Raw genomic sequence first — 55,413 nt, forward strand, 5'->3', positions numbered from 1 at the left:
TCTTCTTAGAATATTCTTCAATCTTTTCAGAATGCACAGTATTCTAAAGCATGGAGGTTTCCTATATTAATTTAATTTGAGATAATTAAGATATGGGAATTTTACAAAAATTCAAAGATCATTGTTTTTTTTAGAATTTTAAGAGTTTAGAAGTGGAAATTTCTTGTTTACTGATTTTTGATAAGAGCTAAATGCATCTTTTTCCTCACTACATTTCTTACAGATACACAATTGAGAGACATTGGGTAAATCACAAATTTCTTGGAATTCACATTGAGGACAACCAGCAGGCGCCCCACATACCATACATTGTAATTCATTAGTTTGGGCACATTTTTCATGTTTAACACCCAAACCTTTTGCCCATAACCCAATTTCATTGACAGGGATTTTTTCATTACAAACAATACAAGTTCCAGGGAATTTCATGGGGATTTTTCTCCAACTCATTTTATTAATTCAATCTCCTTTTCAATAATATCTCCAAATGTTTCTTCTAATTCCAATTCTAGAGTTTTATTTTTGATACAAAATAAAACATATGGTAAACATAAAGTTACAAAAGAACTAGAAGACAAATGTAATTTTCTTGCCATAACATTTGATAGTGATTTTATTTTTGCACCATCCCAACGAATCCTATTTAGTAAAGGCCACGATAAATTGTATTTAGAATATCTTATCCTATAATCATTTTGATATAATTTAATCAAAGTATCATTTAGATATCTAAGTAATCTCCAATTTTGAGTTTTCATTATTCTTCCAAAAAGCATATCTGCCGTAGACATTATATCTAAATATTTTGCAAGTGTTTGATGATCTAATTCACTAGTAATAATACTAGAATAAAATGCATTAATTTTTTCCCGCGGATCAATTTGCATAGAATAAAGAACACTACGAGCTTCTTCAATTGAATTTGCTTTAAAGAAAGCATTTACTCCATCTTCCACATTAACACTTTCAAAAGATTGGTCAGTTTGAGGATTGAATCCAGTTACTAAAGACTGTGCAAGATTAATCATTGAACGAATATCACCTTTAGATTTGTCAATCACTTTGATTAAAGAACCAGGACTAAGTTTTGCACTTTGTTTTTTTAAAATATTTTCAAGATACACTCTCAATAATCTAGGAGGGATTTTTTTAAAATGAATTGTTTTTACAACTTTTTTGATACTTTTCATTTTATCAGAATCATCACTGTTTGCAGCAAGAACAATTGGAACTGTAGGTTCTTTTAGAATATCAACTAGTGCAGATGCTCCACCATAATCACCTCGACCATGAATGCCATCTACTTCATCCACAAAAATCATCGGAGTTCCCAAAACACTCACATTTCCTAAAACAGGCATGAGAATTTCATTTATTCTTGATTTACTTCTAACATCACTGGCATTAAGTCCAATCATATCATAACCAAATTGCTTAGCAACAAGATATGCTATCGTAGTTTTTCCAATTCCAGGAGGACCTACTAAAAGTAATGGTTTTGTACCTTTCTTCCATTTTACAAACCATTCAGTTATTGCTGTCCGGGCTTCTTCATTTCCAACCATATCAGAAATTATCTGAGGTCGGTATTTTTCAGACCACATCAATGTAATCACTTTGGAAGTTTAGATTGATACTCAGACCATTTGTTAGCCTTTTGTAATTTATTATACCAGTATTGATTGTAGTGTTCAACAGTCAAAAATAAGAATTCTAAAAATTCTTTATGAGAGAAATCATCAGGTAGCAATTCAAGTGTAAGTCTTGCATCTTGTAAATACAAATTACTTTTTTCTAAAGTAACTTCAAATCCTTTCTTTACATCATTTGCCAATAATGAATAGTAAAGTGGCCAAGAAGGTATTTTTACAAATCCATTCTTAATTGAATCTTCAATTTCATTTCCACATCCAACACCTTCAGCAGCTCTTGCCATACCTAGATAGAAAATTTCTCCCAAAGGTCTTTCTGCCAAAGCCATGTTTCTTCCAGCAGTTCCCATAACTGCACGATATTTTTTGTATGATAAAGTCATCTCTTCTTCAGTAATTTCAGTGGGTTTTGATTTTAATTTTTCATCTAAATATTGTCCAATTCTTGCATCTTCAAAACCTGCTTCAAATTCTTTTAAAACTTGTTCACCACCTTTTGAAATTTTATCTCTTGCCAATTTCAAAATATATGGATTCATTAATTTGTAATCATCAAGAAATTCTAAATCTTCATCTTTGTCTACGATTCTATCCATGGGTTCACTTAGATCAATTGCAAGAATATGCCCTTCAACCATATCTTGTTTTAATTGAGGATCTTTTCTCCCAGAATATTCTGCGGCTGCATCAAATAATCCATTAAAAACAGGGAAAGTCATTTTTACAAAATTTGAATTTAAAATTCGATTTACTCTATCTTGCATTACTTCAATACTATCTAATTTTGACTTTATAGGCTCAATTTCAGAAGCATTTAGTATAATTTCAGTAGAACCTACTTCATTTCCAAATGCTTGCTGTGTGGCATTTGGATTTGTATCAGATTGTATTTCATGTAATAATCCTTTAGCAAATCTTTCTGCAAAGTTTGGGAATTGGTTTTCAGTTTCTTCTTTGTATTTGTTAAATAATTTGTAACCTTTAGACTTGAATAAAGCTTGTTTTATAATCTGCTTCCCAGGTTTAGTACTCATTAAAGATTCTTTACTAATTACAGATTGATCTTTACCGCTCACAAACGTTAAGCTTTTTTATTGTTATTTATGCTTTCAAACTAAATATTTTCTTCACTTAAATTACGAGCGACTAGATATTGTCAACATGGAAGTATTAGAAATTCTTCGTGAAGCTTCAAACCGAATTTATGAAAATGTAAAAGATCTTGCAGGAACAGATGATGCTGCAGGAGATTTTGGTGTAGGGGCCGGTGGGGATATTTCAAGAAATATTGACATTGTTGCTGAAAAAACTGTTTTGGATTATCTAAAAGAAATTAATTTTGAGTGTATAGTATTAGGTGAAGAGTGTGGACGAGTTGAATTATCTGACAATCCAAAAGGATTTGTCATCATGGATGCAATAGATGGTTCTGCAAATGCAGTGAGAGGTGTTCCCTTTTTCTGTAGTTCATTGGCATTTGCAACAGAAAATAAGCTTAGTTCAGTTACCGATGGGGTTATTACAAATCTCTCAAACGGTGAAACGTATTGGGCATCTAAAAATAAAGGTGCATTTTATAACAATAAACAAATTAAAGTCCATAAAAAAGATCCAATCTATAAAATAATTGGAATTAACACATCAGGCTCATCAATTGAATTAATGAATAAATTACATCCTATTTTTGAAAATCATGATCATACTAGACATTTTGGTGCAAATGCACTTGAAATGGCAATGTTTGCAAGAGGACTAATGGATATTTTTATTGATTTAAGAGATAAAATTAGAATTCAAGATATTGCAGCAGGATATGTAATTGTTAAAGAGGCCGGAGGGATGCTACTAGATGCTAACTTGAATCCCCTTGATGCAGATCTAAGTTATGAGACAAGAGTTTCTTTCATTGCTGCTGCAAATCAAGAAATTCTAGATGAAATAATGTCACAAATCAATAATTAGATTTTTAGAATAAATAATTGAAAATTATGAACAGTTTGATAAATTATTGACATTTCTGGGTTTCCAATAGATCTTTCAAGTGAAATACTAAGAGAAATATATTTAACCAAAGTCAAGAAAAAACTTCTTGTATGGTAACTGAGATGAAAGCAAAGGTCGTCTATAGGGAGTTACTTAAAGAGGATCTTGTAATTATCAGATTAGTTCCAGAAAAAGGAATGCCAGAATACAAAACAGGTCAATTTTTGACAATAGGTCTTCCAATTCCTGCAGAAAAAAAAGTTGTCAGAAGAGCATATTCTATTGCATCACATGCAGAAAATAGAGATTATTTTGAATTTGTAATTAGATGGGTAAGAAAACCACTTCCAGGTCGTGTAACTACTGAATTGTTTTATCTAAGTGTTGGTGATGAAGTATCTCTTGGAGATCCAACTGGAGCAGCATTGCAAATTAGTGACAAGCTACCTAACGGACAAAAAGATAACAGAAGAATAATTTGTGTAGGTGGAGGTACAGGATTAGCACCATTCATTGCATTTGCAAAGCATTTTCACGATACCAATGATAAACGAGAAGTAATTGTTCTTCATGGGGCAAGTTATGTTGATGAGTTAAGCTACAAACGACTATTGACAGATTTAGAATTAGAAAGTGAGAAAAGAGGTAGAGATAAATGGAATTTTAGATATAGAGCAGCAATTAGTAGACCAAAAGAATTTTTCAATAGATCTTGGAGCGGTCATGTAGGCAGAGTTGAATCATTCTTCCAGCCTGATAAAAAATCTGGACTTTCACCAGTAGAAGAAATGGTAGGAGAAGAATTAACGCCCGATAATACTATTATCTATATTTGCGGATATCAAGGAACCATTGATGGGGTAATTGAACACCTAGGTCCTAAAGGATTTGTTACTGAGCATGAAAAGAAACCTGATGGAAGTTTTGGTATCAAGTTTGAATCATACGGATAAAAATTCAATTAGTTGTAGTCAATGTTTCACTCAGAGATTTCTGATGTAACTCATTTCAAATAACTTACCTGTGGATTTTTATATTGATAATTTTTCACAAAGATATGACAAAACTCAAGTGTAATGATTATGGGTTTGAGTGTGATTTTGTAGCTGAAGGAGAAACAGAGTCAGTTATTGAAGAATTTAGAAAACATACAGATGAAGAGCATGGAATAGATTACTCTAAAGAAGCAGTTATGCAATTTCTCTTAAGAAAACAAGGAATATAGGAAATTTAAGCATCCAATCTTTTCATTCTAGCAGATAAAACAGGAAGTTCTTTTTCTATGATTTTCTCTACTGCAGGAACAATACCTATTCTAGTTTTTACACTTTCTTCATAAAGTTCTGCTATTTGATCTCTGAATAATAATTTGATTCCAGGTAGTGCTGTAATTCCCTCATCAACAGTTCGTGGTTCTGATAAATCTAAAATGAGAGTACCTTTTTTCTTTTCCTCCATAACTAATCGAATTCTTTCATATGTGATTAAGAAATAATCACAAGTTGTTGCAACAAAAATAATGTCGTATTTATCAAATCCAATTAAAACATCATTAAAATCAACAGGAGTTCCTCCAAGAATTGTTGAAAATCCAGTAGCACGCTCTAAACTTCTACTTGCAACATCAAAAGAAATGTTTTTTTTACTCAAAGTTTTTGCAAGCATGGCTGCAGGCTCACCAGTACCAATTATCAATACTTTCTTTTTAGAATCAAGACCTGCTTTTTCATCAACGAGTTTTACTGCAACATCACCTAATGAGACAACATCTTTTGCAATACCAGTCGTATCTCTCATTCGAGCAGCTAATCTAATAACACTTTCAAATAATTTATTGAGAATGTTACCGGAAACACCTGCATTCTTGGCATCTGTTAAGGCTTTTACAATATCATCAAAAACACTTTGCCATCCAACAACTAATGAATCCAATCCAGATGCGAGTCTTAAGAGATTCAAGTACACATCGTCTCCTTTGTAAACTTCAAGTGTTTGATCAAAGTGATCAATGTCAATTTGTTCTAAAGAGGACAAAGATACCCAAGTATCTTTAACTTGATTCAAAACAAGTGTTTTACCTTCTGCTCTTCTTGCATCAGGAGAGTCACCAGTTTCAACATTGCTTACTGTAAATATTTCAACTCTAGTTGCAGTTTGAATTATAATACATTCTTCAACACCAGGTATTTTTTTAAATTCTGCACATGCTGCAGGAACATCTTTGAAAGTAAATTTAGATATTGCATGAATAGGGATATTTTTGAAAGTTACTCGCGCATTCATTACATCAAAAGAGATTTGACTCAAATCATTCACCTATGCGTTAATCTTGTCCCGACCACCTTTGGCAGTTCTAAAAACATTCATTCCTAAATAGAAATTCTCATGTAAAGATTCCAAGTAAATAATTTGATTCTCTGTATCTTTAATTTCTTTTTCATTTGGATCAGGATTATTTTTTAATTGTTCAAGTTTCTGTTTCATTTCTTCTAAGAATGAATCAACGCCACGCTCGTAATTTGAAACACCAGCAAATTCGGGACTAAGAACATGTTGAGGAACATAAGCAGGAGTATGATCATGATATACCTCTGCAGCTCTAGTGAGAGATTCTTGCTCATCTGCTGAAAGGATTGGTCGTGGAAAACGATCTGCTTTATCTAACCAAAATTCAGGCTCACCCATATCACGTCTAAAAATTTCTTCACCTTGTCTCTTGAATGTATAATCTGATTTTGCAGCAGCATCTGCTTTTACTTCAGCTGCAATTGCTTTGTATTCTTCTTCAGCTGCTGCTTCAGCTTCTGCTTTTGCGGCTTCTGCTTTAACAAGAGCTTCTTTTACTGCAAATTCTGCCTCTTCAACTGCTTTAGCTGCAGCTTCTGCTTTTGATGTTGCTTCTTCTGCCACTTTAACTTGTGCAACTTTAACTTCATCAAGAGCATCTTTGACAACAATCTCTGCTTCTTCAACTGCTTCTTCTGCAATTTCAGTTTTTGATATTGCTTTTTCAGTTACTTTAGCTTCTGGACTTACAGTTTCATCTGAAGATGACTTTTTAGATGTTAAATCTTCAGTAGATTTTGCTTCAACTTTAGATTCTTTTTTCTCCTCAGACATCAAAATTTACTAAAATTGCCTGAATTTTAATATTCTTGTGAGATTCATCTATAGTCTATTCCTTTTTCAACAATATTTTCTTGAAATTTTATTTTGATCGATGTAAATGATACCTAAATGTATGAAATAGAAATAATGGCGCCCTCGGCGGGATTGGTTAAATCAAATTGACACCCCTACTGATTTAAGGCCTGATTTTTGCCTAAGAATGAAAATTCACCTGAATTAGCAATAATTGAATTAAATAGTTAGGGTTTATGAGCTCATTTATTTCATCGATCCGATCAAAAGCCTAGTCGTCGTCAGGGTAAAAATCCTCCAACATTGTCATAATTTCTTTCTTTATTACAAAATGTGCAACGTTCTTCACCTTTTTCATTTTTTTGATAATCATGAAATAGTCTAAATCTACATAATGTATGAAACAGTTTTTCTAACATTTTTAATTTATCCTGTTTTTCATTTCTGTTTTCCTCTTTTCCAAACTAAAACAAAACCAAACCAGCAACTACACAAATCATTTTATCATATAATAGATAATTTGCCAGTTTAATTTTTCCTGTGTTTCTGGAAAAATACATGCTAAATTACTATTTGGCCTTTGAGTAAGAACATGCTCTGGATTTGGACATGTAATTTCAGTTATAGAGGTTTTTTGTTCTATTTGTTGTTTAAGGGAAGCAGTTGATGGGTATGGTAAACCTTTACAGGGTTCTATAGGTTTTCCACTTTCTTGATCAATTAAACACACACCATATGCAGAAGTCAATGTAAATATCACAGAACCTGTGATCATAGCTCCCAGTAGGATGAATAAGAATTTAGTTTTCATTTTCTATTTCTTATTTCCTAAATATATGAATTCATAAATTATTGCATCATCGTTAATTGCACATAGTTCCATCGGAGGGCGCATGCTAAAACTAGTCACCTTGGATTCTTTTATTGTCCCTTCAAACGTATTTCTGATATCAGACTCTACAAACTTTCCGCAAAAAGAAACAACATCTTCATCATAATCAAAGTTATACTTGCCCACCACAAACTGATTTGAAACATTAGACACTTTGGTTTCTGCAAGATAATCTTGCAGTAACTTTCCAACAAATTCTTCTTCTATTTTATCAAAATATGATAGGATACCGACATTCTCTATTACCTGCTGTTTTACAATAGAACATGTGCATGAATATTCATTATGCTTGCACGCATGGGGATTACTATCATATAATTCAGATCTAGTTAGAGTATCTCTACTGAAACCCCCCTCATACCAATAATCTTCCCCATCATCAGATTCTATAAATGCGCAATAGCCACTAGAAGGCGGATACGATGACAGTGTTAATCCCTCTTGAAAAATATACTTTCCTTTAGAGTATTCTATGTTCTCTTCTGCAAGTTTAGATTTCAAGTTATGCTCTACAACAAGATGTCCCAGTTTGCCATAATCTACTTGATTATATTTTTCATTGATTGGCAGAGGAATCTCTAACAGATCAATCTTGTTGTATTTATTTACTGAATAGTCAACTGGCTTGTTCTCTGTTGTAACTTTGATGTTTCTAATGTAATTTCCATCAAGGTTTTCAACAGCATATGCATCTAGATGTATCGTATAATTTTGTCCCCGACCTTCAAGATACAAAGGTATGATTATCTCACCCCCTTTTTTGATTCCCATAAAAGATGTAGAAAAGTTGTCATGATCACAATCTAATGCCAAATCCGAACAAATGGCATAAGCAGGATCTCTTGTTATTTTTACCTGACTTGTATTTGGAATGTATTCAACAAAAGATTCAAAAACAAATTTTATTCCATTACTGTAACAAGTGTTATTTTCTAAAACAGGTCCAGGATCGCATGTCATATTGAATAAATCCCATGCCTCTTGTCTGATGATACAACGATCAGTAGCCCATCTTCCATCCACTTCTTCACAAGCGGTTTGGTTCACATTTGAAAATAAGTTTGAGATTAAAAATAATGAAGAAGAAACCAACACAATTCCAACAATTATCAAGAGTCTAGTTTTCATTTTCCCAAACTCCATCCCCGTTCCATCAGAGCTCTGGCAGTATCTCCCGTGACGCACACTACTGCAGAGTAATCATGCTTGATCAGCATACTATGACTTTCATTCTTGCAGTCAGTGCCAGAAATGGCCTTGCTGAACTTTTCAACTACAACAGTGCCTCCAATGTTAGAGTCAGTTGTTGCAGGAGAATTCTTTAGTTTGGCATAGTAATGGTGCGTGTACTTTCCTGGTTTTTCCAGTACAAACGGAGACTTTACAAGAAATGGCTTGTCAGAGTTTACCTTCAGTTCAAATGACTTTGCAAACTCTGCGTTTTGGTAAAATTCGTTGTGTTGTTTTCTCATTTGCATTATAAACTCTTGGTGTTGGGCATCAGTTACATTTTCTCCTTTTGGAAGGGGAGTCATCTTGTCTCCCTTGTCAAATGCATATCCTACAACTGCACTAAATGTTGAATTTGCAGCAAAGTTATCATCGCTAAAATCTACCTTTTGCACTACAAAGAACTGTTCTCCTGCTTGCACAATGGAACGAGGCATCATATTTTTTGTAAATATTGAAGCGTCATTTTTTACATCCAATTCACCCCATGGAATTTTTTCATAATCTACTTGACGGGAAATCTCATCTCGTGGTCCAAGAGATAGAATCAACGAGTCAGTCCATCCGCTCTTGAATAAGCCTGCATGTGAATTATTTCCTTCAAAAGACATGCTGAGAAAAATTTTCTCATACTCTATTGCAGAATCTACAGTAATTGTAACAGGAATTCTTCCAATGGAATTTTTATGTATAGATATGGGTTCAAAATCAAAAGATACATGCGATGCCGCATTTTTAGGAGAAATTTCAATTACTGGAATCACATCACTAAGCGCCCAAGGGCCTACAGTATACTGTAGTTTGATATCAAATGTGGTTGGAAAGTGGCGAGAAATCTCCGAAGGAATTTTCTCAAAACTTGATGTTCCAGAAAAGGATTCGACAGCAAATGCAGACGGAGTTAAAAGAAATAATCCTGCAGAGAGCATTCCAACAATTATCAAAGGCCTAGTTTTCATTTTTTAATTCTCCAAACATCTTCCCAAAATACTGTGAATCATCACTTATGGCACATAGCAATGGTAACTCTTTTGAAATTTTATAATCCTCGACTTTTCCGTTGATGATTGCACCGTTGAAATAACCGTATGTGTTTGTGCCCCAAATCTTTCCACAGTAACCTACCGCAGAAGGATTTGTGTAATTGACATTGTGTTGTCCAATCATGAATTTGGGTGTCCTGTTTATGTTTTCATCATACATGTAATCTATCAAAATATTTGCATACTCTTCTTGTTCCTTAATGGTAAAATAATTCAATTCATCTAGTGTCAATGCAGCCAATTCCATTTGTGCATTACAAAAACAAGACGATGTATTCACTTTACATTGCTGTGGATTTTCTGAATAAAGTCGGATCTCAGTAGGTGCCGAAATTGAATTAATTCCAAACCAATGAACATTAAAATCAGAATCCATCACACCTCCACAACCAGGATCCCCTCGTAAGTGAATCCCTGATGTTACAACTAATTTGTCTTGCAGATAATCTATTTTGTTTTCAACTAGTAGTTTTTCTACATCCGAGATTCCCGTATATCTTGAAGATAACATATGGTTAATATCCACACTAGTCCAACCTCTCTCAATCAGTTTCTCTTTTGTTGATTCCTTTACACATGCGGGTGAACCATCATACTTTTGGAGTAATACTAAATCATCTTTGCATTGTATTTCATCAGCAGACATTCCAGATTTTATCTGATTGGTAGGCTTTGAGAGTTTCTTTATTTCAATAATTGGTTTTGAGACACCATCAGATTTGACATGCATGTCTTCAAACAGTCCTTTTGATACAGATGATGGATCATCATAGTCTACTACATAACCATATACTGGATAGCATACATCATTTTGGTCATATGTCAAAACAAGAACTCTCAAAAGAAAATTCCCGTGATGGAATTCTGAATATGTGCGAGGATTGCCCGGCTCATCACCTGTCTTAAAATGTTCAAAGGTTGCAGACGGATAATGTTGAAGGAATTGTTTAACTACAGGATCTTTATCCAGCATTGCCTTTACTGCAACTTTATCATTTACATCGCACAATCCCGTCTTAAAAGAATCATGATCAGATATTATGTCAAGGTAAACGTTTCCTACTTGCTTGTATATCATAGTCTTGTAGACATCTAATGTAAAAAGAGGATTGTGTTTGTCATTAATTCCAACAGTTATCACTGAATTTTTTGGATTGATGTATAGAGACGAAACCGGAATTCCTGAATCTTTATCATTCATAATTTGGTTTAAGATGTTAGAGGTCTTGTCTGCTTCTCTGAATTCGTCTGACATGACATGGATGGTTCCGATTACATCACTTGATCTATGCTCGGCTAAAAATAATTGATATTGCCCAGGTTGAGAAAACAAAAAGGATGATTTTCTATCAGAAGCAACCATAGTATGAAATCTATCATCAGAGCTCCAACTACCTCCATCTTTACCATCCATGTAGATGCCAGTTGAAATACGGCGTGTATCAGGCGTAATGTTGTGTAGTTCTACAACAGTTCCAACATCTACACTCACCACTGAAGGATCCATGCATGCAACTAGACAGTCATCAGATGAGTCAGAATATATCACGACTGTCTTTTTTGAATAGGTCTTACCGTCATCTAATGCTGAAAATGTGATCTTATCTGCAATTAGCCGGACAACACCATAAGAAATATCTGAAACATAATTTCCTTCTTCAGGTGGAACAAATTGATAACTAACAGTGATTGTTTCATCAGATTTTAGACTGATTGACTGTATTTGATGATCTAATATTTTGTCGTCCATATTACGTGTAGAGAATGCAATTTCAAAATTTCTTGTATCTTCTTCATTGTTTGTTATTATAGATTCAAAGATTATTGGTTGTCCAACAACCCCAGAAAATACAGAAACACCATCAGTATTTTTTGCAATTAACGGATCAGATTCTAATGCATATGCAGGAGAAATCGCAAACAATCCAGCAATAGAGATCAAGCCAATAATTATAAAAAATCTAATCCTCATTTTCTTTGTTTTAGATTCATGTGTTCATAAAAGATTCTATTGCATGTGAAAATCTGAGATCTGTATCGGTAAATTTTGAATAAATAAATTTGAAATTTAGAAAATATTAAAATAAATTTCCAATATCATGTAACCTCTAATAACGAGTATTAAAATCAGAAATTATGATAATGCCAAATCAAAGTCTTGGAATTGCATGTTTTCTAATACTGAGTGTCTCATTTTCAATCATATTCATATATCTAACATTGTTTGAAACATATACAACACCGACTTTGGATGTTGAAGGCAATTTTGACGGTGTTGATTTTAACAAAAAGAAAATTCTAGTATTAGGTGCAAGTTCAGTCGATGTCCTGAATTTTACCAGTATTGACAGGTATTTGGCAGAGCACGGATTTATGGATTATGAGGTATACAACCTTACCGAAGATGGAGATAGGCCAACTGAAAGAATCACTCAGATTCAAGAAATCATAGACATAGACCCAGATTTAGTCTTATACGGGATTGGAATGAGGGAGTTTGGATACGACACTTTTTCTCCAGGCATGACAAACTGCTTGCCACTCAACTATGATGCATTTTGGAACATGCGAAAAGAGACGCCAAACAAAATAAAAATCACAGATACATCCTATGATACAAACTATTTTGAACCACTGGCAATAATAAAAAATGAAATCAAAAGGAATACAGTACACATATTTCCAGACTTTGTAGAACCAAAGTTTGCAACTGTTTCACTATTGAACAATGCATTATATCAAAAAGACATCCGCACAGAGTCGTTTCTCAATAAAAATTATACAGAATTAAAAAAACAGGGGGGCGTAAACAAGATTGTTTCAAATGAAATATTAAAAGAAAAAATAAAACACAGGGTTTTTGGTTATTGTGAGGATACGAATAAAGATGAATTGAGTCATCTCGGAATAATTCTGGAAAGATTGCAAGAGGAAAATATCGACGTAAAGGTTTTTGTGGCACCATACAGCGGGCCATACCTTGATGTACTGTCTGATCTTACAATCCGGCATTATTTTACAGGATTGTACAAGACTACAAACAGTTCCAATGTGGAACTCTATTCCTTTTTGGATAGATACAAAAATCTTGACATTTTTTATGATGCAACCCATGTAGCAGCTAGCCCAGAGTCGTCTGTATATAGTGAAGAATTTGCATTTTTTACATTAAACATCATAGACAATAAAAGAGACCACACAACACAAAATCTATCCGAATTTCAATATGGGAAACTACCAAGTGAAAACATGAGTAAAGAACAAATAAACAATCTCCCATCCCTGGAAAATCTAAATCTTTCTGGAGTTGATCTTGCAAAAGAAAACATATCTAGAAAGAAAATTATTGGTAGTGATCTTACTCAGGCAAATCTCGAACAGGTTAATTTTTCATACTCTATTTTCACTGATACGGTATTAAACGGGGCAAACATGTATTTTGCAAATCTAACCAACACAAAAATCACCAACACGTCGATGAATGGTGCCAATCTGATATTTGCAGACGTTACAAACGCAACATTGTCAGATATTGATTTGAGGCATTCGCTCGTTATGAGAGTAGATTTCTCAAATCTCAACATAACAAACATTGATTTTTCAGGAGCAAACCTGTTAAGTGCAAATTTCAGTAATTCTCAAATCTCAAATGTTGATTTTTCAAGTGCTGATTTATCCATGACGGATTTTAGAGGAGCTCAAATTGACAACAAAACAAGGTTTACAGGCACAAAACTGATTGAGTCCAATCTCAGTAATTTTGACATGTCATTTTTGGACTTATCAGGTGTTGTATTGACAGGTGCAAATCTTACAAACACATCATTTAAGGGCTCAGAATTTACATTCTCTGATCTCTCTGGAGTAGATCTTTCAACATCGGACTTGAGTGGAGCTATATTGCTTGCAACTGATTTGAGTTTTACAAACATTCCAAACGCACAATTCTCACAAATAAATGCAAAACATGCCAATTTTGAAAATGCAAATTTAACTAATGCTGATTTTTCTTTAGCAGATTTTATTGCAGCCCAGTTTGTGAATTCTAATTTGACTGGAGCAAATTTTACAGGAACCAAGGTACAATTTGCTAATTTTACCGGAGCAATTCTTGATGGTGCATACTTGCAATGTCTAGATAATCTGATTTGTGATGAAAGGACACGATAAGAATGCTTTTCAATACAATTGAGTTCATTGTCTTTTTCATTCTAGTTGTATCTGCAATAGTTGTAATTAAAAACCGCAGCTATCAACACCTATTTTTGCTAGTTGCAAGCTATTTCTTTTTTTATTATTCATCAAACTACTTGGTTACGCTATTAATTTTCTCCACCATTCTGGATTTTTACATAGCCAAAAAAATATATCAGCAAAACAATAATTCAGCACAGAAAAAAATTCTGCTAATTGTAAGCCTTGTTGGAAACATTGGATTGCTTGGATTTTTTAAATATGCTGATTTTGCAATTGCACAGTTTAACTTTTTTGGAAATTACTTTAACCTATCTGATCAGATAGAGTTTCTTCACATTGCACTGCCAATAGGTATTTCATTTTATACATTTCAGACAATCAGTTACACCATAGATGTTTATCGAGGAAAACTTGAACCATCAAAATCATTTAAGGAATTTGCACTTTATGTTGCATTTTTTCCACAGTTAGTTGCAGGTCCAATTTTACGTGCCAGTGATTTCTTGCCTCAACTAAGAGAAAAAATTAAAAATACAAAGACAGTTTTAGAATCCACAACAAAGATAGGTAAAAAGATACAATTATCTATAATTTCAATAGAACCCAACAACCTCAAACTAGGAATTACAATAATGGGATTTGGGTTTGTAAAAAAAATGTTTTTTGCAGATAACATTGCACCCATGGTAGATGAAATATTTGCAAATCCCATGGGATTGGAGTCATTTTCAATCATTTTAGGCACCATAGGATTTGGAATTCAAATCTATGCCGATTTTTCAGGATACACTGACATTGCCATAGGAATAGCCACAGTATTGGGCTTTAAAATCCCAGTGAATTTCAACCGTCCTTATTTTGCAATATCTCCAAGAGATTTTTGGAAGCGATGGCACATCTCTTTATCAACATGGCTACGAGATTATCTGTACATACCACTTGGAGGCAATAGGAAATCATCAGTGGGAGCATATGGAAATTTGTTTGCAGTGATGATCGTGGGCGGAATTTGGCACGGTGCTGCATGGAATTTTGTAGTATGGGGATTACTACATGGGATATATCTTGCAGCATCTAAATTTCTTGGAAATAAAATTCCTCAATTCACGTTACATCCATTTTTTAGTACTCGAATTGGTAAAATCATATCAATTTTATCTGTACAATATTTTATATTTTTAGCATGGATTCCATTTAGAGTTCAAAATTTTGATTTTATGTTGTACTCTATGCAAAAATATGTCTTGATAGATTTTGCTACAGAGAAAACACTAGAGTTAATGTCCTCAAATAAAATATCTGTATTCTTGATTGTTCTTTTTGTCATAACATGTATCATATCATACAAGAAAAATATTCATCAATTAGCATCTAATTTGTCTCTGAGAAAATGGACATTGGTTATGATATTGTTTGCAGTAATGATTTTGGCATTGTATAATGGCACTCCACAAGATTTTATTTATTTCAAGTTCTAAAATTTATTAAAAATAATCAACATCAACGAGTTTCAAAATAATTCTTGTAAAGGGACAGATCTTAACAGATTATTATCAATATTCTAGTTTTCATTTTGTATCTCTAATCTTCCAAACTAAAACAACAGGAGCAACAACATACATTCCAACAATTAATCCTATAGAAGACATTCCAAAAAACAAAACATCAAATTCTGAATCTTCTTCTGCCAAAGTCATTATCGACAGTGTTGTAATCATAGGAGTGATGAATAGTTTCACTGCATCCTTGAAAACAGGGTTTTCATTTTCCCATTGTGCAATTGTTGGAGAAAACAAGTAATAGATTGAGTTAAAGCCACTCATGAATATTTGTCCAGATTTTGTATTCAGTAATGTATTGTCTCTAATTTCTCTAAGCATTTGTACCTGTGGTGCCAATTCTGAGCCATATGATGCAGTAGCTATCAAACAATCACCATGAGTTGTTTGCAATTTTAAAACATGGCAAGAACCATCTACAAATGCTGTTCCTTTACCACATACAGGTATTTCTAACCATGTGCAAGTTTCAGATGAAAGAAAATGAGTTGAATTGTTATGGAATAAATCATCTTTTAGAATTGGTTTATCCTGTAATGTACAATATCTTTCCAATTGTTCTCTAGATTCATCTGATTCGGGATGCAAAGTTGTATCAACTAGAAACTGAGTAGCTAAAACAGTCGTGAGTGAAGAGAAAGACAGAATCACAGCAAATGCAACAATTATCAAAAGTCTAGTTTTCATTTTCCAATTCTCCTGTAAATCAAAAATGCTACAACACCAACACTTGCAAGGACAGGAAGCAATACAAGCAATCCCCCAACACTGATGTAATAATATGTGATGATTACTTCAAAACTGTCCTTGTTAGAATCAGAGTATCTTGGTGCATTTGGAACCCCATCTTCTTTTTTGAACATTGATTCAGGATAATCCCCAATTGCAGGGGCCTCATCATTGATGAAATAATAGAAGTAAACATTATAGTTTTCTTGATTTCCAAATTGGGACCCATGGTATATCCATTCATACAGGATACCTTTGTCTAAGGCATAGTTCATTTCGCTTTTTTTAATCTCCATCCATTCTGTTCCTTTGTAATTGTAATATTGCTCCCATGCAGATTTAACTTCAGATTTGGGTACGGGCCACATATCAAAGCACGGTGCATCGAGCCAATCAGTATTGACATTACAATCAGCATGCACAAATTGAAATATGCTAAAGTTCTGAAAATTAATTCCTTCTGATAGTAGGCTTACTATTGGAATGACACCAAATAACTTCCAAGTACACTCAGCATTATCAATGTAAAGAAGACCGTTGGTGTATTGATAACCTATGGCAAATTGTAATGTTCCAGCTTGCACCATTTCACAACTGCCATAAACTTTGGATAGATTTGGCATGGCAAATGAAATAATAGCAAATGCAATGATTGCCGATATTATTATCAGAAATTTAGTTTTCATTTTCTACTCAATCAATAATTGCAGAAGATATCCTGTATAGTCTGTCCCGATATTCAAAAAATGGCGAAAAATCTCCACCTGCAGAATAGCCGTACTGTTTTCCGGATTCCAGTCTTAGCCAGTCATAGATGTCGTCATGGCTGGAAATTGGATAGTCCTTGTCGATGTTCTTTCTGTACTCGCTGGGTCTGCCAGGAACTTCTGCAAATCCTTCAGGAGTATTCAGTTCCAACAGCATGTCAAAATACACGAAATGCATGTTATCATCTGTAACCTTGATTGGGGGAGGATAATCTGAGTTTTTTTCAGTTCGGAACTGCTTGTATTCTTCCCAGTCAGAGACGCTAATTGTCAGTGAGACTGAGCCCTCGCGGTCACGGATTACAACGTCGGATTCGGGGGGAAAGTAACCTGCTTGCTCTGGAAATTGCTCAAGCGGAAAGTCAGAACCATATCCATGAACATACAGTTCAAACAAACTATGATTGTTCATGCGAGGCCCAAGATAATACAGTTGCACCCATGTCCCGTCAGCCATTTGGAAATAAGGAACCGAGCCTATCCTATTGTAAGCAAAGGCACCACCACGCTCTGTAACCTCAGTCCATTCATAGGGCTTTTGCATTGCATCAATCCACAAATCTTCGGATTCTTCATCAAAGCCAGTACTGCCCAAATTGTGACTTAGCATGTCATCGCCATACTTTTCAATGACGTCTGAGGGGTATTCTGCAAATTTGATAAGATCAGACTCTACTGGAAGGTATTCCTCTGCAAGCGTCATCTCGTAATAACTTGGCCCCTTGTGATTTGTCATTGCAAAATTAGTGCCGTTGGGCTTTAGAACATTTTGGTAATGGTACTTTTCGTCATCAGTCAGATACGTTGCGCCGTATCTGGATGCCTTCCAAAGAAAGTCATAGTCCCAATTCTGATAGTGTATGGGGTGAAACGAGTTTGTTTCAAAAGAGCCAAGCGGCTTTTTGACAGAATACAGCACATGCATTTTTGAGACATTCTTTTTGCCATCGTGCAAAGTAGAATGCTTGGCAAAGTCTTCAGATGTGAGAACAGTCACTGCCCATCCTCTCTCAATAAGTTTCTGTTTTGTTAGTTCCGTTACACATGCAGGAGAACCATCATGTTTTTGAACCAACACTAAACCATGTTTACAGTATATTTCGTCAAAAGGAACACCAGAATCAAATTGCTTTAACGGATTAAATGTCCACGTAACTGGATAGACTGTACGATCAAGTGAAAATGAAGAAATGGTGTGGTGAGATACAAATTCTCTTTCAATGCTTCCACCATCAATTTGCACTTTGATGGTATATTTTCCAGATTTGTCAATAGTTACTAGATTGTCCTCATTAAAACCAATTTTGATTTGTGAGGTAATCAAATTAGGAGTCTTATTTGGATCACACAGAGCGTAAGAACCCTCACCCCATACAGAATTACCATCTTCATCAATTATTTCTGCATTAAATGAAGTACAATCCCCATATTCGATTCTTTCCAAAATGAACATGATTGGTTCCCCCACCTTATTTTGATATGAAAAATCAATGAATCTATAGTTTGGCTCTCCAAGATTTATGTTGGCATCATCACAAGGTAGTGAAATACAACTTCCAAAAGCAGAAGGAACAAAAACTGTAAAACTAACCAAAATCAGAAAAATTACAAAATACTTCATACAATGTGAAATCTCAGCCTGTCATTGAAAAATGCTTCTGATGTTTTAGATCTAGTCTTCATTTTCCACTCCTCAGTTTTAGTGATCAGGATTTACAAATCTTCCAATGAACAATATTTGATCAGTTTCATGGTCTTGTATAACATAGACAAAAGGATGATTACCATAAAACGTGTATGGAGAACCTGATTGCAACTCACCCGTTGCCCCAGTTGCAGCAGCAGCCTCTGTTCCTAATTCATGAAGATCAATTGCAGTCTTGTGAACTGCCTCATCTATGAAGATGCCTGGATAATTTGCCATTCCGCCTAGATCAGCTAATTCTTCAGAAAACGGATGAATCATGCCCATTTCTGTTAGAATATCCCTGAGATTGTAATCCATCTCCATTGAAAATTTTGGCATGATTACTGATACCATTTTTTCAGATAGATTGGATTTTAGTTCATTAAAATAATTTTCAGTAAGACTGTCTTCTAACTGTTTTATCAGATGCATCTCAAAGGATTGCAAAAGATACATGGATGCACTGTTCCCCTTGTAAGGAAGCTCAACAATTTTTACTGCATCGTCTTCATAATAATTAAAATGGTGGTTTTTGATCTTCATCATGTCTACCATTTGTACATTGTCAGGAGTTACGAAAAATTTCCTTTCATAGGTCATTCCAGCAGGAAATTGCTTTTCCCATAATCCGTTAAAGTAAACTGTGTTAGTTGCCGCCATCAAAGTTAGAGGTCCAGTGCTATCGTCTTCAAAAATTTTTTCAATTTTGCCGTTGGTGTTTTCTTTAACCCACTGGTTTATGGTTTGAATTCCCTGATTGGAGACAAAATCAACATTTTGTGAGGATGCACCATAATCATTTGTCACTATTTTTGCATATTCGGGGTTTAGCTCATGCCGATCTGAAACCCATATTCCGTTTTTGACATTTAGTTCAAAGTCGGGGTTTTTCTGGTTTAGGTTTTGAATGGTGTTTTTGTAAGATAACCGTCTTTTCTCATCATCTTGTTCAAACTCAAATAATTGATGCATGTTTTCCCTAGTCTCGCCTTGAGCAGATTCATAGATTATTGCAAAGACAATATCGATGCTAATAGGTGAGAAAAATAGGTTATCATCAGAATCAGATAGGTGTTTGTAGAATTTGAAACCAAAATCATTTGAGTTTAATGTATTATTTTCCTCAAGGAATTTTTTCTCACCATCAGTATTGCTTGAGCTGTACAATACAGTTGATGCAATGATTGCAGTAATGCTTGCCGAAATAATTACAATAAGCAGTATCATAATTCTAGTTTTCATTTTCTGAACCTCTTAATCATGCGAGTAATCAAGAATCCTGCAAACATCACACTTGCAGTTATGAGTATTGCAAAGACAAACTCTCCTGATTGCACTTGTGGTTCTATGGGAGTCATATAGTGAGGCAGTATAGGTCGTGGGTATTTGGCTGCAGACTCGAGAGGATCCTGTGGAGAGTATGCAAGAATCCATGCAACCACTCCTGTCAACCCAATAGCGGTGAATCTGGTAATTTTGCCCAATGTCTTTTTCAATGACTTGCTGGAGCTAGCACGATTTGCAGCATCTTTTGATAGAATAACTATTGCAGGCTTTGCACGGTAAAATTTCAAGGGACGACCGCGACTGTTTGTGGATTCTTTTGTTATTGTGACAACGTCAGTGTCAACCATTTTCTTGAGATGATGAATTATAAGATTGGAAGAAAATCCAGAATCTTTTGAGATTCCCATTACAGTTAGTTCCTTTTCTAAAAGCAGTGTCAGAATTTTCCTGCTTGACTCATTGCTGAAAATCTCACCTAGCAATTTCAATCGGTCATCATCTGTTGGAAAAATCTGGATGTCATCTTTTTCACATTCTGCAGATCTTTGCGTGTTTACTTTCTCGTTGCTTGCTCCCATGAATCTCTGGGTTGGTCTGATTTGTTTATAACTTTTGGTTCAATCCTGATTGTAGCAAAGCCTTATTTGCAAAATAGCACAAGTACAACTATGAGTCAAACCATAAAAGAGCAAAATACATTCAGAGACGACACAGCGCAGTCAGATGCAAAGCCATGTGGTTGTGAAAAAACAACATGTGTGATTGGCATTGCAAGTGTCGCAATAGGTATTGGCGGATTCGTTCTGGCAAGTCTTCTCTGAGTTATTTTCAACCTGCAAAAGTTTTCCCAAAAAAGTATACCTGTAATGTAGGGTATTTTTTGGATAACGTGTTTCTTTGCATTTTAAGAATGGAGCAAAATAAAATAGCATGATAATGATAACGGAAATGTTATATCTAGTTTTCATTATTACTTCTCCAATCTATATGAAACCAAACCATTCCATTATCCTAACTGACGTATTGTCACAAAACTGTGTATTGTCTTCTGACATGCAAGAAATGATGTAGTCATCCTCTATCTTCAGATAATTTCCAAAATGGTATATGTTCATAAAAAAATTTGTCGCAAGCAATACCGCAATTATTATTGAGATTGTGATTATTATCAAAAGCCTAGTTTTCATTTTCTTCCTCTACATAACTATCAAAATAAACAGGACTGCAACCATGTATAGGAAAATCACATTGAGTCATAATCTGAGTTCCGTTTTCAAAAACACCAAAACAAAAGGAATGTTTTTCACTACAAGCATTGCTCATACGTATTTTTTCAAAATCATAATCCTTAGAAGAAGGCAAGGAGGATTCATCATAGTTATCAGGTACAACAACCACAGTACCCGTAATCCAAGGACCAGGAGTTCCATGATAACTAAAAATTCCCGTATCGTTAAATGTCACAGATGATGAGTCTCCGGGTTTTAGCAATCCAGTCCACCATAGATTATTTTCATAACTGCTAGAGAATGCATGCATTACATCATCACGATTAACCCATGTTACAGTGTTGTTTATTCCCAATACGACAACAATCACTTCAGTATCCAAGGCTTTGTTTTCCTCAATAACTGCACCTCGTAGAATCGTTACAGTAGAAGTGGGTTTATTAGAATTTTCATTAGTCCACGCACCAAATGAAGAACGAGGTTTTGGTTCTATAGTATCAAGATATTTTGATTCACATTCACTCCCCGTACTAATGATGCTAAGATCACATTTTTCAGAAATTATTTTATAAATTTCGACATCAATTTCATCCAAGGAATCATCGGGAATAAAAGTAGTTGACAAATAATAACGAGTAACATCACTGCCATTTACTTCAACTGCCTGAGTCACAAAGGATTTGTGAAGTCCAGTCGAGTATGCAGGATATGCAACATGTACTTCTGAAATTATTCTGTAATCATCTAATTTTAGATTAAATACTGTAGTTGCTTTTTTCTCCAGAAATTGTTCAAAAGGTGTTTGTTTTGGAAAAATACATCCACTTCCAGGCAAATTACATTGAGGATCTATCCAAATTGTATTGCATTGATAGTGACTATCAAACCATCTTTCACATAAAAAAATAGAATAGTCATCAAACTCTAACCAATAATTTGGAACAACTATGCCCAGAAGAATAGCGATACCAATGATTCCAATTATTATCAATAGTCTAGTTTTCATTATCAACTAATCCAAAACGCGATTCCAAAAATATTTCCCTCATATTCAAACAAAAAACCCGATTTACTATTTTTCCAATTTTCATATCTATCCATATCCATATCTGATAATCCTGTGCCAATGCTTATTTGTTCAGAGTCAGTATTAATCCAATATTCTTTGTTATACTCTCCATAATGTGAAAAACCTTCACGCGTGTCGGTAAATTTTTGTTTTAATAAAATGTCCAGCATTTCCTTAACTTGCGGAACTTGAACAAAATCTTCTTTCATTAGTACGTAAATTGGATATTCATCATAATTTTGATCTAAAACTTTTGTATGTTCTTTATCAATCCTAATTTCAATTCCTTCGTAATACGGGGTTATTCCAATCTCACTACTATACAAAAAAAGTATCGGAAAAGATGAAACTAATCCAACAAGAACAATAATGGGAATGAAATATTTTTTCATTTTCTTCCATACTTTGTTACGGGTAGAACCTTTACACAATCTTCAGGTAGTGAGTTGTGAAAAGTCATGTTTGATAACGTATAATGAGTTTGAAAAACTGTTGAAAGAAACGCGTTTGTTCCATTTGAATAAAGTATTTCAGAACAGATTCGAGCAGGTGGTTCTATCTCGAAAGTATGATTATTCCATTCTCTTTGTGGCATAATCCATTCAATACCTTGTTCCATAAGCATCACTTCAAAAAATATCGGAATATCTTTTTCAGGATTTATTTTTCCAGAATCAGTTAAGATTCGTTTTTTATGAACAATGTCTTCACATACTTCAAATTGTTTTTCAGATACGCCATCAGGCAATCCCATAGCATTACGATAATAGAAAGTATTATCAAATTTCTCATCAAACAGATTTGTATGTCTGTAAATATAATCAAGTACAGGTCCACCACATCCCAAATCAGATAGTTCTTCTAGATCACACCAGTCTGTACAGTATTGTTCTGGCTTTAGCAATACACACTTGTCGTTAATTTGTTCGTGTTTTGGAGTACATGAAATGAACACATCGTATGAAGAATCATAGATTGTATAAAACGACCAAGACATTACAGATGCAATCACAATTGCAGCAACAATGATTGCCAAGGTTCTAGTTTTCATTTTGTCCTTTTCCAAACGATAATGCCAATACTACCAATGATTATCCCACCAAAAAATACAGTATAGTAAATGTAAATCATCATGGGTAAAGTAAATTGGTGTAGAGTTTCAAATTCATCATATTTTGCATCTTTGATTTCTATGGAAAGATACAGTTCATCATCACCTAGATTAACAAAGTCAAAATCATATGTACCAACACGTGCATAATCTATTTTGTGTTCTGTAGAACCAGACTCAATTGTATTTAATACCTCATTTGACCATTCGTAATTTGTAACGATCACACTATACGGTATTTCTTGTGGATTGACCTCAAAACTAACTAAAACTGGATTATGACCACGAAAAGTATGCTTGATATTTTTGTCTTCATTGGGATAAAGCACTATTCCGTCTATTGTAGCCCCATACTGCATTCCAAAAGGCGGATCAAACAGGGGGGAAGACATGGATATGGCAGTTGAAGGTACCCCCACTCCAAAAATTATCAAACCAATGATTGCAAGTTTTTTTCCAAAGTTCATTTTCTAACTATGTTCCGGGTCCTCCAAGTTTCACTGCACGGTCATTTTCAATATCGATAATTCCCATAGTATCCAAATCAAAAGTCACCCCAATCTGCCGTTGATTTTTAATATCTAAGAAAGTAATGGTTAATTCGTAAACATCATCATTAACAGAGTATCCACAACAATTGGACTTCCAATCAGTACCCGATACAAAATTTGTAACTGTCTTATCCATCAATGCCAATGTCTCAATATATTTTGCATCAACCTCATCAACAAGTTGTGGCCCTTGTCTTAGGCGTTCAATAATTTGTTGTGCATCGGACATAGGACGTGGCATCCATTCTCTTTCCATTAGTTTAATTTTTGTTTCAGATTTAACACATGCGGGAGAACCGTCATATTTTTGAACCAAAATCAGACCATTATAGCAACGAACTATTTCATTTGGGATTCCATGTTTTATCTGCTTTAGCGGAGAAATTCCATTGTGTATTCCACGGAAAAAATCAGGATCATATGTAAAATAATCAGCAATGCATGAATCAAAATAACTTTCACTCCTTGTAGGAGCACTACGAGGAAATCCCTCATTTGGCAATGTAGGACTGATTTCAATCATACTTCGAGCATCACATCCATCATATGTTTTGACAGAATGAGATTGTATCACATATCCAAATGAATTGTCTGACTTGAGATAAAACAAACCATTATCTCCAGGGTCAAATCTCAATACAAATTCATTTTTTGCATAAAGAAGGTCTATTTTTGAAATTCCCTTAAAGTATTTGTTAACTTTGATGTGATAGAATTGTATGTTAAGATCTTCATCAGTGGTTTTGTTTTCTACTTCCACTATGGTACCATCAATTATCACGTCCGCAGAGTTCCACAGTTCAAGTGGGTCTGGATCCATTACAGGGTATATGGTTCTATCAAATGAGACGCTTGCATGTGCAGGAGTTTGTAAAATCATAAAGACTCCAAGAGCCAGCAAAAAAATCAGAAAATACTTCATACTGTATGAAATCCCAATACATCATTGAAAAGTGCTTCTGATATTTTGTATCTAGTTTTCATTTTAGTTAATTCAAATCCAATTCATTTAAGATATATCATGATGCAAAACGTACAATCTCAAAGTTTCTGTCTTTTCCTTGATCAGTTGCTTTCCATACAATCCAAGAAGGTCCTCCGTCGTCATGATTTCGCATCTTCCAAGACACAACAACGCTATCACTGAATACGTCAAGTGTAGGTGTAGGTTTTTCTTCATATGGGTTTAGTTCCCAGTCTATTTCAAAAAGGAGTTGGGGTTCAGAAAAAGTCTCACCCCCGTCATTGCTATCCGAATACCATATTTCTCTCAGGTTAGATCCTGCCCAAGCAACATAGATAACATCATCATAATATTTTATGTCAGGTCTTCCTCCGGAAAACACTCTTTTTTTCTCAAATGTTTTACCAAAGTCAGTACTTTTTGCAAACGAGATGTTGTTTTCTGCACTAATTGGAACTTCATCACGCCATACAAGAATCACGTCATCATTCATTACAATCATTTTTGGTTCATGTGCATGTTTTTCAGTCATACTCATATCCACAGGATCAGAAAAAGTTCTTCCAAAATCATGACTGTATGAAAACATCACCCTGTAGAAATGATTGTTGTTTTCAAACTCTAATTTTTCTTGCCAGAACTTGTATTGGTACTTTGTATCATTGATTGGTTTGTTATTAAATTCCCACAGAAACATAGGAGATGCGGAAATTCCGGTAAATACTATGGCAACAAGTATTATGCCACCAATTATCACTAGTCTAGTTTTCATTTTTTAGAAACATCCATTATTTTGAAGAATTGTTGGGGAGAAATATAACAATTCAAAAGTTTGTTGACTGTAACCATTAGCAAAACACTGGTACATGTATGTCAAGTCATCCCCTTCAAAATTACTTACTGCTAAAAATGCTATTTTATTTTCTTGTTTCATTTCATACACAATTGCAGGCTGTTGATCCAAAACCCTGACTAACCTATAATCACTTTTAGGATACATGTTAAGAAAGGTTTGAACCATTTCTGAATTATTTGCAGTTTTTAGAATATATTCATCTGATAGCATCAAATGAAGAACCAGATTAGTGCCGAATATCAAAAATACAGTTACAACTAGAGTTATAATTACAAATGTAATAATCATCAAAAGCCTAGTCTTCATTTTCAATCCATTCACATTGTTGTGCATCAAGACGATGTGTACTGTTATCAAAATAATTTGGGCCAGAATACCAGTTTTGTTCTATAGGCGTAGACTCAAAGCAATTGTATGTTACAGATTCAAAAGAATCAACCCATTTACAAGTATTGGTGTCAATGTAATGAGTTCCATTGTTGTAAAGTCGTAATGAGCTAGTTACTGCATTATGACTTCCATCTGGATTTTGTGTAGGAATTTCGCCTAATTCTAGTTTTTGCACATAGTCGCACTTATCCAAAATTTTCTGGACCTGTATCATAGAATCAATGTCTAGAATTAATTCGTCAGGATTGTTTGGATTATCCATATAAATTGGATTTTGAATTCCTAGATCATCTGGATGCACCCAACCAACGCCAGGATATAATTTGTATCCAGCATCTAATTTAGCATCTCTTTCAATGTTGGGTATTTTTAAACTATCTATAATATCCGGTTCAGATTTTTTTAAACATATGTTATTTTTTAAATAATCCATTACATCATCATCCAAAATATTTAATGCATAATTATGAGGCCCACCAACAGAACAACCTGCACTGATTTTAACTCCTTGATGTAGAACACTTTTTTTAACAGACAAATGAACTACGTTCTGTCCAACATTAGCATCATAGTTAATTATCTTCCAACCCAAAAAATCTGCCAAATGATTTGTAGTGTAACTGGGATATTTTTCAATAAAGAATTTTACTTCAGGTATTTTTGCAAAATCTTCTTCAAATATAGAATCAGAGGTAGACGAAATAATAAATCCGGAATATGCATTTGATGCAATCATTAATGGAATGGCACCAAAAATGATAATTCCAGGAATAGATATTGCAATAATGCCCACAATTATGATTTTTGTTTTAGTTTTCATTTTCTAATCTCCGAGATACGTTCCAATTTTTTGCCATTTACATTCTAAATTCATAAAAACATGAGTTCCATTGGAATATCTTAGCGAATCAGTCATTCGTTCTTTTGAAGAATCATTAGCACAACTATCTATTACTGTTTGAAGATCATCAGTATCCGTCATTCGATTATTATACCAAGAATTTATTCCAGGTACAAGAAATTCTTTGATGGCAGTAGTTGGAGAATCTCGACTAGGTCTATCAAAAGTAACAGTGACATTGTAGGTTCCAGGAACGTTTACTGTACCGTGAACAGATGTTGTATCGAATTCTGTTTGAGAATCAATGACAAAGTCTGCCATTGGGACGCCAGCAATACATGATGAGCTTGAAATTATTTTCATAATATCTCCATTCTGATCAGGAAAAGTAACTTCTTTACTACCACATGAATATCCATACCCTGAGATGATGTATGAAAAATCATACTGTTCCCCTATACGATAGATCTTTTTCATTCCAGTAATTTCAATGGAATAATGTTCTTCTCTAATTGGAGATGATTCATCTTTTAACCCTCCGACTTTTTCATGCCACTCTATTTGTGATTGATACATACTACCTATTGTGAAAGTAGCCACAGATCCTAATGCCATTATAATTAAAAATAATATAATTTGAGTTCTACTTTTCATTTTCATTTACCTGCCAAAATCCTCGTTTAAGAGAAGTGGAGTTCCAGAGATAATTGCAGCTAAAAGATAGATATATGGAATTCTACGGTATAATGGAATGTCTTTTGTAAACACATAGTTAATTGGGATTGTAATCATTGCAATTATCCAAAAAACCAACACGCGAAGTCCTTCAGGAGGTACAAATAAGTGAGTTTGAAGCAGACCTATCGGAGCACCTATCATTCCAAGTCCTGCAATGGCAAAGGGCAATGCAAATGCAAGCCTCATCCATGCCGCAGAAATACTTGTAAATATATCTGGATCTGGTGATGGATTTTCTATTTCAAAACTCCTTGAACTACCATTACCAAACAACTCCACCATCTGTATTGGTTTGTCTTTATTGTTTTCAAATGTAACGCTATATTCTACAACAAGAAAAGAAAAATTTGCCAAAACATATCCAATAATAATTAAAACAATAATTAATTCTATAATTTTCATATTCTCACTATCTCAGAATCCTGTCTGCTCTTATTTGAGCGAGTGGAATAACGAACATTGGTATTGCAACATGGACATCGTGAAAACTTTTCTGCAAAATAATAATCACAATTCTTGCAATAGCATCCTCCAAGTAAATAGGCTTTGTGCTTTGTTGATTGCTCATGTGTGATGCACTTGTTTTTACAGTTAGGTAACCCCATGATTCTATATCAGTTGTAAAAACGCAATTACATATACCATATGAAGGTATTATTCCTCATCCAGTATAATCCAAGACAATCCCAGTACTTGTTCCCAAGATTCAGTATTTTCATTTGACATGTCATACATTTACAAAATTTGCTTAAAACGTTAATGAACAATTTGTCCATATCAATCATCAGACCAGAAAAATATCTACCAACACTTGTTTTATCATGTGGATATCAAATGGTTTGTAGATAATTGCACTTACATTGTAAGAGTCAAGAAGATAAGATTCTCCAGCCTTAAGGTCTCCTGTGACTATGACGATTTTTGCATTCGGATTAATGCTCCGAATTCGCTCTATGGCATAAAATCCATCATATTCAGGCATCAACAAGTCTACAAAGATCAAATCAGGACGATGTTTCTCATACAGTCGTTCAGCCTCTTTGCCATCCGTTCCTTTATCCATCACATCAACACCTACAATACTCAATAATTCACAAAATACATCAAGTACATCTTGATCATCATCGATGACAATACAACTAACCATACCAATACTAATATGATTTTCATAACATAATAATTAGATCCTGATTATATGATTAGTGAATTTACGAGTCTCAAAATAGCATCTACAGAATAACGTGTCTTAATAGAATTAAAACTAGATGGAAATTTTGAATTTCCAGGGTCCTTCCAAAACAGAGAGTTTGTAGTCAGATTCAGACATTGTTCCCATGTTTGGAGGAGACGGAGGACGGGTGTGGTGACGATCTCTTTTTACCCATGTTATTTCTTTTACAATAATTGTGATTTCTTTTGCATTTGGATCTATTGTGGAAAAAAATCTGTACTCTCCTGAATAGTTAGATACAATCTCATTAGTTGACGGATCAGGTCCACTACCACCTCCACCTCCGCCAGAATGTCCATCTGAATACACATTACCTAAATCATCTTTGATTTCAATTGTCAGTTCCGGACTATCTGTATGTATATTCATACCATTGAATTTTGAAGGATTAGAAAAGGCATCATCTGGAAGTTTAATTCGTTGTTGGGTGTACCAACTCATCTTCATAGAATTTTCAAAAACTTCAAGTGATGCAAATGCAATGTCTGTGTTCTGTAAATGCAATTTTTTTACTATTGGGATTACTCTAAGGAGAGATATTGCTTCGGATTTTGGAATTTTTCCTCTAAATTCATCCATCGGAATATTCTTAAATTCAAATTTTGTATTTTTTGTAATAATCCAAAACTCTTTGTTTTCAGGTTTTACATCAACAATTACGGATGAAAACTTTGGAGGGTGAGAATGACCGCCTCTGGAAGTTCGTTGGTGTTTTCGTGCAAAATCCTGCAAAAATGGAGCGCTTATCCTTTCTTTCTTCTTTATCAGTCTGCCATACAAGAGAAAGAAATCAACATTGTCTTTGTAATGAGGCATTGCATCTTCTGCAAACTTCATCGTACCCAAAGTAACAACATCTGCCTCAGGAATTGTATTTTTAATTGGGAGTTTTTCTAATTTTACTAGATTCATTCTTCTAGAGGGGCACGCATTGCCAAATACAAGACTACTCAAGATCATTTTAGGATATTCTGTTTCTTTGTGGGAAGAGTCGAGATATTCTATTTCGATGTCTTGCGATTTTGTTTTTTCAAGTTCTTGTTGGTTTGAGGAAAAGCAAAACGCAACTGCCTTGTCCTTACCTGTAACCTGCACTATGTCCCCCTCGTTTATTCCAAGTTTTTCCATATGTTCAGAGTCTATTTTGATTACAGTTTTAGAGTGATCATCGTTTTCAAGTAAATATGATCTAAACGTGACGGAGTGATCTGATTCATCATTTGACATCAAATAAATAAGAAAGTATGATGTTTTTTAGTTTTCCTCATAAATCTAGTTTTCATTTCTTTAACAGTCTCCTAATTACAGATGATCTATACAAAAGAATTCCTGCAATACCTAATGCAATAATTTGTATCAAAAATTGTGGCAATACCTGTTCGATAAAAAATAATGGCTCTTTATCTAACAAACGTAATAGCATCGGAACTGAATTTCCAAATGAGATCAAACTAGTAATTCCATAATGCAATAGTAGTCCTGATAGTATCAAAGCCATGTATGGTCTTGAAGGAATGTTTTTTCTTTTTAGAATAAAATAAGGTACTAGGAATAATGTAGAAATCCCTATACTCAAACCAGCAAGAGGTAAAACTGTAAGATAAAACATACCGCCCATGAAATCTAGAGCATATGACGGGGATAAATTAGGATCAAAATTCATGGCCCCTCCACCAATATAACAAGGATCTAAATTTGGATCAAAATCTATCGTGCCTTTATCTGTTTTACAATGAATCATCTCCCCATCTATTTTGCACGGAATTATTTCCCCACCATCTTCTTGATGCCAACACTCACTAGCATTTCTAGGATTTATCGAATCAAGATGATATCCTAAACTACTGAAACTAATTATGATGAAAATAACCAAGTATCCATAAAGAATCGTTTTAGTAAATCTAGTTTTCATTTTTTATCCACATATCCTGTTCCATTACAGCGTTTGCATGGAGGAATTGGTTTACTTGTATATGTAGGAATAAAACCCATCCCTCTACAAGAAACACATGTTTCTTGATTAGAACTTGTTTTCTTACGATGATTAAAGACAGTAGAGATTATTGCAATAATTAGAATTATTGCTAAAACTGCAACAATTACAATATTATATTCGATCATGATTTTTCTCCAATTTTATCAAGATTCTAGTTTTCATTTTCTTTTTCTCCAATTAATGCAAAAACAATGTATCTAGTTCTCATTTTTTACAGAAATTTCCAGTGGCAGTGGAGGGGACAGAGCAGTAGGGTTGTCAATGGACTCCCAAACAAAGACAGTTGCAAAATATTTTCCCTCTTTGATTGGAATCCAAGTTGTACCCAAGTTTATTTTTTGAGACGCAGTTAGATTTCCAGTCAGCCAAGACAAAGACTCTACTTGATTTTGTTCATCATGTATTTGAACTAGATATGCAAATGGTTGAATACGGCTCATTTGATTTTCCAGATCAGAGACCAGTCTTATTTGTTGATCAACTGTAATCAGATTATTTTCTATAGGGGTTTTTCTTATGTCAAGTATCATAAAGTTTGATGCAGGTGCTCTTTCCATTGGAGGACCAGTGCTTCCAACAATTGCAGTTGCAAACATCTCTATTTTGTCTTCTGTCACAACAATATTTCTACGCTCAGATTCATAATCTGAAGGAAAATTTATGTCGACATATTTTGCAGTTATGGTGTCACCGTCCACAGTATGCAAAAAACCACCTCCAGAAGGAGCAGTTCCTGTAAATGTCACATCGCCCTCAAATACTCCAGAATCAAAATTAGTCTCAAACAGATTCATTCTAAACCCTACACCGTCAGAATCAGAACGAACGTTAATCCATAGGTAATCAATTACTTCAGAATGTTTGTTCATGTCACTGTCAGTTACAGTTATTGTGGCTTTTGTACCCGCATGACTTGGAAAAGCAGCCTCTTTCCATTGAATGTCAGCCAATGCGGAATCTAGCGATTCTGCAAAAACGTTAGGTAAAACAAATCCAATTATTAAAAGAAAAATCATAAGATACTTCATACCGTATGAAATCCATTCCAGTTATTGAAAAGTGCTTCTGATGTTTTGCATCTACAAGCATTTTTTCTAAAATAATTGAATGTCTCCCGTCAACATATCAGAACTTTTAAAAATAAAATTATTAAATTATGTTTCTTCCTTTACTGAAATTATATATGAAAAGAGCTGTTCCCAAAAATGTAATTATCATTCCAATTATGGGGATGTGGATTTCCGGATGTTCGTAAAATTGATAACCTATGGGGACGGTTTGCGTCAATCTGATGCCGTCAGCATATAGAATTATCATGCCCATTATCATCATTGAAAATCCGATCTTTCCAAGATAACTCTTCGATTTAGAAAGATCAATTGATTCTTCTGCCATACCTAGAAATAACATTGGGTCTTCATAAGGCATTCTGTTTAACCCCAATTCAATAACCAATGTTTAAAAAAGCGGTTTCATTAAAACATAACATGGAATGGTGGAATGTGCTTGTTGCAATATTATTTGTAATTGGAGTCACTGCATATCCGGGCTGGAATCTCGTACTGCGCTTGGAATCAAACTACAGAAATCAGATTAAAATTCCATCAAAACCATCTAAACAAAGTAACGAATTAGAAAAGATCTTTGGAATTTAATCCCACATGTATTTTGATTAATGGAAACTGCAGAGTTCCAACCCATTAGAATTTGAACAGCATAATGATATTTTTTAATAAAATATTTTCAATGCCTTTAGTGGGATTTGAAGAATCAGATTGGCACCCCAAAATAATCTATAATTTTGGAATGGTTTTGATTTTTCACATTCATTTTCCTATCTACAAATGCAGTGTGTGGCTTGTCTTCAAGTTTATCTGAGCAGATAATTTTGATTGTGGATGTATCAATTTTGTGTGCAAGATGATTCTTGTACATATCAGCTACCTTTTTGCTTGATACATACAGGACATTGTCTTGCATGTTTGTGCACTGCAACGCAATGTCATCTGAGATCATCTGAATTCTTTGTGGATCTTCGGAAAACTTTTGCACATTGGCATTCATTTCATTGAATCCAGTCATGTGAAGGCATACCATTCTTGATTCAACATGTATTGTGTTATTCTGCATTGACATGTATTAGCAAAAACAAATACAACGATTAATGCCAACATTATGCGATGGAGTTGTGAAAAGATTATCACATCAAAATGGCATTGACTATTAGATTAACACTTTAAGGCCGTCAAAGGGATTTGCATAATCAGTTTAACACTCCCAACAAAATTTCATAGTCAACAAATACTAACCAAACTTTTTGAAAAATAATTTATAAATTTCTTGAATTGTTTATAAATTTCTCAAATAATTTATAAGTTAATTTATAAATAATTTCACGCCTAGCGTTTCAAAATCACTGAAAACCTTGGTAAGGTGGGCAAAACCTTACTGTAAGGTGGAAAACCTTACTTTTTGATTCGTGCCTAGTGAAAAGTGAGGTCTGTAAGGTTTTGTAAGGTGGGGTAAGGTTAGTGAGGTTTTGATAGATGAAATTCGAGGCTAATATCATCAATTCTTAGTAAGGTCGACCTTACCTTACTATTCTTACTGTTATCTCTAACCTTAGTTATATAGCTGAAAAATTCTTGCAAAAAATTTGAGTAAGCTTACAGCAAGGATGCAAACCTTACATCAAAAATACAAATCCTTGCTTTTTGTTTATAACTAAGCTCAGGGATTTTTACAAGGATTCATTGTCAACAAAAACGATCCTGAAAATAATTTATAAATTAACTTATAAATTATTTGAGAAATTTATAAATTATTTTGAGACAACCCATTGGTAAATTACTTGCATCTGTTGTGATACAATCTCGTTTAGGTTTTTGATTCTGTCTTCTAAATGTGCAACTTGTAGTTTCAAAGATGATATCTCTTGTTTGAGACTGTTGTTTTGTTCTTGGAGTCTCAAGACTTGGTTAGATGTTGTATCTTTGTGTTCTTCAGATACAGTTTCAGACATTACAACATGATTAAAACTGGTTCCTGCACAGTATGTATCCAGTGGTCTTGGAGATACCGCATAACACACATCTACCACATAGACTCCTGGCTCTTCAAAGTATGGCCCATCAAGATTGACTCTTGTCTCAAACGTGCAACCAGAAGAGCCGCATGTTGGTTTGATTTGATCAACTGCTGAAGTTATTCCATCAGGATTTGATATTTCCATTGCAACAAAACCAGCGTCATCATTTGTTTGTATCAGGTTTAGCTGTCCGTAAATCATAACAGCATCACCAGTTATAGTGGAATATTCTTTGGGTTTTCCATTTTCAAATCTCCAGTCAACAGAAATTGTAGAAGTGTTTAATGGTTCTGAAATTGTACCTGTTTGTTTTGGAGATGAGATGAATGGAAAGTCAGCAGTTGCAGTCTGCTTTTTGTATTGTGCAGTAATTGTGTACAGTCCTGTATAGTCAAATCCAATTCCTCCCAGTGTAAATTCAGTGTCAAAAAAGCACTGGTCATATGCGCATCCCAGATACACTTGGTCTATGTAGACTATTTTCTGTGCAGGGTTTTGTACTGTGATTGCCACTTGGGATAACGGATTGTCTCCAATTTGAAAAGTAGATTCGTATCCTGCGTTGATAATGCCAGATATTTTCAGAGGTATTCCAGAGGATAGCGTAATTGATGTTCCTTCAGGGGATCCTGCCACACTCCATTGTACAGTCATTGGAGATCTGGAGGAGTCAGTTTGGGCATATGTTACAGCAGAGGATAGTGAAACTACCATACTCAGGACAATCAAACCCAAAATGGCTTTACTTACCAAGATTTCTTTACTTTCTTTGGTCTAATTAATGAACATTACTACTTTCTTTACAAGTAAGAATGAGTGGAAAATCAAAGAAAGAGATACTAGGTATGAGTACGCTAAGTCACAAATTTCAGGTAACCATACCAAAAGAAGTAAGAGAGGAAGCAAAACTTGGCGAAGGAGACAAGATAATCTTTGTCAAGGAAGATGATAGAATTTACATCAGGACAAATACAGAATTATAATTTTTTATTTCAGAGATTGAATTAAACAAAAATGATCCAAAGATTGATCATTTGTGAATATCTCTTTGTTTAATGCAATAGTCTTCAATTACAGCGTACTTGACAAATTGATCAGTTTCATTACATTTTGATGCCTGTTTTTTGGATTTTCTCATAGGCAACACACATCTATGTTGCCATAGTTCAGATGAAAACGTCTTTCTTTTTCCCATAATCATACTGAGAATATCATATTAATAAAATTTCGAAGGAAACATAGTGCAATTATTTGCTGTAAAATGATTTCAAAAAAGATTTGGGCTCAGAAAATGCCAAATCTCAACAGATTTGAACATTAGATAATTGAATCAAGAGTGTGAATCTCTATGAGAGAATAGATTTGTGACTATTACATCTAATTACATTAATCAAATTCGGATAAACACGAATTACTTTTGTAGATAACATACTATTTTAAAAAAAATACTTTTTTAATTTTTAGTACGTAAATGATCTATGTTTTCTCTATCTGTAAACATTCTTACACATTCGTCTAACATTTCCTTTAATTTATTTAGATATGCACATCCTAAGTAGATAAGATCTGCATTTTGATATTCTGCAATGACATATCTCTCAGATTTTGTTTCATACTGTTCTAAAATTGATTTGGTTGTGTTGTAGTTATTCATCTCAATTTTTTCTATTTTGGTTTTTTGATTTGGTATTTGAATTAGAAATATTATTGGCTCTTTTGGCCATTTTTCTTTATTTTTTAATGTAAATTTTGTTGGATGCTCTATTGTTTGTAGATGACTTACCTCTACTCGTAAATCACCAAAAAATTTGAAAATTTCATCATTTTTCATCATCCTTTGTTTTTCATCATACCATTTTTCAAAACCTTCTACATGTGCTAGATGTTTTTGTAGAATTAGTGTTATGCTTCTTGCCATCATCACAAATGCTTCAAAATTTGGTATGAATGAAATTATGTTTCCGCTTATTGTTTGATGTAATATCACCTCTGTATTCATCCATCTGGCTCTTATTGGCAAAAATTTCTCATAATTGTTTGACATTAATTATTTTTAATGTCTTCCAAATATTCAAAAACTTTTGCAAATGCGGGAGATGTGGAAATTAATGAAATTCCCAATATCATCAAGGTAAAACTAGACTGTTCCCTCTTATTTTTATTGCCGATATGCTCCTCAAGAGATTTTATTTCTACCTCATTTGGTAATTTTTCTTTGTATGGTTCTTTACTTTGCAATTCCACAATAATTTCCACATCATATGTGCCTGGAGAGTCATATCGTAATTCTAGGTTTGCATCATATCTTGACATATTTTTTCCTACTTCGACTCCATGACCTTCATAGTTTAAGATTATAGGATCATTGTATACAGAAATTTGGCTTCTATCGACTATGCTGGTAATTCTCCCTCCAGAAAAAACTACTTGGATGTTTGTTGAATTTGCAACTTCTTCTTCAAGGGTTAATTGTACATGTGATCTAATGTGATGATCTGGGAAAAATCCTCCGGGTGCAGTTAATGTAGTATGGAATGTTGCAATACTTGATGGTAGTTTGATTTCTGTGGTTTTTCCATCATGAGTATTTACTGGTTCTTCTTCAACAAATGTGTCCAACCCAACACCTGCGATTGAAATTCCTGCGATAATAACTGCCACCATGATAATTATTTTAACAATTGCATGTTTTTTAATGGAATTTGATGATCTATTTGTTATTTCGTCAACCATGTCTTTCAATATATCCTTGAAATTTCAAAGTTACTTAATGATATCAGGATTACCTTAAGAATTATCTTAGTAGAGGCCTTGTTTTTCACTTTATTCCGATTTTGGGTATTCTGATTGTATTTGGGACTCCACAAAATGACACTCCTTTTTGATAATACTTGCCAATGTGTTTTGGTTATGACAGTACCTTACATCCATAAAAAATAGAATAAACTAATAGGAATTCTTGATGTCCTTTTTAACAACAAAAAATTACTATAGTTTGAACTTGACACTAAGTAATGCAATATGAGTTCAAAATTAATAAGAAACACAAATAGTTAGAAATTGTGGGAGATAAAGCTTGCATCGGTTGCAGAATTGTGTATATTATGATATCTGATTCTTGTGATACGCCTATGTGTAAAAAATGTGGCGGCTCAGTTAAAAATATAGGAAATCTTCCATATGATGATTATTATTCTGACTTTAAACGAGATAATTGTTGGAGTTCCAATACTGCATCAAAATTAGATATCGACGCTGATTATGAGCCAAAATTACTTTAGCATATATTACTATGACCGTGCTATCATGGATCCCATCTACAAATCATTTCCTTTTTTTGTAATAAGATAATGGGTTCCCATGTCTAGAATAAGACGGGTATCAATTATTTTTTTCTTCAGTTAGGAATCTAAGTTTTTCTCTTAATTCATCATTAATTTGTAAACAATTATTTTTTTAACCAAATCCAAAGTATTCAAAACATGAGAAGAAATTGATTTCAATATCCATAAGATTTCTATCTCTATTTTCTCTCCCATTATTTTTTACTAAACTAAGAATAAAATTTTTCCTAACACCTAGTTTAACAGTACCATGAATACCTATTGCCATTTTTATTGGTAATCTTAGTAGAATTATTATGTCAAAAGGAATGTGGGCTATTTTTCTATCAGTGTTGATTACGGGGGTCTTTACAGGATTTGAATTAAAAACAGGTAATGACGTAAGTTATGTTAAAATATTTTCAGATGTGATCGATAGTATTTCTAGATCATTTCCACAAACAAATCAGATAGGAGAAATTGCAAAACTTGGTTTAATTGTTTTAGGGATAATTGATATCGTTTTACTGGTTTTAGCAATTCTATTTTATAGATGGTTAGGAATTGCGTCAAGTGGATTAGCTTTTGCAGGTGGAATCTTAGTTGTTTTTAGCTCGTATTCATTGTTTGGAGGAATTATGATTGTTATAGGAGCAATTATTGCAATATTCTTGGATCCTGAGGGCTATGCAAAATGGCGAGACAGACAAACTTAGTTTAGATATGTTTGCAATCCAAAACAATAGAATCTCAACAGATTTGAACCCTCAGAATTGAACCGATATTGTAAATCTCTACGAGAGATTGTCATCAATTACATCTAACAAAGGACAATTTACTTATGGTTTATCCGTTTTTTAATTCCTAAATATTCAAACTATTGAATTTAAGATAATGTGCATAAACTAATCAAAAAGTTTGAAGTTAGATGGAATAACTAAATTTTTTGTTAGTATTTTTGAAAATTCTTAAGTATTAAAAATGAAAAAATATTCTATGAATACTGTTAATCCTATTGCTTATGGAGGCGATTCGCTAGAAGAGTGGGATAAAGAACTTCATGTATATGGAGTAACTGAAATAATAGAAGAACTTACCAAATCAAAAATATTTAGTTGTGAAGAATGTGGTTATCCAATATTAGTAGTCAAAGATAAACCAATACCAAATTTTTGTTCTGGATGCGGTAAAAAAATAGAATGGGGTTCTAAACTTAAGGACAAGTATGACGTATGTCCAAAATGCAATAAAAAATTCCCACAAGACAGATACGAATATTGTGATATTGACGGAAATTCGTTAAATAGAATTTAAAATTAAGTATGCAAATTAGAATAACTGGGTCAGCCCAAAATGAATTCCAAATAATTGTAATAACAACCCAATAACTACTAAATCAATTGCATTTTTTTCATATAGTATATTTCTCACCACAATATGTTCATCTTTTCCTAAAGGTTTTCCATTAACCTGTGGCTCCCCTCCAGCAAAATCCCCAACAGTGAATACAGCTTTCTTTTCAATCATCATGAATACCATGAATCCAAGAATTTCAAGAATTAATCCTCCTGCACTGGTTCCATATACCATTAAACTTTGAATGTTTTCAGGAAGGTATTGTGTTGGTGGATAAAATACAAAAAATATACTTAAACTAACTAACAATATTGAAACTCCAACAATACTACGTTTATGATATTTCACAAATCATGTAAATTATGTATGAACTTAAGCATATTGAATACATGATGCTTTTTGTATAGTTTTTAGATGGAATGGATCAACATTCGATAAGTGTCACGTACAACCCATCTTCTCTGATTTTAATACCATTTTTGTAGATTGGGAGGTATTGTTTAACTTTAGACAATTCTTTCTCAAGTTTTTTAATTCCTTTTATTGTAAATGCATTATCAATCATTTTTGTTAGAATTTTTCCATTTTTTTGCTTCATTATTATGATTGTAAATATGATAAGTCGTGCACAGTTTAACATGAATAATTCCACATATTTTTCTGTCAATTGAGGATCTTTTTTAGATATTTTTTTGTTTTCTGTAGGAGAGCCATGAAAATAATTACTTCTCCACTCATAAGCAATTTCTAAAATCTTTTTTGTTTTTTTATTACGTATGCCCAGATAATATAAAAAAAGAAATGTCCTATTAACAAATCTGTTTTTTGAATTATCTCTTTCTGGAATTAGTAAAGAATTAATGATTTTAACTGCATAAGGAGTAGTTTCAGAAATACTTCCAATTTGTTCAAGTGCTTGATGATATGTTTGTAAGGCTATTCCTAATCGCCCTCTATGATTATAAATATGAAAATCATATCGAGATAGATTTTTTGATAAAAAATCCCATGTCTTTTTTAGTTTTGCACTATCACTTTTTTTGAATATTGTGTTTACGTATGCATTTCTAGGATAATGAAAAAAATAGTTTTCAATAATATGTTCATAGAAAGAAAATGTTAATGATTGATTTCCTAAAAATTGAATTTTTGCCAATTTGTATAACACTAAGATGAATTTTACACGATCTTGCATGTTCATCTCATTATCCCCACTCCCACATTGTTCAAATTTGTGATAAATTACATTTGAAGTCTCATGAATAACTTCATCATATTCAAATTGTTGTTCATCTTTAATTTTTTTAATATCAAAATCACAGATTCTAGGTTTAGTCATTGTTAAAAAATCATTTATTTTGTAATGATCTTTAACTATCAACCCCACTGAAAATATTTTATTATATGCAATAGGACATTTATTTTCAATGATTTTAAAAAAATCTAAAGTGATATTTTTTATTATTTTTGAATCAACTTTATTGTAAAAACAATATCGAATAAAATTTGATATGAATGTGTGAAAAGTAAACCCGTTTTCAAGTTTTTTGGATTTTACAAATATATCATATTTTTTATAAAATTCAGATTCCCATATATGATGATTCAATTGGGCAATAGGCATGCCCCAATCATTTTCTAATTTTTTTTCACGTGAATGATTTAAAAATTTGTTAAATTTTTTTACAAATTTTATGTTTGGATAATGATAATATTGTCGTTCTATAGTTGATGTATTAGTTTTCAAATTATCTATGTGGTTTTTTATTTTTAGCAATATGGAGTTCAAATCGTCTATATTGCATTGTGATGACAAACTAGTCATTTTCGGATTCATTATTTTCTAAGAGATCATTATAAGAAATAACAACATCAGGAGTCCATTTTTTTTCTTCAAACTGTGATTTTACATCATTGATATGATCGTTTTCCACAAGGTCATGCTCATTTTGACGATACCAATCTTTGACATATCCAAAATGATTCTTGATAGGATTATCTTTTGAATTTTTTTCATCATCAAACCATAACATACTATAATATGCATCTTGGAAATCTTCAGAAAAAAACTTTGCAATATCATTTGGAATTCGTTTTGATAGTGCAAGATGAGCAATTTGTTCTAATTTGTTCAGATATTCAGAGTAGGCATCCCAAAAACTTTCTTCATTTTTTGAATTAATATACTGTTTTCCTAGATATTCAATATCTTTTGTAAAGTCTATTAGCAATTCAGTATATTGTTGATGTGTTTGTTTTTTATTTTGATTCCAATTTAATAAAAATGAGCCAGTAACAGCAAAAGAGCTTATTATTGCAACAACAATGGCAATTAAACTAAAATTTGGATCTTCTGGAATTTGTATAAAAACATATTCCAACATATGATTTAGTATGTCAAACTATAAACTTAAGCATTTGGACAGTTATTAGAAATCTTTGAGTCCTAATTGTCGTCTAATTGAAAACTCAGCAAGTTGTGCTTCTACAGACAAATCTTGACAGGTTTGAATTAGTCAAATTTATGTTATAAATGATCATATGAATAAAATGAAAAATGACTTCATATTTTTAATTGTATGAATTTTAGTAAGTAAAAACGCATTATTTTTTAAGATTGAGTATTTTTTTAGAAATTGCTAATGCAAATTCTCCACGTTTCGTAACTCCTTCAACAATATCATTATCTGCCACATACATGAAATTTGCAAATTCTTTTGCATTTTTGACAATAGGTATTGCTTGTGGATTCAACAATATTTGCTCTACTTCTTCTAAAGGGGTATTTTTATAGAATAGATTCCACGCTTGTATATGTTCAGCAGTAGGTTTGAGTTTTCCACTCTCATAGAACCTAACTGCTAATTCGTTTGTATGTTGATTCGTAAGTAGTTGATCATTTTCAACTGGAATAGATATTATATCATCAGCAATTAATTCTTCAAGAATATTATTACATTTAGCAGTAAATTGTGTTTTAAAATCTAAAAGTAATTTTGTAGATACATAATTTAACATCAATAAACTTTCAGCTTTTGGATAATAAATTGCAAATATGGATTTCTGAAAAATTATCATATCTAGAAGTTTTAATGTTAATTTTCCATTAATTATTTCAGCTGAAATAATATCATCATTTGAGGCATGTATTTTATCCAAATTAGCAAATAAGATTAGATAATCAGAATTGGTTTGAATTTTGAGACAATATACTTTAGATTTAGATTCAACTCCTGAAAAACTTTCTATGGGTAACACATCTGAATTTAGATCTAGGGCATCAAGCAGTGCTGCTAATTCAGGCAAAGTTTTTTTTCGAATAATTCTGTAGGTATTAGTATCTTCAGGTTCAGAAAACATTTTAAATTGATTTAACGATGAAGGCATATTTTTTAATTCATCTTCTAGTATATTTAGAAAAGGTGTTGTAAGACCTGTTTCCATTATAGGTAATTTTGTAACTCCAAATCTTAGATTTGGATCTTGTTTTTTTGATTTCTGTAATAAAAATCCCATAATCACTACCTCTTTTCGATTTAATTGAAATTCTTGAATTATTTTTACAATTTCTGCTTTTGATAACAATAGATGAGTTATGAGAATAATAATATTTAGTCTTTATTTAGATAAATTCCTTGAGATAATTCCACCATAGTTACTATATCATCGCGATATAATGATTCCTTTGTAAGAATGGTCACACTACGTAATTCTTTGGTAGAATCGATATCTTGTACAGGGGAAATAGTTGAAATAGCATATATTTTAAATCCTAAAATCAATAATGAGGGATTTGTTAATACAAGTCCACTTCTTGTAAATATTATAGATATTAAAATAATCATAGAGAGAATAATAAACAGATCAGAGTAATCATGAATGTCAATTAAAATAAAGAAAAAATATGCAACAATATGTGCAACAACTTTATCAGATTTTTCTTTGACTTTTACGATTTTTCCTTTTTCACCACTAATTGTATTGTAATGATTACTAAATTCGCGTAATGCAGATATCGTTGTAATAATAATTCCAATAATTATAATAAATGATATTATCACATCAAAGGTTGTATGGTTCTCTATGAGATATTTACCTAATACAATGGCCCAAATAGGAAAAAAAGAAGCAATGAAAAACATAATTTTTTTACGAAATGTGTATAGAGGAAGCATACATTATTTAAGCCAGCATATGACAAAAATATTTGTATCAAATAGATATTGACTAAAACTTGGTAGGCATGTTACTTTATTCATATTCAGATAAAAGTAATTCCAAATTCTCAGATCCCCGATATCTAGTTAACTTGTGAATGCCTTTTTGAACTTTAGTTTCAAGATCTTTTTGTTTTTTTTTGTTGATTGGAAATCATTCACTAATTGTCACAGATCGTGGATCACGAATTAAATCTAACATTTTTCTTCCCATATCTGTAACACGTCGCTCCCAAATTCCAGAAGCAGACATAGTTACATTCATGTATTTTCCTTTCATCATAAGATTTTTTGCAATTAAATCATCTATGATGGCATTGTAAAAATCATCTCTTCCTTCAAGTTCTTTAAATGCGGCTTCAAGTCCAGATGATGCAGAGCCTCCAGAATAATTAGGAATGGGTTTTTCTCTTACTTGAAACCAACCCTGAGGATGCCAAAAATAATCTAGAATTTTTAGGTGCCACCCAGTTAATGTATCAAGATGATTTAGTAAAATTTGATGTAAATCATCATCAGGGGAATTTCCTATTGCAGTATTCAAGACGACATTACGTAATGCATCCATTTTTTCTTTTTCAAAACTTCGTAATGCGATAGGGAGCACTTGTAAGACTGTTGTTCCAAACTTTTCCTTGTTTTCAATTTTATCCATTGTAAAATTAATTTCTCTCTCTAATTCATCCAATCCCGTTACAATTGCAATTAGGATTTCTTGCTGTTTTTTACCAATTATGTTTCCCATTATTTTAGAAAAACCCTGTGCAGCTGCAGAACCTAAAATAGATGATCCTGGAAGCGCTATTTCTCCAGCAAGGCCTACTGATTGAATAATTTTTTCACCAATGGTATTGACATTTTCTAATTTGGATGATGTTTCAATTAATTTTTTAGCATCACTTGTGACTGACTTGTCATTATCTTTATTCATACAATGCCTCTATTCTTTCAAACCCTATATCATTTTAAAAATTTTACATCTAAAAATCCCTTGAATGTTTCTTCAAATTGATCGGCAGAATTGAATCGTCCATGTCTCCTAGACCAATAAATTGCTGAATCTAAACTCTTCAATATTTGTTGAAGATCTTCTGAATTCTCTAATCCTGGCAATTTTTCAATTTTCATAACGTCACTGAGAGTTTGAGAATAAAGGTATTATGGATATTGAAATACCTCTGTTCATTATTATTTTATTAAAAATATCTTTCAAAACATCTATTCAGTCTACAAAATTGTGTAAGAGAGGTCTCCATGCAAGGGATTCAGGTTTCCTGCAAGGCTCTTGTGATTCCAATTTCTTCAAGTCAACGGTTGTAGGAATTCCCTTCATTGCATTGTACAGTATAGATGATGATCTTTGAGATATCATCTCCTTTTGAATCTCAAAGTACTTTTCCTTCCATTCTTCTGCCTCCTCAGAGACTAGTTGCTTTGCGAGTTTCTTGATTTCCTCTTTTTGCGATTCCTCAATTTCAGATAGTCCTCCAAGGTTAAGCGGCTTGGAGCACTTGTAGCAAATGTTTGCATCAGCATTATTCACGGTTCCACATACAGGGCAAGCTTGAGGAATGCTTTGTGTTTCTTTTTGTTGCTCTTGTTTTATTCCGTAATGTTTGAAGAGTACGTCATCAACATCAGAGTTGTCAAGATGGACATAGCGTTCAGTCATTTTAGAACTGCCTGACCATCCATGACGTAATCTCATATGGGTTTCACTCATGAACTTTACAGTTCTAGTTGCCTCTGAATGTCTAAACAAGTTAAGATACACCTTCTTTGACATATTTGCCATTTTGCATCGTCGTGTCACCATCTGGCGTGCAGAGCTGTATGTCATCGGTTGCCCGTACTTTGCCTTGTTGAGGTTTATCCACAAGGGTGCATCAGGGTCATCCTTGAAAGGATGCACGTTAAGCCAAGACGAAAGATTAGGTATTGAATTAACCAGACGGACAGGTCTTGCACCTGTCTTGCCATCCACATGCAATACAATCCCGTGTTGATCAATTTTTACATGCTTTAGTTGCAGATTCAGAATTTCCCCAGGTCTTGTGCCGCTATCATAAAGACAGTCGATAAATGCCCTGTCCCTTGCATTCTCACCGCACGCATACAAAATTCGGGTTTTATCAGATTCTGTAAGCAAGTCTTCTCTTGAGATTTTGTCCTTGACTCGTTTTGTCTTGATGTGTTTTATCTCTGGAGGATCACCAACTTCATCTTGATGTCTAGAGCCAAGTTTGAGCCATCTGAAAAATAGCTTTAGGATCTTTTTGCAATCATGTGTTGTGTGTGTCTCTTGGCCACTTGGAGAATGTTTCTGAATTACCTTAGATATGATTCTCTCAAGGTCTTCTTTTGATGCATCTTTCCAGTTTTTTTCTAATAATCTGCTGAGACCAAGAATTGTCTGCAAATGCTTGTGCTGTACTGCCTTTGATAGAGATTCTGTGATCATTGAATTGTAATATCTCTCAATGATATCGATATTTTCTTGAGACAGTTCTTTTTTGATTAGAATCATGGTTCTGGAAATTCTCTTGTCATAGTCATAAATGCCGATATTTTTTGGATTTGGTGCTTTATCACTCAACGATTCTCTATTGCAATGTAGGGATTTAAAGAGAATTGATGGCGCCCTCGGCGGGATTTGAACACGCGTCTCAGCCGTGACAGGGCCGAATTCTAGACCGGGCTATACTACAAGGGCACAAGTTCTTGGAGTCAAAATGCCAGATTAAAAGTTTCTGTCACAACAAAATCTTTTGTAAAAGACTAAATTATACAATTAAGGCATTTTTTACGAGGGTCTATGGCGCAGCCAGGTAGCGCACCGGACTTTTAATCCGGTTGTCAAGGGTCCGAATCCCTTTAGACCCGCTCTCTATTCTTTATTCATTAAATCATTGCTTTAACTTGCTTTTTCAAATCATCAATACATGCATTAATTTTATTTTCTCTTTTCAATACATCAGATCTGTATTGATTAATTTTTAGAGTTCTATCAGATATCATTCTTTTTTGTTCATCATAGCCTGAAGAACCAAAAGATTTTCGGTCTTTAAGAGATGAAACAACAGTTGTAGAAGATATGATTTTTGAGACTATTTTAGGATCAACTTTTGTGTCAGCCACTGATTTTTTTATTTCAGACAAGGTCAATTTTGAAATAGGTTTTTTTGAATTATGAGCCAATTGAACTAGTACTCCTGAAATTTTATGAGTCACTCTAAATGGGATTCCTTCTTGAACTAATTTTTCTGCAATATCTAACGCAATTAGATTACTAGACTCTGTAACTTTTTTCATTTGTTTTTCATTTACTTTCAAAGTTAGAAGAATTGATTTTAAAATTAATAATGCACTGATAGAAATTTTTGATGTAGACCAAATAGATGATTTAATTTGTTGTAAATCTCGCCCATATCCTGATGCTAGTCCCTTAACAGTTGTTAAAATTGCAGTTAAATTCCCAATAACTTCTGCAGTTTTACCTCGTGTAAGTTCCAAAATATCAGGATTCTTTTTTTGAGGCATTACACTAGATGGAGATGTAAATTCATCTGATAGTTCAATAAATGAAAATTCAGAAGTAGACCAGATTACAAAATCTTCAGAAATTTTACTTAGATTTGTCATTAAAATAGAAATCATTGCCACATATTCTGCCACAAAATCGCGTGTACTAGTTGCATCAATTGAATTTTCAACAAGACCATCAAAACCCAACATCTTTGCAGTACTATGTCTATCAATAGGAATACTTGTTCCTCCAACAGGGCCTGCTCCAAGTGGACTTTGGTTTATTCGTTCAAACGTTCCAAACAATCGTTCAAAATCTCGTGTCAAAGCATCAGCATGAGCTAAAAGATAATGAGAAAATAATCCAGCTTGTGCTTGTTGAAGATGAGTGTATAGTGGCATGATTGTTTTTTGGTGATTTTTAGCCACAGATACAAGAGCTTCAATGGTATCTAAAAGACAATTACAAATGATATTGATATCATCTCTTATTTTCATTCGAATATCTAAGACAACTTGATCGTTTCGAGATCTTGCAGTATGCATTTTTCCTCCACTGGCCATTCCAGCTTTTTTTATCACCAAAGTTTCAATAAGCTCATGAATATCTTCTGCACCAGATGAGGCATCAAATTTTTCATTTTTCAAATTCTCTAAAGCACTCAAAATTTTTTTTGCATCAGTATTTGTTATAATATTTTGTTGAAATAACATCAAAGCGTGAGCTTGACTTCCAAGAATATCATAAAGTGCAATTTCAGAATCATCATTAATTGATGAAACATAATCCAAAGTAATATCACTCAAATCAGTACCAAGACGTGAACGATACATTACCTAAGGTTCTATAATGGTTATATATAGCAACGATGGTTTTCACGACATGAGCCAAGATATCAAACTGATGCGAGTTAAAATATTTGATGAGCTATCAAAGATTGTAGATCCTGAAATTAACACATCAATTGTAGAATTAGAATTAATTGATGAAGTCGATATCAACGACAGTAATGTCAAAGTGGATTTACATCTTACAAGTCCATTCTGTCCAGCAGTATTTGGTTTTAAAATTTGCCAAGATGTACACGATAATCTTTTGAAAGTAGATGGTGTAAAAGATGTTAAAGTTAATGTCTCAAATCATTTCATGGCTGAACAGATTAACAATCAAGTAAACAATAGCCCAAATCCAAAAAAACTAGGTTAACTTCTAAAACCTAGCATATATCCTCTAAGTAGTTGAATTCCCATAGCAGGATCAACTCCTTTTGGACATACTTGACTACAAGAGCCAGCAAAATGACATCGCCAAATACCATGAGAGTCATCAATTATTTTTAATCTAGAATCTTTTCCCTTATCTCTACTATCTGCAACATATCGATATGCTTGAGCTAATGCTTGAGGTCCAACAAATGATGAATCAGTTGCCATGGTAGGACATGCAGAATTACACAAACCACATTTGATACAATTTGCAAATTGAATGTATTGTTCTACTTCTTCAGGAGTTTGTAAGAATTCTTTTTCGTCAGAGACCAGTTCTGTATCATCTCTAATTAGGTATGGTTTAATTTTTTGATGAGAATCAAATAATTTTTCAAACTTTACTGTTAAATCACGAATTACTGGAAAATTATTCATCGGTTCAACGGTGACAACATTAGAATCTAATTCGCTAATTTTTGTAAAACATGCCAATCTAGGTTTTCCATTAATTATCATTCCACATGAACCACATGTAGCTTGTCTACAAGAATAGCGTACTGCAACAGAATGATCAAAGTGTTTTTTGACATCAAGGATTGCTTCTAGAACAGTTGTCCATTTTTCATATTTGACATTAAATTCCATAAATTGACTTGATTCATCATGTTCAGGATTAAATCTTGAAATTTTAAGAGTAATAGATTTTGCCGTTGATGATTGTTCATTTGAAATACTAGAAACTTGAGCCATTCCTATACCATCCCCATGTTTGTCATAATAATTGTTCTTGAGCCATATGCTATTAACCCAATCATTCCAACAAGGCAACCATAAGAGACAGTTTTTTCATACAGTCTTCCTTGTTTTAATTCAAGTAAAATCACCCTTAATCCATTAAATCCATGAACAGCAAGTAGAACTAGAATTATTTCCAACATTATTGCATATGGAACAAATTTGTAATTAGCTAAGACATTTTCATATTCTAATGATTCTGCATATCCCATAGTAAGACGCATCAAAATGTGAACTGCCACTAAGGCTACGGCTGCCAAAGCAGTCCCATAGTGGATTTTCATTATTGTACTTTCTCTCATTTTATTCACCAAACATTACCGCTAGACCATACATCATTGCAACTGCTGCAAGAACTATTGCAGAATAAATTCCAATTTTATGTCTATAATTTTGTGATGCTGGATCATATGGATAATCAGGTCTTGCAGGTTTTCCTACACCTACTCCACCATGGCCCAACATTACTCTAACTCCATTTACAGTATGAAATACACACATTGCAATTACAATAGACATTACGATATGACCTTCAGTACCAGAGATGAGTTCCATGAAATCATCCCAGCCAACCTGACCTCGTAAAATATTACTGGTTTCATAAATATGACCTATAAAATATGCCAATAATCCCAATCCACTTAATCTCATTAACAAATATGCTACTCGTTCAATTCCATATCTACGAGGATTGATCATCCCTCCAACACCTTCTCTGTGTTCATCGTTTGCCATCTAGTACTTCCTCTCCACTGGCTGGTACTTAGTAATTGTTACTGGATGTGTTTTCATTATTGGTTCATTTGGATCATAGTAAGCAAGGGTGTGATGTAAAAAGTTGACATCATCTCGTTTTGGGTAATCAGTTCTTGAATGTGCTCCACGAGATTCTTTTCTGTTTATTGCACCGAGTAAAACAATCTCAGCTACTCTAAACATAGAGTCAAGTTCCATCACGTTTGCAAAATTGGTGTTGTATTCTTTTGCTTTATCATCGACGTGTTTCCAAGTCTGTTTCTTTAAATCTCGAATTATTTTAAGACCTTCAATTAGGTTAGTTTCATTTTTGTAAACATATGCTTTATCATTCATTGTATCAGTTAGTTGTTGCCTAATTTCATATGGATTAACATCTCCATTCCCTCTAAAGATTCCATCATAGATTCTCTTTTCTTCAGCAGCTACAAGATGATGAGGCCATGGATTTGTGGATTCATTCTTTTGGATATAATCAATTGCTAATTCGCCTGTAATTTTACCCCAAACAATACATTCAGAAGTTGAATTTGCGCCTAAACGATTAGAACCATGGACACTGTTACATGCAGCCTCTCCAGCAGCCCAAACTCCTTGAATTTCAGTTGCACCATCAATGTCAGTATGAAGTCCACCCATCATGTAATGGCATACTGGTCTAATGTCAAGCAAATCCTTTGCAGGATCTTGACCTGAAAATTTAATTGATATTTCTCTAATTCCACCTAATTTCTCTTTAATTTTTTCATCTCCAAGATGTCGTAAATCAAGTTTCATACAATCTACACCAGTTTCATGTTTGAATCCTCTACCTTCTTGAATTTCAGTCATTATTGATCTTGATACAATATCACGTGGAGCTAATTCCATTTTACCAGCTGCATATGTTTTCATAAATCGTTCACCTTTGTTGTTAAGAAGATAACCACCCTCACCTCTTGCACCTTCAGTAATTAGAATACCAGAAGGTAAAATTCCAGTTGGATGGAATTGGACAAATTCCATATCCTTGAGTGCCATACCAGCACGCAATCCCATATCCAAACCATCAGGGGTCGAAGAAAGGGCATAAGTAGAAAAGCTGTATAATCTTCCAGCCCCACCAGTTGCAATGATGAGAGCTTTTCCTTTGATTGTGTAAAATGTACCAGAACTTAATTCAATTGCAGTAACACCCATGAATCGTTTTCCATCATGAATTATTGATGTGACAAACCATTCGTTAAGATATTCAATATTTTCAAATTTTAGACATGTATCATACAAAGTTTGCATTTCAAAGAAACCAACTTTATCAGATGCATATGTTGCTCTAGGGAAACTGTATCCACCAAAGTTTCGTTGATCAATTCTACCATCATCTCGTCTTGACCATGGCATTCCCCAATGATCTAATTGATGAATTTCCTGGGGCATTTCAACACAAAGTCTTTCAGCAACATCTTGGTCTGCAAGAAAATCACTTCCTTTTACAGTGTCATAAATATGAGATTCAATTGTGTCACCTTCATCTTCAAAAAGAACTGCTGCAGTTCCGCCTTCTGCTGAAACTGAATGTGAACGCATAACTTGAACTTTAGAAACAATTCCAATTTTGAGATGAGGGCCTTTTTTGGCTGCAGCAATTGCAGCACGTAAACCGGCTAAACCAGAACCACAAATAATTAAATCAAATTCTAGAGAATCTACCATTTTTCAGTCAAACTTGCTTTGTACAGGATAAATATGTAGTAATTGGCAGGCATGATCCAAAATATTAAAATATATCACTAGTGATATCACTAGTGATGATTTCTGAGTGGTTTCAAAGGGTAGGAAGCTCAGTCCCTAGAGGATTTTCAAGATATTTCATTTTAGAATTATTGAAAAAAACTCCACATACAGGGAAAGAGATTATCGATTATGCAGTTGAACAAAGTAATGGTATTTGGAAACCATCACCGGGATTAATTTATCCTTTGTTGGGTAGATTGCTAGATGAAGGATTAATTGAAGAAACAAAGGATGGGAAATATCAATTAACACAAAAAGGGAAAGATACTGCAGAAGACGTAGACAAAGTAAACGACATTGTTAAAAAACAACTTGAGGTTTTATTTCGATTAGGAAATGTTGGAAGATTTGTTGCTTTAGATCTACTAGAAAAGATTGCTGCAATGGGATCTATACTAAGTTCTAATTTTGCCAACATGACAGAGGATGAGACCAAAAAATACAAGCAATTTCTAGAATCAGAATTAAAAAAAGTTCAAGAAAAAGAAGTAAAGAAAAAAAGTAAAAAGATTAAGATTGAATAATCACAGAATGTTTTGATTCTACTTTATCATCCATTTATTAAAATCATAAATAATTCAGAAATAGAACACAATTATGAAAAGTTTGAAAAATATGTTAAAATCAAAAAAACCACTTGTTATCCCAGGGGTCTATGATGCTTTAGGTGCTAAAATTGCTCAAAAAGTAGGATTTGATGCAATGTTTCAAACAGGATATGGGACATCTGCCACATTATTTGGAATGCCAGATTATGGATTTATCGGTGCCACTGAAACTGTAGATAATGCCAGAAGAATATGTAGAGCAGTACAGGTTCCTGTAATTGTTGATTCAGATACGGGATATGGGAATGCACTTAGCGTTTGGAAATTAGTAAAAGAATTAGAATCAGCAGGAGCATCTGGTATATTCTTAGAGGATCAACGGTGGCCTAAACGATGTGGCCACATGCAAGGAAAAGAAGTAGTTTCTCAAGAAGAATATACAGAGAAATTATCTGCTGCAATTGATGCAAGAGAAAGTAAAAATTTCATCATTGTTGCCAGAACTGATGCAAGAGCAACTGAAGGATTAGATGAAGCAATTGAACGTGGAAAACAAAACAAGAAAACAGGTGCAGATGCTGTATTTGTAGAAGCACCAAGATCAATTGATGAAATGAAGAAGATTGGAAAAGAAATCAACGCCCCACTTGTTGCAAATATGATAGAAGGTGGAGCGACTCCATTAAGTTCAGCAGAATTATTAAGCAAAATAGGGTTTAACATCATTCTCTATCCATTGTCTGTTTTGTATGCAAATACATTTGCAACAATGAATATCCTAACTGAATTAAAAAAGTCAGGCAATACTTCAAAGTATAAACAAAAAGTTGTTAATTTTAATCAGTTTAATGACTTGGTTGAACTTCCAAAGTTTAGAAAAATGGAAAAAAAGTACAAAAGATCAAAGAAATAATAAAATAAAAAATTTCAAGTAAAGTACAACTAGCTTGTATTTCGCTTTACTTCAATTTCTATTGTTGAAACGTTTCTTGTTCTACCGTCTTGAGACTCTAATGATTCGGAGCCAATTTTGATTTCTCCGATAGTGTAGCCTGCATTTTCTGTCTTTCTAGCAATGATTTGAGCTACATCTACAGCACGACCTATGCTGAGTCCTCTAGCTTTGATGCTGACGGCAGGTAAGTTTGCCAATTGAATTAGCGTTGATGTTACATATGCCATCAATGGTTTCTTACCAATGAATACGGTGTCTCGGGTTTCATTTGACATGCAAAATTTGATATTTTAGGATAATTTAAAGCTAAAAGGGGATTTTCAAAATAAATGAAAAAAAATTGAAAAATTTGAACCATTATTAACTAGAAAGAGGGAATTTAGTCAGAACTTGGAAAATATTTCAAAAGTTTTAGAATTTGGAAACAGTAAAGAAAAAATCAAAATTTTGGAGACTTTGGATAATGAAGATAATCCCAATCTATTAGAAAAAATAATTTCAAAATTAGATGATGATGATCTTGCAGTTAGAGGTGAAGCATTTAGTTCATTATTATTAAATAAAAATAAAATTTCAAATTTTTTGATCAATAATTTAAGTACTGCAAATAAAAACATTAGAGGTTTTGTATCACTAGTATTAGCAAATAGAAATGAAACATCAGCAATACCTGAAATAATTAAACTTGTAAACGATGAACGTTCTATGGTCAGATCATGTGCTCTTGGAGCATTAGGTCATCTAAAAGCAATTGTAGCTAAAGAGATTTTTCTTGAAGCGTTGTTAGATTCCAACATAGAAGTGAAGAAAAGTGCGCTCCAAGCAATAATTAACTTGAAAATTGGATTATCAGAAGAAAGAATCAAGGATATTTTAAAAGAAAAAGATCCAGAAATTGAAAAAATGATTTCATCTGTAATAAAAAAATAAATGGACCGGAAGGGATTTGAACCCTCGATCCCATGCATGCCATGCACATATCCTACCGGACTAGACGACCGGCCCAATAATCAGAAATCTGATTGAAATAAGTTTTACAAATTGGTTATTAACGTTTAGCGGTCAATTAGAAAATCGGGTTATAAAATTAACACAATATATTTAACCGTGCAAATACTGATTCAATCGTTATGGTCGTAGATAACAAAGCAACTGTCACTTATGTCCAATTATTAAAAGAAGATCTTGTAATTATTAGAATAGTTCCAAAAGATGGACCTGTTCCAGAATACCAAGCAGGTCAATTCATCACTTTAGGATTACCAAATCCTGTGGAAAATGGAAAAATTGTTAGACGTGCATATTCAATCGCATCACATCCAGAAAATAGGGACTATATTGAATTAGTTATCAGATGGGTTAGAAAACCACTTCCAGGTAGATTAACTACTCAAATATTCAATGTAAAAGAAGGAGATGAAATTCTTTGGTTAAAACCAACAGGTAGAGCCTTACTAATTAATGAAGAATTAGCAAACGGAGAAAAAGATAACCGTAGAATTGTTTGTATTGGTGGAGGAACAGGTCTTGCACCATTTGTAAGTTTTGCACAACATCTTCACGATACTGAAGATAAACGTGAAATCATAGTTTTACATGGTGCCAGTTATGTTGATGAATTAAGTTACAAAGATTTGCTAACTAATCTTGAAAATGAAAGTATCGCTAAAGGAAAAGATCAATGGAATTTCAGATACCGAGCTGCAATTAGTAGACCACAAGAATGGTTTAACAGATCATGGGCAGGTCAAGTTGGTAGAGTTGAAACATTCCTAAGACCAAGAGATAATGGAGTTTCACCATTAGAAGAATTAATTGATGATAAAATAACTAAAGAAAATACAATTTTCTATGTTTGTGGATGGCAAGGAACCATTGATGGGGTAATGGATTTCTTAAATCCTAAAGGCTTTGTCACGGACCATGAAAAACGTGAAGATGGAAGCTTTGAAGTTAAATACGAATCATACGGATAAAACTTTTTTAAATTTAATCATTGAAATATGAGAATTATTTACGTGATGTAATTGATTACGGCACTATATCTTGCACATCTAAATCCAGTAACGAATGCACATGTTGAAATAATTAAAGAATTAAAAAAACAGGCAGATGTAGTTAAAGTAATGCCTGTAGTCTTCAAGGACGAAGACAGAGAAATAAACAGCAAGAGTTTTCCATTTGATTTTAAAACTAGAAAAAAAATGCTTGAATCTATTTTTGGAGATTCAATCAAAATAACTGATGATTACGCATTTCAAGCACCATTCAAAAAATATCTCCCACCACTGATAAGAAGGAAATCATGGAAATTAAGAAAACAAATTCTTGATGGAGTTGAAGGTGATTATTTTTCATATACCGGTGACAAGGCAGAAGGTTACATGTTGAAAATGTACAGATTAAGACCAAAAATTGGTGAACGTAAAGCACTCTCAGCAACATCAGTTAAAGAAAAACTGTATGATGTAGTACTAGGAAAAAAATCTGCATGGAAAGAAGATGTTCCTGAAGAGATAGTCAAAATTATTGATGAAGAATGGAAGACTGTTGAAAAATTTGCAAAAGAAGAAGATCAAACTACACGGATTGTAGGAATGAAATTTCCTAAAGAAGGGTATTCATAATAAGTAGAGATTAATACACTCATGATAGAATTTTTCCATGGCAATTCCTCTTTCAAAATATGTTTGGTTTGATGGAAAATATGTCCCTACAGAAAAAG

Annotated in this window: 69 protein-coding genes and 3 tRNA genes (2 of these 72 only partly in view); 19 read left to right on the forward strand and 53 right to left on the reverse strand. The window is 33.4% G+C overall.

Going from position 1 to position 55,413, the window contains the following annotated elements:
- The 4 genes from ACW9W4_RS00985 to ACW9W4_RS01000 form a co-directional block, all read right to left on the reverse strand.
- A protein-coding gene (locus tag ACW9W4_RS00985) for an acyl-CoA carboxylase subunit beta (protein WP_457760674.1) crosses the window boundary here: on the reverse strand, positions 1–37 show its 5' portion. The gene continues 1,511 nt to the left of window position 1, outside the view; only the first 37 of its 1,548 coding nucleotides appear in the window; the start codon lies at positions 35–37; the stop codon falls past the left edge of the window.
- Between the two features lie 101 nt (positions 38–138).
- Entirely contained in the window at positions 139–450 is a 312-nt protein-coding gene (locus ACW9W4_RS00990) for a hypothetical protein (protein WP_457760675.1), read from the reverse strand.
- Complete coding sequence (locus ACW9W4_RS00995) at positions 447–1,604, reverse strand: AAA family ATPase (protein ID WP_457760676.1); 1,158 nt, start codon at positions 1,602–1,604, stop codon at positions 447–449. The genes ACW9W4_RS00990 and ACW9W4_RS00995 overlap by 4 nt, the downstream gene beginning before the upstream one ends.
- Positions 1,605–1,612: 8 nt before the next feature.
- Positions 1,613–2,728 carry a hypothetical protein gene (locus ACW9W4_RS01000; protein WP_457760677.1) on the reverse strand — a complete coding sequence of 372 codons (1,116 nt, stop codon included), beginning with the start codon at positions 2,726–2,728 and terminating at the stop codon, positions 1,613–1,615.
- Positions 2,729–2,813: 85 nt separating this feature from the next.
- Between ACW9W4_RS01000 and ACW9W4_RS01005 the strand changes: the two genes are divergently transcribed.
- The 3 genes from ACW9W4_RS01005 (at position 2,814) to ACW9W4_RS01015 (ending at position 4,860) form a co-directional block, all read left to right on the forward strand.
- Positions 2,814–3,614 (forward strand): inositol monophosphatase family protein, encoded by an 801-nt coding sequence (locus ACW9W4_RS01005; RefSeq protein ID WP_457760678.1) that lies wholly within the window; start codon positions 2,814–2,816, stop codon positions 3,612–3,614.
- A 131-nt stretch (positions 3,615–3,745) separates the two neighbouring features.
- Positions 3,746–4,588: an FAD-binding oxidoreductase gene (locus ACW9W4_RS01010; RefSeq protein WP_457760679.1), complete on the forward strand. Its 843-nt coding sequence runs from the start codon at positions 3,746–3,748 to the stop codon at positions 4,586–4,588.
- 104 nt (positions 4,589–4,692) lie between these two features.
- The gene (locus tag ACW9W4_RS01015) at positions 4,693–4,860 is read left to right on the forward strand and encodes a DUF1059 domain-containing protein (RefSeq protein ID WP_457760680.1); all 168 of its coding nucleotides are present in this window, start codon (positions 4,693–4,695) and stop codon (positions 4,858–4,860) included.
- 5 nt (positions 4,861–4,865) lie between these two features.
- On the opposite strand, the gene ACW9W4_RS01020 is transcribed toward ACW9W4_RS01015, so the two are convergent.
- The 6 genes from ACW9W4_RS01020 to ACW9W4_RS01045 all read right to left on the reverse strand — a co-directional run bounded on the left by ACW9W4_RS01020 (position 4,866) and on the right by ACW9W4_RS01045 (position 11,913).
- Positions 4,866–5,942 (reverse strand): glutamyl-tRNA reductase, encoded by a 1,077-nt coding sequence (locus ACW9W4_RS01020; protein WP_457760681.1) that lies wholly within the window; start codon positions 5,940–5,942, stop codon positions 4,866–4,868.
- A 9-nt stretch (positions 5,943–5,951) separates the two neighbouring features.
- Positions 5,952–6,755 carry a hypothetical protein gene (locus ACW9W4_RS01025; protein WP_457760682.1) on the reverse strand — a complete coding sequence of 268 codons (804 nt, stop codon included), beginning with the start codon at positions 6,753–6,755 and terminating at the stop codon, positions 5,952–5,954.
- A 517-nt stretch (positions 6,756–7,272) separates the two neighbouring features.
- Positions 7,273–7,587 (reverse strand): hypothetical protein, encoded by a 315-nt coding sequence (locus ACW9W4_RS01030; protein ID WP_457760683.1) that lies wholly within the window; start codon positions 7,585–7,587, stop codon positions 7,273–7,275.
- Between the two features lie 3 nt (positions 7,588–7,590).
- The gene (locus ACW9W4_RS01035) at positions 7,591–8,796 is read right to left on the reverse strand and encodes a hypothetical protein (protein ID WP_457760684.1); all 1,206 of its coding nucleotides are present in this window, start codon (positions 8,794–8,796) and stop codon (positions 7,591–7,593) included.
- Positions 8,793–9,857, reverse strand: coding sequence for a hypothetical protein (locus ACW9W4_RS01040; protein WP_457760685.1), 1,065 nt, complete (start codon positions 9,855–9,857; stop codon positions 8,793–8,795). The genes ACW9W4_RS01035 and ACW9W4_RS01040 overlap by 4 nt, the downstream gene beginning before the upstream one ends.
- Positions 9,847–11,913, reverse strand: a complete 2,067-nt coding sequence (locus ACW9W4_RS01045; RefSeq protein WP_457760686.1) for a hypothetical protein — start codon at positions 11,911–11,913, stop codon at positions 9,847–9,849. Before ACW9W4_RS01045 ends, ACW9W4_RS01040 begins: the two co-directional genes overlap by 11 nt.
- Positions 11,914–12,077: 164 nt before the next feature.
- Here ACW9W4_RS01045 and ACW9W4_RS01050 point away from each other — a divergent pair, with 164 nt between their 5' ends.
- Together ACW9W4_RS01050 and ACW9W4_RS01055 are read left to right on the forward strand one after the other, a co-directional pair.
- Entirely contained in the window at positions 12,078–14,111 is a 2,034-nt protein-coding gene (locus ACW9W4_RS01050) for a pentapeptide repeat-containing protein (RefSeq protein ID WP_457760687.1), read from the forward strand.
- Between the two features lie 266 nt (positions 14,112–14,377).
- On the forward strand, positions 14,378–15,616 hold the full coding sequence (locus tag ACW9W4_RS01055; protein WP_457760688.1) for an MBOAT family O-acyltransferase: 1,239 nt from the start codon (positions 14,378–14,380) through the stop codon (positions 15,614–15,616).
- 90 nt (positions 15,617–15,706) lie between these two features.
- Here ACW9W4_RS01055 and ACW9W4_RS01060 read toward each other — a convergent pair whose 3' ends face one another.
- From ACW9W4_RS01060 to ACW9W4_RS01080, 5 genes are all read right to left on the reverse strand, one after another.
- A complete protein-coding gene (locus tag ACW9W4_RS01060; RefSeq protein ID WP_457760689.1) occupies positions 15,707–16,384 on the reverse strand; it encodes a CFI-box-CTERM domain-containing protein in 678 nt (225 codons plus the stop codon).
- A complete protein-coding gene (locus ACW9W4_RS01065) occupies positions 16,381–17,112 on the reverse strand; it encodes a hypothetical protein (protein ID WP_457760690.1) in 732 nt (243 codons plus the stop codon). The genes ACW9W4_RS01060 and ACW9W4_RS01065 overlap by 4 nt, the downstream gene beginning before the upstream one ends.
- A gap of 7 nt (positions 17,113–17,119) precedes the next feature.
- On the reverse strand, positions 17,120–18,814 hold the full coding sequence (locus ACW9W4_RS01070) for a hypothetical protein (RefSeq protein ID WP_457760691.1): 1,695 nt from the start codon (positions 18,812–18,814) through the stop codon (positions 17,120–17,122).
- A 78-nt stretch (positions 18,815–18,892) separates the two neighbouring features.
- Positions 18,893–20,122, reverse strand: coding sequence for a serpin family protein (locus ACW9W4_RS01075; RefSeq protein ID WP_457760692.1), 1,230 nt, complete (start codon positions 20,120–20,122; stop codon positions 18,893–18,895).
- On the reverse strand, positions 20,119–20,745 hold the full coding sequence (locus ACW9W4_RS01080; protein ID WP_457760693.1) for an ArsR family transcriptional regulator: 627 nt from the start codon (positions 20,743–20,745) through the stop codon (positions 20,119–20,121). The genes ACW9W4_RS01075 and ACW9W4_RS01080 overlap by 4 nt, the downstream gene beginning before the upstream one ends.
- Positions 20,746–20,835: 90 nt before the next feature.
- On the opposite strand from ACW9W4_RS01080, the gene ACW9W4_RS01085 reads away from it, so the two are divergent.
- Complete coding sequence (locus ACW9W4_RS01085; RefSeq protein WP_457760694.1) at positions 20,836–20,988, forward strand: hypothetical protein; 153 nt, start codon at positions 20,836–20,838, stop codon at positions 20,986–20,988.
- A gap of 355 nt (positions 20,989–21,343) precedes the next feature.
- On the opposite strand, the gene ACW9W4_RS01090 is transcribed toward ACW9W4_RS01085, so the two are convergent.
- The 16 genes from ACW9W4_RS01090 to ACW9W4_RS01165 all read right to left on the reverse strand — a co-directional run bounded on the left by ACW9W4_RS01090 (position 21,344) and on the right by ACW9W4_RS01165 (position 32,571).
- Complete coding sequence (locus ACW9W4_RS01090; protein ID WP_457760695.1) at positions 21,344–22,402, reverse strand: cupredoxin domain-containing protein; 1,059 nt, start codon at positions 22,400–22,402, stop codon at positions 21,344–21,346.
- A gap of 2 nt (positions 22,403–22,404) precedes the next feature.
- On the reverse strand, positions 22,405–22,857 hold the full coding sequence (locus tag ACW9W4_RS01095; protein ID WP_457760696.1) for a hypothetical protein: 453 nt from the start codon (positions 22,855–22,857) through the stop codon (positions 22,405–22,407).
- Positions 22,854–23,516, reverse strand: a complete 663-nt coding sequence (locus ACW9W4_RS01100) for a hypothetical protein (protein ID WP_457760697.1) — start codon at positions 23,514–23,516, stop codon at positions 22,854–22,856. Before ACW9W4_RS01100 ends, ACW9W4_RS01095 begins: the two co-directional genes overlap by 4 nt.
- Complete coding sequence (locus ACW9W4_RS01105) at positions 23,513–24,043, reverse strand: hypothetical protein (RefSeq protein WP_457760698.1); 531 nt, start codon at positions 24,041–24,043, stop codon at positions 23,513–23,515. The genes ACW9W4_RS01100 and ACW9W4_RS01105 overlap by 4 nt, the downstream gene beginning before the upstream one ends.
- Before the next feature lie 7 nt (positions 24,044–24,050).
- Positions 24,051–25,049, reverse strand: coding sequence for a hypothetical protein (locus ACW9W4_RS01110; protein WP_457760699.1), 999 nt, complete (start codon positions 25,047–25,049; stop codon positions 24,051–24,053).
- Positions 25,050–25,146: 97 nt separating this feature from the next.
- A complete protein-coding gene (locus ACW9W4_RS01115; RefSeq protein ID WP_457760700.1) occupies positions 25,147–25,863 on the reverse strand; it encodes a sialidase family protein in 717 nt (238 codons plus the stop codon).
- 3 nt (positions 25,864–25,866) lie between these two features.
- Positions 25,867–26,253: a hypothetical protein gene (locus ACW9W4_RS01120; RefSeq protein WP_457760701.1), complete on the reverse strand. Its 387-nt coding sequence runs from the start codon at positions 26,251–26,253 to the stop codon at positions 25,867–25,869.
- Positions 26,243–27,157: a hypothetical protein gene (locus ACW9W4_RS01125; protein WP_457760702.1), complete on the reverse strand. Its 915-nt coding sequence runs from the start codon at positions 27,155–27,157 to the stop codon at positions 26,243–26,245. Before ACW9W4_RS01125 ends, ACW9W4_RS01120 begins: the two co-directional genes overlap by 11 nt.
- 3 nt (positions 27,158–27,160) lie before the next feature.
- Entirely contained in the window at positions 27,161–27,832 is a 672-nt protein-coding gene (locus tag ACW9W4_RS01130; RefSeq protein WP_457760703.1) for a hypothetical protein, read from the reverse strand.
- A 6-nt stretch (positions 27,833–27,838) separates the two neighbouring features.
- Entirely contained in the window at positions 27,839–28,318 is a 480-nt protein-coding gene (locus ACW9W4_RS01135) for a hypothetical protein (RefSeq protein WP_457760704.1), read from the reverse strand.
- A 382-nt stretch (positions 28,319–28,700) separates the two neighbouring features.
- Positions 28,701–29,063, reverse strand: coding sequence for a response regulator (locus ACW9W4_RS01140; protein ID WP_457760705.1), 363 nt, complete (start codon positions 29,061–29,063; stop codon positions 28,701–28,703).
- A gap of 114 nt (positions 29,064–29,177) precedes the next feature.
- Positions 29,178–30,374, reverse strand: coding sequence for a hypothetical protein (locus ACW9W4_RS01145; protein WP_457760706.1), 1,197 nt, complete (start codon positions 30,372–30,374; stop codon positions 29,178–29,180).
- Positions 30,375–30,426: 52 nt separating this feature from the next.
- The gene (locus ACW9W4_RS01150; protein WP_457760707.1) at positions 30,427–31,059 is read right to left on the reverse strand and encodes a hypothetical protein; all 633 of its coding nucleotides are present in this window, start codon (positions 31,057–31,059) and stop codon (positions 30,427–30,429) included.
- Positions 31,056–31,268 carry a hypothetical protein gene (locus tag ACW9W4_RS01155; RefSeq protein WP_457760708.1) on the reverse strand — a complete coding sequence of 71 codons (213 nt, stop codon included), beginning with the start codon at positions 31,266–31,268 and terminating at the stop codon, positions 31,056–31,058. Before ACW9W4_RS01155 ends, ACW9W4_RS01150 begins: the two co-directional genes overlap by 4 nt.
- A gap of 72 nt (positions 31,269–31,340) precedes the next feature.
- Positions 31,341–32,171 carry a hypothetical protein gene (locus tag ACW9W4_RS01160; protein WP_457760709.1) on the reverse strand — a complete coding sequence of 277 codons (831 nt, stop codon included), beginning with the start codon at positions 32,169–32,171 and terminating at the stop codon, positions 31,341–31,343.
- Between the two features lie 121 nt (positions 32,172–32,292).
- Complete coding sequence (locus ACW9W4_RS01165; protein ID WP_457760710.1) at positions 32,293–32,571, reverse strand: hypothetical protein; 279 nt, start codon at positions 32,569–32,571, stop codon at positions 32,293–32,295.
- A 59-nt stretch (positions 32,572–32,630) separates the two neighbouring features.
- On the opposite strand from ACW9W4_RS01165, the gene ACW9W4_RS01170 reads away from it, so the two are divergent.
- Positions 32,631–32,798 (forward strand): hypothetical protein, encoded by a 168-nt coding sequence (locus ACW9W4_RS01170; protein WP_457760711.1) that lies wholly within the window; start codon positions 32,631–32,633, stop codon positions 32,796–32,798.
- Positions 32,799–32,913: 115 nt separating this feature from the next.
- On the opposite strand, the gene ACW9W4_RS01175 is transcribed toward ACW9W4_RS01170, so the two are convergent.
- Together ACW9W4_RS01175 and ACW9W4_RS01180 are read right to left on the reverse strand one after the other, a co-directional pair.
- On the reverse strand, positions 32,914–33,279 hold the full coding sequence (locus ACW9W4_RS01175; protein WP_457760712.1) for a hypothetical protein: 366 nt from the start codon (positions 33,277–33,279) through the stop codon (positions 32,914–32,916).
- Between the two features lie 685 nt (positions 33,280–33,964).
- Positions 33,965–34,945 carry a hypothetical protein gene (locus ACW9W4_RS01180; protein WP_457760713.1) on the reverse strand — a complete coding sequence of 327 codons (981 nt, stop codon included), beginning with the start codon at positions 34,943–34,945 and terminating at the stop codon, positions 33,965–33,967.
- 131 nt (positions 34,946–35,076) lie between these two features.
- Between ACW9W4_RS01180 and ACW9W4_RS01185 the strand changes: the two genes are divergently transcribed.
- Positions 35,077–35,214: an AbrB/MazE/SpoVT family DNA-binding domain-containing protein gene (locus ACW9W4_RS01185; protein ID WP_457760714.1), complete on the forward strand. Its 138-nt coding sequence runs from the start codon at positions 35,077–35,079 to the stop codon at positions 35,212–35,214.
- A 47-nt stretch (positions 35,215–35,261) separates the two neighbouring features.
- Here ACW9W4_RS01185 and ACW9W4_RS01190 read toward each other — a convergent pair whose 3' ends face one another.
- The 3 genes from ACW9W4_RS01190 to ACW9W4_RS01200 form a co-directional block, all read right to left on the reverse strand.
- Positions 35,262–35,426 (reverse strand): hypothetical protein, encoded by a 165-nt coding sequence (locus ACW9W4_RS01190; protein WP_457760715.1) that lies wholly within the window; start codon positions 35,424–35,426, stop codon positions 35,262–35,264.
- Positions 35,427–35,684: 258 nt separating this feature from the next.
- Positions 35,685–36,275, reverse strand: coding sequence for a hypothetical protein (locus ACW9W4_RS01195; protein ID WP_457760716.1), 591 nt, complete (start codon positions 36,273–36,275; stop codon positions 35,685–35,687).
- Positions 36,275–36,964 (reverse strand): hypothetical protein, encoded by a 690-nt coding sequence (locus ACW9W4_RS01200; RefSeq protein ID WP_457760717.1) that lies wholly within the window; start codon positions 36,962–36,964, stop codon positions 36,275–36,277. Before ACW9W4_RS01200 ends, ACW9W4_RS01195 begins: the two co-directional genes overlap by 1 nt.
- Positions 36,965–37,293: 329 nt before the next feature.
- On the opposite strand from ACW9W4_RS01200, the gene ACW9W4_RS01205 reads away from it, so the two are divergent.
- The gene (locus ACW9W4_RS01205; protein WP_457760718.1) at positions 37,294–37,512 is read left to right on the forward strand and encodes a hypothetical protein; all 219 of its coding nucleotides are present in this window, start codon (positions 37,294–37,296) and stop codon (positions 37,510–37,512) included.
- Positions 37,513–37,687: 175 nt separating this feature from the next.
- Here the strand turns inward: ACW9W4_RS01205 and ACW9W4_RS01210 are convergent, their stop codons facing one another.
- Complete coding sequence (locus tag ACW9W4_RS01210) at positions 37,688–37,843, reverse strand: hypothetical protein (RefSeq protein WP_457760719.1); 156 nt, start codon at positions 37,841–37,843, stop codon at positions 37,688–37,690.
- 28 nt (positions 37,844–37,871) lie between these two features.
- On the opposite strand from ACW9W4_RS01210, the gene ACW9W4_RS01215 reads away from it, so the two are divergent.
- Together ACW9W4_RS01215 and ACW9W4_RS01220 are read left to right on the forward strand one after the other, a co-directional pair.
- A complete protein-coding gene (locus tag ACW9W4_RS01215) occupies positions 37,872–38,270 on the forward strand; it encodes a hypothetical protein (protein WP_457760720.1) in 399 nt (132 codons plus the stop codon).
- Between the two features lie 280 nt (positions 38,271–38,550).
- The gene (locus tag ACW9W4_RS01220; protein WP_457760721.1) at positions 38,551–38,868 is read left to right on the forward strand and encodes a hypothetical protein; all 318 of its coding nucleotides are present in this window, start codon (positions 38,551–38,553) and stop codon (positions 38,866–38,868) included.
- Between the two features lie 15 nt (positions 38,869–38,883).
- Here ACW9W4_RS01220 and ACW9W4_RS01225 read toward each other — a convergent pair whose 3' ends face one another.
- From ACW9W4_RS01225 to ACW9W4_RS01265, 9 genes are all read right to left on the reverse strand, one after another.
- Positions 38,884–39,258: a hypothetical protein gene (locus ACW9W4_RS01225; protein ID WP_457760722.1), complete on the reverse strand. Its 375-nt coding sequence runs from the start codon at positions 39,256–39,258 to the stop codon at positions 38,884–38,886.
- 76 nt (positions 39,259–39,334) lie between these two features.
- Positions 39,335–40,249, reverse strand: a complete 915-nt coding sequence (locus tag ACW9W4_RS01230; RefSeq protein ID WP_457760723.1) for a hypothetical protein — start codon at positions 40,247–40,249, stop codon at positions 39,335–39,337.
- A 478-nt stretch (positions 40,250–40,727) separates the two neighbouring features.
- A complete protein-coding gene (locus tag ACW9W4_RS01235) occupies positions 40,728–41,294 on the reverse strand; it encodes a hypothetical protein (protein WP_457760724.1) in 567 nt (188 codons plus the stop codon).
- A gap of 220 nt (positions 41,295–41,514) precedes the next feature.
- On the reverse strand, positions 41,515–42,495 hold the full coding sequence (locus ACW9W4_RS01240) for a hypothetical protein (RefSeq protein WP_457760725.1): 981 nt from the start codon (positions 42,493–42,495) through the stop codon (positions 41,515–41,517).
- Positions 42,496–42,521: 26 nt separating this feature from the next.
- Positions 42,522–43,085: a hypothetical protein gene (locus ACW9W4_RS01245; protein WP_457760726.1), complete on the reverse strand. Its 564-nt coding sequence runs from the start codon at positions 43,083–43,085 to the stop codon at positions 42,522–42,524.
- 196 nt (positions 43,086–43,281) lie between these two features.
- Positions 43,282–44,058: a hypothetical protein gene (locus ACW9W4_RS01250; protein ID WP_457760727.1), complete on the reverse strand. Its 777-nt coding sequence runs from the start codon at positions 44,056–44,058 to the stop codon at positions 43,282–43,284.
- A gap of 29 nt (positions 44,059–44,087) precedes the next feature.
- Positions 44,088–44,255, reverse strand: a complete 168-nt coding sequence (locus tag ACW9W4_RS01255) for a hypothetical protein (protein ID WP_457760728.1) — start codon at positions 44,253–44,255, stop codon at positions 44,088–44,090.
- 94 nt (positions 44,256–44,349) lie between these two features.
- A complete protein-coding gene (locus tag ACW9W4_RS01260; protein WP_457760729.1) occupies positions 44,350–45,723 on the reverse strand; it encodes a tyrosine-type recombinase/integrase in 1,374 nt (457 codons plus the stop codon).
- A 39-nt stretch (positions 45,724–45,762) separates the two neighbouring features.
- A tRNA-Asp gene (locus tag ACW9W4_RS01265) sits at positions 45,763–45,840 on the reverse strand.
- 96 nt (positions 45,841–45,936) lie between these two features.
- On the opposite strand from ACW9W4_RS01265, the gene ACW9W4_RS01270 reads away from it, so the two are divergent.
- Positions 45,937–46,010 (forward strand) — tRNA-Lys (locus ACW9W4_RS01270).
- 18 nt (positions 46,011–46,028) lie between these two features.
- Here ACW9W4_RS01270 and argH read toward each other — a convergent pair.
- Positions 46,029–47,486, reverse strand: coding sequence for an argininosuccinate lyase (gene argH, locus ACW9W4_RS01275; RefSeq protein ID WP_457760730.1), 1,458 nt, complete (start codon positions 47,484–47,486; stop codon positions 46,029–46,031).
- Between the two features lie 49 nt (positions 47,487–47,535).
- Here argH and ACW9W4_RS01280 point away from each other — a divergent pair, with 49 nt between their 5' ends.
- The gene (locus tag ACW9W4_RS01280) at positions 47,536–47,859 is read left to right on the forward strand and encodes a metal-sulfur cluster assembly factor (RefSeq protein WP_179361148.1); all 324 of its coding nucleotides are present in this window, start codon (positions 47,536–47,538) and stop codon (positions 47,857–47,859) included.
- On the opposite strand, the gene ACW9W4_RS01285 is transcribed toward ACW9W4_RS01280, so the two are convergent.
- The 4 genes from ACW9W4_RS01285 to ACW9W4_RS01300 are packed head-to-tail and all read right to left on the reverse strand — an operon-like array spanning position 47,856 to position 51,104.
- The gene (locus ACW9W4_RS01285) at positions 47,856–48,611 is read right to left on the reverse strand and encodes a succinate dehydrogenase/fumarate reductase iron-sulfur subunit (RefSeq protein ID WP_457760731.1); all 756 of its coding nucleotides are present in this window, start codon (positions 48,609–48,611) and stop codon (positions 47,856–47,858) included. The two genes, ACW9W4_RS01280 and ACW9W4_RS01285, sit on opposite strands and share 4 nt — an antisense overlap.
- Before the next feature lie 2 nt (positions 48,612–48,613).
- The gene (locus ACW9W4_RS01290; RefSeq protein WP_457760732.1) at positions 48,614–48,958 is read right to left on the reverse strand and encodes a succinate dehydrogenase; all 345 of its coding nucleotides are present in this window, start codon (positions 48,956–48,958) and stop codon (positions 48,614–48,616) included.
- A 1-nt stretch (position 48,959) separates the two neighbouring features.
- Positions 48,960–49,391 carry a succinate dehydrogenase gene (locus ACW9W4_RS01295; RefSeq protein WP_457760733.1) on the reverse strand — a complete coding sequence of 144 codons (432 nt, stop codon included), beginning with the start codon at positions 49,389–49,391 and terminating at the stop codon, positions 48,960–48,962.
- The gene (locus ACW9W4_RS01300) at positions 49,392–51,104 is read right to left on the reverse strand and encodes an FAD-binding protein (protein ID WP_457760734.1); all 1,713 of its coding nucleotides are present in this window, start codon (positions 51,102–51,104) and stop codon (positions 49,392–49,394) included.
- 95 nt (positions 51,105–51,199) lie between these two features.
- Here ACW9W4_RS01300 and ACW9W4_RS01305 point away from each other — a divergent pair, with 95 nt between their 5' ends.
- Entirely contained in the window at positions 51,200–51,709 is a 510-nt protein-coding gene (locus ACW9W4_RS01305) for a PadR family transcriptional regulator (RefSeq protein WP_457760970.1), read from the forward strand.
- Positions 51,710–51,800: 91 nt separating this feature from the next.
- Positions 51,801–52,646 (forward strand): isocitrate lyase/PEP mutase family protein, encoded by an 846-nt coding sequence (locus ACW9W4_RS01310; protein WP_457760971.1) that lies wholly within the window; start codon positions 51,801–51,803, stop codon positions 52,644–52,646.
- A 29-nt stretch (positions 52,647–52,675) separates the two neighbouring features.
- Here the strand turns inward: ACW9W4_RS01310 and ACW9W4_RS01315 are convergent, their stop codons facing one another.
- Entirely contained in the window at positions 52,676–52,963 is a 288-nt protein-coding gene (locus ACW9W4_RS01315; RefSeq protein WP_179362985.1) for an AlbA family DNA/RNA-binding protein, read from the reverse strand.
- Positions 52,964–53,078: 115 nt separating this feature from the next.
- Between ACW9W4_RS01315 and ACW9W4_RS01320 the strand changes: the two genes are divergently transcribed.
- Entirely contained in the window at positions 53,079–53,618 is a 540-nt protein-coding gene (locus ACW9W4_RS01320) for a HEAT repeat domain-containing protein (protein ID WP_457760735.1), read from the forward strand.
- A gap of 1 nt (position 53,619) precedes the next feature.
- On the opposite strand, the gene ACW9W4_RS01325 is transcribed toward ACW9W4_RS01320, so the two are convergent.
- A tRNA-Ala gene (locus ACW9W4_RS01325) sits at positions 53,620–53,693 on the reverse strand.
- Between the two features lie 125 nt (positions 53,694–53,818).
- Between ACW9W4_RS01325 and ACW9W4_RS01330 the strand changes: the two genes are divergently transcribed.
- The 3 genes in view from ACW9W4_RS01330 to ACW9W4_RS01340 are tightly spaced (at most 51 nt apart) and all read left to right on the forward strand, a layout consistent with a single transcriptional unit that may run on beyond the window.
- Positions 53,819–54,664 carry a ferredoxin--NADP reductase gene (locus tag ACW9W4_RS01330; protein WP_457760736.1) on the forward strand — a complete coding sequence of 282 codons (846 nt, stop codon included), beginning with the start codon at positions 53,819–53,821 and terminating at the stop codon, positions 54,662–54,664.
- Between the two features lie 51 nt (positions 54,665–54,715).
- The gene (locus ACW9W4_RS01335; protein ID WP_457760737.1) at positions 54,716–55,315 is read left to right on the forward strand and encodes a hypothetical protein; all 600 of its coding nucleotides are present in this window, start codon (positions 54,716–54,718) and stop codon (positions 55,313–55,315) included.
- A gap of 37 nt (positions 55,316–55,352) precedes the next feature.
- Positions 55,353–55,413, forward strand: partial view of a branched-chain amino acid transaminase gene (locus tag ACW9W4_RS01340; RefSeq protein ID WP_457760738.1) — the start only. 857 nt of this gene lie beyond the right edge of the window; 61 of the gene's 918 nt are visible here — the first part of the coding sequence; it begins with the start codon at positions 55,353–55,355; its stop codon lies off the right edge, out of view.

Source organism: Candidatus Nitrosopumilus sp. bin_7KS (genome assembly GCF_054095835.1).

Excerpts from the sequence above, each read along its gene's own strand:
- ACW9W4_RS00990 (WP_457760675.1), bottom strand. The coding sequence starts at position 450 with ATGAGTTGGAGAAAAATCCCCATGAAATTCCCTGGAACTTGTATTGTT.
- ACW9W4_RS00995 (WP_457760676.1), bottom strand. The coding sequence starts at position 1,604 with ATGTGGTCTGAAAAATACCGACCTCAGATAATTTCTGATATGGTTGGA.
- ACW9W4_RS01005 (WP_457760678.1), top strand. The coding sequence starts at position 2,814 with ATGGAAGTATTAGAAATTCTTCGTGAAGCTTCAAACCGAATTTATGAA.
- ACW9W4_RS01010 (WP_457760679.1), top strand. The coding sequence starts at position 3,746 with ATGGTAACTGAGATGAAAGCAAAGGTCGTCTATAGGGAGTTACTTAAA.
- ACW9W4_RS01015 (WP_457760680.1), top strand. The coding sequence starts at position 4,693 with ATGACAAAACTCAAGTGTAATGATTATGGGTTTGAGTGTGATTTTGTA.
- ACW9W4_RS01025 (WP_457760682.1), bottom strand. The coding sequence starts at position 6,755 with ATGTCTGAGGAGAAAAAAGAATCTAAAGTTGAAGCAAAATCTACTGAA.
- ACW9W4_RS01030 (WP_457760683.1), bottom strand. The coding sequence starts at position 7,587 with ATGAAAACTAAATTCTTATTCATCCTACTGGGAGCTATGATCACAGGT.
- ACW9W4_RS01035 (WP_457760684.1), bottom strand. The coding sequence starts at position 8,796 with ATGAAAACTAGACTCTTGATAATTGTTGGAATTGTGTTGGTTTCTTCT.
- ACW9W4_RS01040 (WP_457760685.1), bottom strand. The coding sequence starts at position 9,857 with ATGAAAACTAGGCCTTTGATAATTGTTGGAATGCTCTCTGCAGGATTA.
- ACW9W4_RS01045 (WP_457760686.1), bottom strand. The coding sequence starts at position 11,913 with ATGAGGATTAGATTTTTTATAATTATTGGCTTGATCTCTATTGCTGGA.
- ACW9W4_RS01050 (WP_457760687.1), top strand. The coding sequence starts at position 12,078 with ATGATAATGCCAAATCAAAGTCTTGGAATTGCATGTTTTCTAATACTG.
- ACW9W4_RS01060 (WP_457760689.1), bottom strand. The coding sequence starts at position 16,384 with ATGAAAACTAGACTTTTGATAATTGTTGCATTTGCTGTGATTCTGTCT.
- ACW9W4_RS01065 (WP_457760690.1), bottom strand. The coding sequence starts at position 17,112 with ATGAAAACTAAATTTCTGATAATAATATCGGCAATCATTGCATTTGCT.
- ACW9W4_RS01070 (WP_457760691.1), bottom strand. The coding sequence starts at position 18,814 with ATGAAGTATTTTGTAATTTTTCTGATTTTGGTTAGTTTTACAGTTTTT.
- ACW9W4_RS01075 (WP_457760692.1), bottom strand. The coding sequence starts at position 20,122 with ATGAAAACTAGAATTATGATACTGCTTATTGTAATTATTTCGGCAAGC.
- ACW9W4_RS01080 (WP_457760693.1), bottom strand. The coding sequence starts at position 20,745 with ATGGGAGCAAGCAACGAGAAAGTAAACACGCAAAGATCTGCAGAATGT.
- ACW9W4_RS01085 (WP_457760694.1), top strand. The coding sequence starts at position 20,836 with ATGAGTCAAACCATAAAAGAGCAAAATACATTCAGAGACGACACAGCG.
- ACW9W4_RS01090 (WP_457760695.1), bottom strand. The coding sequence starts at position 22,402 with ATGAAAACTAGACTATTGATAATAATTGGAATCATTGGTATCGCTATT.
- ACW9W4_RS01095 (WP_457760696.1), bottom strand. The coding sequence starts at position 22,857 with ATGAAAAAATATTTCATTCCCATTATTGTTCTTGTTGGATTAGTTTCA.
- ACW9W4_RS01100 (WP_457760697.1), bottom strand. The coding sequence starts at position 23,516 with ATGAAAACTAGAACCTTGGCAATCATTGTTGCTGCAATTGTGATTGCA.
- ACW9W4_RS01105 (WP_457760698.1), bottom strand. The coding sequence starts at position 24,043 with ATGAACTTTGGAAAAAAACTTGCAATCATTGGTTTGATAATTTTTGGA.
- ACW9W4_RS01110 (WP_457760699.1), bottom strand. The coding sequence starts at position 25,049 with ATGAAGTATTTTCTGATTTTTTTGCTGGCTCTTGGAGTCTTTATGATT.
- ACW9W4_RS01115 (WP_457760700.1), bottom strand. The coding sequence starts at position 25,863 with ATGAAAACTAGACTAGTGATAATTGGTGGCATAATACTTGTTGCCATA.
- ACW9W4_RS01120 (WP_457760701.1), bottom strand. The coding sequence starts at position 26,253 with ATGAAGACTAGGCTTTTGATGATTATTACATTTGTAATTATAACTCTA.
- ACW9W4_RS01125 (WP_457760702.1), bottom strand. The coding sequence starts at position 27,157 with ATGAAAACTAAAACAAAAATCATAATTGTGGGCATTATTGCAATATCT.
- ACW9W4_RS01130 (WP_457760703.1), bottom strand. The coding sequence starts at position 27,832 with ATGAAAAGTAGAACTCAAATTATATTATTTTTAATTATAATGGCATTA.
- ACW9W4_RS01135 (WP_457760704.1), bottom strand. The coding sequence starts at position 28,318 with ATGAAAATTATAGAATTAATTATTGTTTTAATTATTATTGGATATGTT.
- ACW9W4_RS01140 (WP_457760705.1), bottom strand. The coding sequence starts at position 29,063 with ATGGTTAGTTGTATTGTCATCGATGATGATCAAGATGTACTTGATGTA.
- ACW9W4_RS01145 (WP_457760706.1), bottom strand. The coding sequence starts at position 30,374 with ATGTCAAATGATGAATCAGATCACTCCGTCACGTTTAGATCATATTTA.
- ACW9W4_RS01150 (WP_457760707.1), bottom strand. The coding sequence starts at position 31,059 with ATGAAAACTAGATTTACTAAAACGATTCTTTATGGATACTTGGTTATT.
- ACW9W4_RS01155 (WP_457760708.1), bottom strand. The coding sequence starts at position 31,268 with ATGATCGAATATAATATTGTAATTGTTGCAGTTTTAGCAATAATTCTA.
- ACW9W4_RS01160 (WP_457760709.1), bottom strand. The coding sequence starts at position 32,171 with ATGAAGTATCTTATGATTTTTCTTTTAATAATTGGATTTGTTTTACCT.
- ACW9W4_RS01165 (WP_457760710.1), bottom strand. The coding sequence starts at position 32,571 with ATGCCTTATGAAGACCCAATGTTATTTCTAGGTATGGCAGAAGAATCA.
- ACW9W4_RS01170 (WP_457760711.1), top strand. The coding sequence starts at position 32,631 with ATGGAATGGTGGAATGTGCTTGTTGCAATATTATTTGTAATTGGAGTC.
- ACW9W4_RS01175 (WP_457760712.1), bottom strand. The coding sequence starts at position 33,279 with ATGTCAATGCAGAATAACACAATACATGTTGAATCAAGAATGGTATGC.
- ACW9W4_RS01180 (WP_457760713.1), bottom strand. The coding sequence starts at position 34,945 with ATGGTAGTTTCACTATCCTCTGCTGTAACATATGCCCAAACTGACTCC.
- ACW9W4_RS01185 (WP_457760714.1), top strand. The coding sequence starts at position 35,077 with ATGAGTACGCTAAGTCACAAATTTCAGGTAACCATACCAAAAGAAGTA.
- ACW9W4_RS01190 (WP_457760715.1), bottom strand. The coding sequence starts at position 35,426 with ATGGGAAAAAGAAAGACGTTTTCATCTGAACTATGGCAACATAGATGT.
- ACW9W4_RS01195 (WP_457760716.1), bottom strand. The coding sequence starts at position 36,275 with ATGTCAAACAATTATGAGAAATTTTTGCCAATAAGAGCCAGATGGATG.
- ACW9W4_RS01200 (WP_457760717.1), bottom strand. The coding sequence starts at position 36,964 with ATGGTTGACGAAATAACAAATAGATCATCAAATTCCATTAAAAAACAT.
- ACW9W4_RS01210 (WP_457760719.1), bottom strand. The coding sequence starts at position 37,843 with ATGGCAATAGGTATTCATGGTACTGTTAAACTAGGTGTTAGGAAAAAT.
- ACW9W4_RS01215 (WP_457760720.1), top strand. The coding sequence starts at position 37,872 with ATGTCAAAAGGAATGTGGGCTATTTTTCTATCAGTGTTGATTACGGGG.
- ACW9W4_RS01220 (WP_457760721.1), top strand. The coding sequence starts at position 38,551 with ATGAATACTGTTAATCCTATTGCTTATGGAGGCGATTCGCTAGAAGAG.
- ACW9W4_RS01230 (WP_457760723.1), bottom strand. The coding sequence starts at position 40,249 with ATGACTAAACCTAGAATCTGTGATTTTGATATTAAAAAAATTAAAGAT.
- ACW9W4_RS01235 (WP_457760724.1), bottom strand. The coding sequence starts at position 41,294 with ATGTTGGAATATGTTTTTATACAAATTCCAGAAGATCCAAATTTTAGT.
- ACW9W4_RS01245 (WP_457760726.1), bottom strand. The coding sequence starts at position 43,085 with ATGCTTCCTCTATACACATTTCGTAAAAAAATTATGTTTTTCATTGCT.
- ACW9W4_RS01250 (WP_457760727.1), bottom strand. The coding sequence starts at position 44,058 with ATGAATAAAGATAATGACAAGTCAGTCACAAGTGATGCTAAAAAATTA.
- ACW9W4_RS01255 (WP_457760728.1), bottom strand. The coding sequence starts at position 44,255 with ATGAAAATTGAAAAATTGCCAGGATTAGAGAATTCAGAAGATCTTCAA.
- argH (WP_457760730.1), bottom strand. The coding sequence starts at position 47,486 with ATGTATCGTTCACGTCTTGGTACTGATTTGAGTGATATTACTTTGGAT.
- ACW9W4_RS01280 (WP_179361148.1), top strand. The coding sequence starts at position 47,536 with ATGAGCCAAGATATCAAACTGATGCGAGTTAAAATATTTGATGAGCTA.
- ACW9W4_RS01285 (WP_457760731.1), bottom strand. The coding sequence starts at position 48,611 with ATGGCTCAAGTTTCTAGTATTTCAAATGAACAATCATCAACGGCAAAA.
- ACW9W4_RS01290 (WP_457760732.1), bottom strand. The coding sequence starts at position 48,958 with ATGAGAGAAAGTACAATAATGAAAATCCACTATGGGACTGCTTTGGCA.
- ACW9W4_RS01295 (WP_457760733.1), bottom strand. The coding sequence starts at position 49,391 with ATGGCAAACGATGAACACAGAGAAGGTGTTGGAGGGATGATCAATCCT.
- ACW9W4_RS01300 (WP_457760734.1), bottom strand. The coding sequence starts at position 51,104 with ATGGTAGATTCTCTAGAATTTGATTTAATTATTTGTGGTTCTGGTTTA.
- ACW9W4_RS01305 (WP_457760970.1), top strand. The coding sequence starts at position 51,200 with ATGATTTCTGAGTGGTTTCAAAGGGTAGGAAGCTCAGTCCCTAGAGGA.
- ACW9W4_RS01310 (WP_457760971.1), top strand. The coding sequence starts at position 51,801 with ATGTTAAAATCAAAAAAACCACTTGTTATCCCAGGGGTCTATGATGCT.
- ACW9W4_RS01315 (WP_179362985.1), bottom strand. The coding sequence starts at position 52,963 with ATGTCAAATGAAACCCGAGACACCGTATTCATTGGTAAGAAACCATTG.
- ACW9W4_RS01330 (WP_457760736.1), top strand. The coding sequence starts at position 53,819 with ATGGTCGTAGATAACAAAGCAACTGTCACTTATGTCCAATTATTAAAA.